The following is a 49,160-nucleotide window of genomic DNA, read 5'->3' on the forward strand; positions in this document are numbered from 1 at the left end:
GCCTCGACCACGTCGCCGACGAACTCAACACAAGACCCCGAATGACCCTCGGCTGGGCCAACCCAGCTGACAAAATGGCCCAACTACTCGGTGTTGCAACCACCGGTTGAGCTCGCCATAGCGACGGTCCAGCGCCAAGATCTGACCGCGCGCGCGACTTGGTGGGGGTGAGCTGGGATCTTGCGCCCCACCAAGCCGGATATATCCGGACGCAAGATCCCAGCCTGCCCCACCAAGCCAGGCCGCCCGCTCCGCCCAGGCCCGGGCGCGCGGCGCGGGCGCGGGCGCGCGGCGCAGGCGCGGGGCGCCACGGCGTGGGCCCAGCGCCGATCAAGGGCGCTTGCGTGGATCAAGGGCAAATGCACGCGAAAAAGAGATCCAACCACGTGCATTCGCCCTTGATCGGCGGAAAAGGCCGGCGCACGCGGGCCGCGGGTGCTAGCGGGGCCGCGGGTGCTTGCCGGGCCGTGGACGTAAGGCCCACGGGGTGTGGGGCGCGGGGGGTGAGGCTGCGGGAGCTACGGTCTGGTGCGCGGCGGGCGTCGCGGTAGCTCGGAAAGCCTTGATTACAACGGAGCCTGGCCTCCGATGTGGACGCCAGGCTCCGATGTCCTTTCAGCCCTTGATGCCGGTCATCATGACGCCGCGCACGATGTAGCGCTGCGCCAGAAGGAAGACCAGCGCCAGCGGGATCACCGAGACGACCGCGCTGGCGAACAGCGCGGGCAGGTTGATCGACTGCGAGGTGAGGTTGGTGGACATGGCTACCTGGACGGTCCAGAACGCGGGGTCCTGGCCGATGACGAGTGGCCAGAGGAACGAGTTCCAGTGCTCGATGAACGACAGTACGCCCAGCGCGGCCAGCAGCCCGCCCGAGTTGGGCAGCGCGAGGCGGGCGAAGACGCCGAGGTGGCCGAGGCCGTCGACGCGGCCGGCGTCTTCCATCTCCGCCGGGAAGCGCAGGTAGAAGCCGCGGAACAGCAGTACCGCGAACGCGTTGAACAGGCCCGGAACGATGAGGCCCCACAGCGTGTTGACGCCGCCCATCGAGCCGACCACGACGAACGTCGGCACGAACGTGGCCGCTCCCGGCACCATCATTGTCACGATGATGAGGGCGAACACCGGTTTGGCGGCGGCCACCTTGATGCGGGCCAGCGCGTAGCCGGCCATCGCGGCGAGCAATGTGGACACTGGTGCCGAGACGACCGCGACGATGGTGGAGTTCAGCAGTGCCCGGCCGAGGGGCACGCTGGAGTTGCTGAACGCGTCTTTGAAGCCCTGGAAGCTGATTTCGCTGGGCCACCAGGCCCAGTCGAGGCCGCCGAGTTCCTGCTGGCTCATCAACGAGTTTCGCAGCAGCAGGTAGAACGGGAAGAGGAACGGGATCGCGAACACGATCGCCGCCAAGTAGGTGCCGACGCGGGCGTTCTTCACGTCAGTCCTCCTTCCCGAAACCGGTGATGCGGCTCTGCAGCAGCGTGAACCCGACGATCAGCAGGGTCACGACGAACGCGCCGGCTGAGCCGAGGCCGTAGTCTTGCTGGCCCATGGCCACGTCGTACAGGTAGACCAGCGGCGGCCGGCCGTCCGGACCAGGCGCGCCGGCCAGGCCGGTCGACAGCAGGTTGTAGAACTCGTCGAACGCCTGGAACGACGCGATGATCAGCAGCATCGTGACCGCGACCGACGTGTTGCGCAGCAACGGGAACGTGATGTGGCGGAACAGTTTCCACTCGCTGCGCGCGCCGTCGACGCGGGCCGCCTCGTACAGTTCGGCGGGGATGTTCTGGATCGCGGCGAGGAACAGGATCATGTACAGGCCGACCTGGAGCCACAGCCGCACCGTGATGATCACGATCCAGTACAGGGGCGGGTCGACGGTGGCGATCCACGCGGTCGGCTCCTGCCCGAACAGGCCGGCCAGCGAGTTGGCCGCGCTCGCCGGCACTCCGCTGAACAGGCTCATCTTCCACACCAGCGAAGCGACCACATAGGACACCGCGGCGGGGATGAAGAACGTGGTGCGGAAGAACGCCCGCCCGCGGCGCAGCCGGTTGACGAGCACCGCCAGCCCCAGCGAGATGCCGAACGTGATCGGCACGATCACCAGGGTGAACAGCACGATCATCCACAGCGCGTCCTGGAACCGCGGATCGTTGAACAGCTGCCGGTAGTTGTCGATGCCGACCCAGTTGCCGAGCGAGATCGTGCCGCGGGCCTCGCTGAAGCTCAGCAGGAAGCCCCAGGCCATGGCGACGTACTTGAAGATCACCAGGCCGACGACGATGGGCGCGGTCAGCAGGATGAAGGCCCGCCAGGCCGGCCAGTCCACGCGGCGGCGCCGCGCCCCCACATTGCCCTGTGGGGAACGCGGCGCCGTTTCCGCGCCCGATGAGGCGGTACGGAGGGACACCGTATGCGCCTCAGACCTGCGGCAGCGCGTCGAGTGCCGACTGCGACTGGGCCTGCGCCTTGGTCAGCGTGGCGGTCGCGTCCGCGTTCTTCTTGATGATGTCGGAGACCGCGTCGTCGTACGGCTTCTGCACCGACGGCGCCCACAGCGCGGTGTTCCGGATGCCGTACTGGTTGAGGATGTCGACGGCTTCCTTGGCCTCGCCCGACTGCAGCGGCGTGGCGGAGGCGGCGGTCGAGGCGCGCGGCGGCACGTGGAAGCCGTAGCTGAGCGCCCAGTCCTTCTGCACGTCGGCGTTCTGCAGCCAGAGGTACTGCACGTACTTCTTGGCCGCCTCGATGTTCTTGCTCTTGCCGTTGACCACCTGCGACCAGCCGCCCAGGATCACGACCGGCTTGCCGTTCGGACCGTGCTTGGGCCAGGGCAGCAGGCCGAAGTCGCCGGCGAGCTGCTTCTGCAGCGCCGGGAGCGCCCACATGCCGCCCCACGAGATGGCGGTGGCGCCGGAGATGAGCGCGTCCGGCTGGTACCACTCGGTGGTGTAGTTGAGCAGCATCGAGTTGTTCGTGAACATCTGCCGGGCCACGGTCAGCGCGTCGGCGATCTCGGGAGTCGCGTAGACCGCCTTGCGGCCGTCCAGGTACTGCTGGCCGGTCGAGAACGCGATCACGCCGCGCATGCCGGCGATGCCGTCGTTGCCGACGAAGATGCCCTTGGTCTTGCCCTTGGTCAGCGCCTTGGACGCGGCGACCAGGTCGGTCAGCGTGGTCGGCGGCTGGATGCCCGCGGCGGTGAGCAGGCTCTTGCGGTAGTACAGGTACATGACGTCGATGATCATGGGGACGCCGTACGTCTTGCCGCTGTGCGTGAGCGCGCTGAGCGCGTGCTCGTTGAGCTCGCTCTTGGCCGAACCGATGATGTCGTCCAGCGGCGTGACCTGCTGCTGCTGGACCATGTCGGGCGTGACTTCGTTGATCTCGTAGATGTCGGGGCCATCGGGCGTCAGCACGGAAGACTGCCACTTGGTCTTGTAGTCACCGGGCACCCAGGTGACCTTGACGGCCACGTCCGGGTTGGCCTTGGTGTAGTCGGCGGCGTAGCGCATCGCGGCCTCGCGGGTGCCCTGCTCGCCGTACTCGTGGTACCAGTGGTTCAGCGTGATCTTGGCATCGCCGGAGCCGGAACCCGTGGGGTCCGAGGTGCAGGCGTTCAGCGCGACGCCACCGACGAACAGCAGCGAGGTACCCAGGAAGCTACGGCGGGAGAAGCCGGGGGTTGATCCGCTCATGATGCGACGTCTTTCTTCTCGTAGTTAGATACGCATCGACAGGTCAAAACGTTTCGGTCCAGTTAAGTGAGGCGTACTCTAGGTATCCGCAACCACTTCGTCAAGGCCAAAGAATAAGTGTTGCCAACCCGTTGACGCGGCCTTCTTGGGTGTGGACGATCTCCGCCATGGCCTTCGACATTCCCCTACTTTCCGGCTTCGCCTTCGGCGGCGACTACAGCGCCGAGCAGTGGCCCGAAGAGGTGTGGACCGAAGACCTCCGGCTGATGAAACAGGCCGGCGTCAACCTCGCCACCGTCGGCGTCTTCTCGTGGGCGATGCTGGAGACGGCGCCCGGCCGGTACGAGTTCGGCTGGCTCGACCGGGTCATGGACCTGCTCGCCGCGCACGGCGTCGCCGCCGACCTGGCCACCGCGACGGCCACACCGCCGCCGTGGTTCAGCCACAAGCATCCCGAGTCGCTGCCCGTCGGCCCCGACGGGCAGCGTCTCTGGTACGGCAGCCGGCAGTCGTACTGTCCAAGCTCGCCCGCGTACCGGGACGCGACGGTGGCGCTCGTAGAGCAGCTCGCCAACCGGTACACCGGGCATCCGGCTCTCGCCATGTGGCACATCAACAACGAGTACGGCTGCCACATCGCGCGCTGCTGGTGCGACACGTCGGCGGCGGCGTTCCGCCGGTGGCTCCAGGACCGGTACGAGACCGTCGACGCGCTCAACGCCGCCTGGGGCACCGCGTTCTGGTCCCAGCGGTACACCTCCTTCGACGAGATCATCCCGCCCCGGCAGACGCCCAGTTTCACCAATCCGACGCAGCAGCTGGACTTCTACCGGTTCTCGTCGGACGAGCTGCTGGCGTGCTACCGCGCGGAACGCGACGTGCTGCGCCGCCTCTCCCCCGGCCTGCCGATCACCACGAACTTCCTCAACGACGGCTGGAAGGTCGACTTCTGGGCGTGGGCGTCCGAAGTGGACGTCGTGGCCATGGACCACTACCTGTTCGCCGACCGTGCCGACCCCTACGCGAACCTGGCGTTCATAGCCGACCTGGCCCGCTCGCTCGCCGGCCGCCGGCCCTGGATGCTGATGGAGCACGCCACCAGCGCCGTCAACTGGCAGCCGCGCAACCTCGCCAAGCCGCCCGGCCGGCTGCGCCGCGACTCCCTCGGGCACGTCGCGCGCGGTGCCGACGCCGTCCTGTACTTCCAGTGGCGCGCGTCCCGTGCCGGTGCCGAGAAGTGGCACTCCGGCATGGTGCCGCACGCCGGCACCGACACCAAGGTGTGGCGCGAGGTCGTCGGCCTCGGCGCGGAGCTCGGCGCCCTCGGCGGCGTGACCGGCAGCGAGGTGGTCGCCGACGTGGCGATCCTGCTCGACTGGTCGAGCCTGTGGGCGCAGAGCCACCCCAGCCAGCCGAGCGTCGATATGGACCCGGTGGCGTTCACCGAGCAGTGGCACGCGGCGCTGCGGGCCGCCACGATCACGTGCGACTTCGCGCCGGCCGGTGCGGACCTGTCACGGTACAAGCTGGTGCTGGCGCCGGCGCTGCACCTGGTGAGCGACGCGGACGCGCTAAAAGTGGCGTCCTATGTAGACAATGGTGGAACCTTGTTGGTGGGGCCTTACAGCGGCGTCGTCGACGAGAACGACCACATCCGGCTCGGCGGGTACGGCGCGTGGCGCGACCTGACCGGCGTGCACGTGGAGGAGTTCTTCCCCCTCGAATCCGGCGGGCAGGTGGCACTGTCGAACGGCGCGTCCGGTCGGGTGTGGACCGAGCTCGCGACGGCGGTCGACGCCGAGGTCCTCGTGTCGTACTCCGACGGACCGCTGGCCGGGACGCCGGCGCTGACCCGGCGCTCGCACGGTGCCGGGACCGCCTACTACCTGACCACTCACCTGGACGACGCGGAGGTGCGGGCGCTGCTGGTGCGGGTGGCGGGAGCTGCAGGCGTGGCCCCGATCCTGGCCGACCCGCCGCCCGGCGTCGAGGCCGTGCAGCGCCGCCACCCCGACGGCCGCACCTACACCTTCCTGACCAACGACTCAGACGCCGAGGTGCGCGTGGCCGACACGCCCATCCCGCCCCACACGATGACCATCCTCGGCCCGTAACCCCGCGATCCCGCCCGCTTGCGCCCGCGCGGCCTCTCGCGCCCGCGCGGCCTCTCGCGCCCGCGCGCCGGCCCCTCTCTCCCGCCGATCAAGGGCGAACGCACGTGGTTGGATCTCTTTTCCGCGTGCGTTTGCCCTTGATCGATGAAGATCGCCTTGATCGACGGACGCGGCCGCGCCGGCCCCAGCGGCCGTAGCGGCCCCGCCGGCCGCGACGGCCCCGCCGGCCCCGCCGGCTGCGGCAAGCGTTCGGTTAGGGGCGGTGCCAGCTCTGGTTCGCCGCGCCGTGGCAGGTCCAGAGGATCAGTAGCGCGCCGTTCGCGGTCGAGGCGCTCGTCACGTCTACGCACTTGCCGGACTGCTCGCCGATCACCACGCCATTGGCGTTCAGGCGCCACTTCTGGCTCGCGGCGCCGGTGCAGTCGTTGATGACCGCCCGATCGGCGACACCGTCCAGGCACTTGCCGCCGTAGACGCGGAACTCCTTCGCCGCGGTCTGCGACCAGCTCTGGTTCGTGCCGCCGTTGCACGTGTAGACGGCGGTCTGGGTGCCGTTGGCGGTCGCGCCGCCCGGCACCTCCAGGCACTTGCCGGACGCCGCGCCGGTCAGCGGGCTGGTGATCGATGTGGTGGCACCGCCGTTGTGCGGCAGGACGTACGTGGTGATGCTGCGCCCCGGCAGCGTCGCCGTCACCGCGCTGCCGGAGATCGTCGGGGCGGCCGCCGAGGCCATGCTCTCCGTGGCGCTGGTGCGGTACGCCGACCCGGCCGACACGGCGCTCTTCGTGTTGAAATTGACGGTCAGCGACGTACTGGCCGTGTTGAGGTTGTTGACGACCAGCGTCCACACTCCATTGTGGTCAAAGGCGGACACCTGCACGCCGCTCGGCACGCCGGTCACGTTGTGCCGCACCGCGCCCGGCCGCACGAACCGGCTGTAGTGTGCCAGCCCGTAATAGCGCTTCGTCACGTACAGGGACTGGTTGCCGTTGCTGGCGTAGTTCGGGTCGTAGTAGATGAGGCCGTCGTTCCAGCCGGACGAGTTGGCCCGGTTCTGGCAGCCGGCGCTGGTGGTCGGCGCACACCCGATCATCGGCGACAGCGCGGTCCACCAGTGGAAGGCGGTGTCGTACGTGACGTTCAGGTCCCGGTAGATCTTCTCGGAGATGCCGAGGCCGGCGGTGATCGTGGGGTCGTACCCCTGCGCCCAGCCGCCTCCGACCGCGGTGTAGCAACAGATCTCGCTCGCCCACGTCTTCTTCCCGTTGGCCCGGCCGACGTTCATCGCGGCCGTGCGCGCGGCGTCGTTGGGGTTGTCGTACGTGTGGTGGGCCAGGTTCGACACGTACTGGGCGGTGCCACCCTGCCCGATCCACTGTGGAACCTCCGAGTTGAACCCGCCGACCGAGCTTGACTCGTCGGCGCTGACGGCCGTCGACAGGCCGCGCGAGGCCAGTGTGGAGCCGAGCGCGCGTACCAGATCGTCGCGCTGGGCCACGGGCACCAGCATGCCCTCCTGGCCGCAGGCGCTGAAGCTGTTGGCCGGCTCGTTCATCGGGCTGATGTAGTCAAGGTGGACGCCGGCACTGTCGAAGCGGGCGGCGATGTCGGCCAGGTACGTGGCGAACGCCTGGGTGCTGCCCGCGACGAGCGTGCCGCCGCAGCTCTGCCCGTTGCTGGTCCACGCGCCCGGTGCGCTGTTGACGAAGCCGAGCAGGTCGCGCACGCCCATGTCCGACGCGTACTGGAGGAACATCCGCCCACCCGCGTCCCGGTTCCAGTCATAGCCGCCGGACGGCGTGCGGAAGGTCTGTGGCGCGCGGACCGGGTTCGTGACCGCCGTGCCACCGCCCCCGATGTTGTATCGGTACGCGCTCAGCGCGAGCCCGCCGGACCCGAAGAGCAGGTCGACGACCTGCTGGCGCGCCGCGGGCGCGAAGTTCACCAGGTCGTTCGGCCACCAGGCGCCCGAAGCACCGAAGTTGTCGATGGTCTGCGCCGGCGCCGGGGAGACCTCGGCCGCGACGGCGGCGCGTGCCGGCGCGGCGACCAGGAGGGCGGCGGTCAGCCCGAGGACAGGCACCAGGGCGGCGGCAAGCTTTCGGGAAGCGCGCATACGGTACCTCCGGGTCAGGTTTGGCGGACGAGACCTCCGGCGTTGGTACCGATGGCGGAGAGGAAGCGTTCCAGGGCGAAGGTCGCCGCGCCGAGGCTCACCGGGTTGCCGGCGATGCGGCACAGCGTGATCTCGGTGGCCGCGAGCGGGCGGCGCAGCGCGTGCCGGCCGACGACGGCGCGGACCTCGGCGAGCAGGGCGTCGCCGAGCAGGCCGGCGACCCAGCTGCTGAGCACCACGACCTCGGGGTTGACGAGGTTGATGAGGTCGGCGACGGCGACGCCGAGGTACCGCGCGGTCTCGGTGACCACCTTGGCGGCCACCGGGTCGCCGTCGGCCACCCCGCGAGCGAGCGCCTCGATCGTGGCGGTCTGGTCGTCGGTGTGCAGGAATGGGCTGTTCGGTGCGAGGTCGCGCAGGTTCTGCATGATGCCGGGCGCGCCGACGTACGTCTCGACGCAGCCCCGGCTGCCGCAGTGGCAGAGGCGCCCGTCGACGACGAGCGTCGTGTGACCCCATTCGCCCGCGCTGTTGGTGGCGCCCCGGTACAGCGCGCCGCCGAACGCGAGGCCGGCGCCGACGCCGGTGCCGAGGTTGACCACGACGACGTCGTCGCGCCCGCGCCCGGCGCCGAACCACAGCTCGGCCACCACGCAGGCGCGCAGCGGGTTGTCCAGGTACAGCGGCATGTCCAGGGAGCGCGCGAGCAGGCTGCGCAGCGGCACGTCGTGCCAGTCCCAGTTGGGCGCGAAGACGGACACCCCGCCCTCGCGGTCGACCTGGCCCGGCACGCTTATCCCCGCGCCGAGCACGCGGTCGTGCCCGACGCCCGCCGTGGCCAGCGCCGACTCGACGCTGGACACGACGTGCGCCACGACCTGATCGGGGCGGTTCTCCTCGGGGTGCAGCTCTTCCTCGACACTGGCGAGTACTGTCAGCGCGGGATCGAAGAGCTCGACATGCACGTACGTCTCCGCCACGTCGATGCCGACCAGGACACCGCCGTTGGGGTTTATGGCAACCAGGCCGCGCGGCCTGCCGCCACCCGAGTCCTGGTAGCCGACCTCGACGAGCAGCCCCAACTCGAGCAATTCGCCCACGAGGTTCGAGACCGTGGCGAGGCTCAGGCCGGTGTCGCTGGCGATCTGCTGGCGGGACACGGTGGCGGACGCGATGATGTGCCGTAGCACCTCGAAGCGGTTCGCTACCCGAATATCTCTGGACGTACGCTTCACGTGCAAACTGTAACCCTTCGACGAACCCTTAGATTACGGCGCTCCGGTCCGTTGCCACTGCTGATTCGTACCACCCGAGCAGGCGTACTGGATGGCCCTGGCACCCGCGGTCGTCGATCCGCTCACAATGTCCAGACATTTGCCGCTGTGCCGGGCGGTGAGCCGCCAATAGCCGCTGCCCACGTCGGTGATCTGCCACTGCTGGTTGGTGCCGCTGCCGCAGGTCTGCTGGGTCACCCGCACCCCGTCGGCGGTCGACGACGACGGCACGGTGAGGCACTTGTTGCTGTGCCGCGCGATGAGCTGGTGGTACCCGGTGCCGAGGTCGAGCGGCTGCCAGTGCTGGTTCGCGCCGCCGTTGCACCCGTACTGCGCCACCTCGCTGCCGTCGGCGGTCGACTGGTTGGGCACGTCGAGGCACTGTCCACTGTGGCGAGGGCGGAGCGTCTCGTACGCGTTGCCGGAGCCGTTGCCGCTCACCACGCCGGTGGCGGTGTCGATGTTCACGCGGGGGTACCAGCTCATCGACAGGGACGTGTTGGACGGGAAGGACAGCGGCAGCCACACGTACTTGGAGTCGTTCGCCTTGCCGCTCCAGGCGCCCGCCCACCGGTCGCCCAGGTAGAGGTACGAGGTGGTCGAGGTGCCCTGCACCGGCAGGACGTACGCGGACTGCGAGCCGTACGTGATGCTGTTGCCGACGTTCGTCGGCGAGGTCCAGGTGCCCGCGATGCTGCTGGCGGTCGCGTACCTGGCCTGGTTGGGCGCCCAGCCGGTGGCGCCCGAGGTGAACAGGAAGTACACCCCGTTGCGCTTGAACATCGCCGGAGCCTCGCGGTAGTTGCCGGGCCACAGCGTGTGGACAAGGCTGGCAACCCCGAGGTAGTCGGAGGTCAGGCGATAGATGTTGAGGTCGGCGTTCACGCGGGTCGAGGAGATGAGGTACGCGCTGCCGTCGTCATCGCGGAACACGGTCATGTCCCGCGAGTCGTACCCGAGAGGGCGGAAGCTGCCGCGGTACGTGTAGTTGCCGTCCACGGTGGACGATGTGGCGACCGCGACCCGGGCCTGCCCGTAGTCGGAGCCGTTCTCCCAGTGCATCCAGAGCACGTACTGCCCGGTGGACGAGTTGTAGATGACCTTCGGGCGCTCGATGTTGCTGACGTTCAGCTCGGCGGCTGAGCTCTGGGTCAGCACGTTGTTGCGGAACTCCCAGTTACGCAGGTCGGTGGAGCGGTAGACGGAGACGTACCGGAAGGTGTTGTTGTCGTTGCGGTTCTCGCCGAACCAGTAGTAGTAGCTACCGACCTTGATCATCCCGCCGCCGTGGGCGTGCAGCGGGTTGCCGGACGTGTCGGTGAACTGGACGCCGTTGGTGACCGTGACGGTCGCGGCGCGGGCGGCGGTCGGGAAGGCGAGCAGAAGGACAAGCCCTGCCAGCGCTGCCGCCAGCTGTCTTGCGCGCGGTGCCCTGCGCATGTGACCTCCTTATTTGGGGGCTTATGATAAGCACGCGACATAGTGCGAGCGCTAGACCTTCATCGATGCCTTACGCGTGCGGGCAGAAAGTGTCGCCCCGACCGCCTACGGTGTTGGGGTGACCACGACTACGACCGATGTCGCCGCCCGCGCGGCCGACCTTTGGAAGGTGTACGGCTCGGGGGAAGCCCAGGTCATCGCGCTGCGCGGCGTGAGTGTCGACCTGGAGCGGGGCCGCTTCACCGCGATCATGGGGCCATCCGGGTCCGGTAAGTCCACACTCATGCACTGCCTCGCCGGGCTCGACACCGTCACCCGGGGGCAGGTTTTCATCGGCGAAACCCAGGTCACCGGCCTCGGCGACGCCGGCCTCACCCGCCTGCGCCGCGACAAGGTCGGTTTCATCTTCCAGCAGTTCAACCTGCTGCCCACGCTGACCGCGCAGGAAAACATCCTGCTGCCGCTGTCGATCGCCGGTCGCAAGGCCGATCCAGACTGGTACAAGACGGTTATCGAGACGGTCAACCTCAGCGACCGCCTCGGCCACCGGCCCAGCCAGCTCTCCGGTGGGCAGCAGCAGCGCGTCGCGTGCGCCCGCGCGCTGGTCGCCCGGCCCGAGGTCATCTTCGCCGACGAGCCGACAGGTAACCTCGACTCCCGCTCCGGCGCCGAGGTGCTCGCCTTCCTGCGCAACTCCGTCCGCGAGCACGGGCAGACGATCGTCATGGTCACCCACGACCCGAACGCCGCCTCGTACGCCGACCGGGTCATCTTCCTCGGCGACGGCCAGGTCGTCGACGAGATGACCGAGCCCACCGCCGAGGCCGTGCTCGACAAGCTCAAGGGCCTCGACGTCGGATCGGCTGGCGCGTAGATGCTACGCGCCAGCCTCAAGAGCCTGCTGTCCCGCAAGCTACGACTGACCCTCGCCATCGTGGCGATCGTGCTGGGCGTGTCATTCCTGTCCGGGGCGTTCGTGCTCAGCGACTCGCTGACCGCGCGCTTCGAAAAGCTGCTGCGATCCATCAACCAGAACGTCGCCGTCCAGGTCATGCCCACCGAAGATGCCGCCGACGACGACCCGCGGCCGCTGCTCACGCAGCAGCAGGTCGACGCGCTCGCCCAGGTGCCCGGCGTCGCCGCCGCGCAGGGCGACATCACCGCGCTCGGCGTCGTGCCGTTCGACGTCCGCGACGGCAAGCCCGTCACCACGCAGGGCGCGCCGCAGATCGGCGGCGGCGCCACCGGAGACGACCCCTTCGCGCTCGTCTCGCTCGCCGATGGCCGGTGGCCGACGGCCGAGACCGACGTGACGATCTCGCGGTACACGGCCGAGCAGGCACACGCCGCCGTTGGCGACCGGCTCAAGGTGTACCTGCCGGAGGTCAACGAGGCCCGCGAGTTCACCGTGGCCGGCATCGTCGTCTACGAGGGTGACCGCGACTCGCTCGCCGGTGAAACGCTGATCCTGTTCCAGGAGGCGTTCGCACAGCGCACCTTCTACGGTGCCGAGGGCCGGTTCTCCGGGGCGTACCTGAGCGCCGAGCCGGGCGTCACGCAGGAGGAGCTGCGCGACCGGGTGGCGTCGCTGGCACCCGCCGGATTCGAGGCCAAGACCGGCGAGCAGGCCAACGAAGACGCCGCCAACGAGGTGCAGGAAGGGCTGTCTGCGGTCACCACGTACTTCTTCGGGCCGTTCGCGATCGTCGCGCTGCTCGTGGGCATCTTCCTGATCTTCAACACGTTCAACATCCTGGTCGCCCAGCGGGCCCAGGAGCTGGCACTGTTCCGGGCGATGGGCGCGAGCTGGAGGCAGGTCACCAGCTCGGTACTCGTCGAGGCGGTACTGGTCGGCGTCGTCGGCAGCACGCTCGGGCTGCTCGCCGGCATCGGCCTCGGTATGGCGGGCAGCAGCGCGCTGACCGCGTTCATCGGTGCTCAGCTGCCGGGCGCCGGCATCCAGGTGGGCGCCACACCGATCATCCTGGCGTACGTCGTCGGCGTCCTCGTGACCGTGATCGCCGCCTTCGTGCCGGCGATCCGCGCGTCGGCCGTGCCGCCGCTGGCCGCCATGCGCGACATCGCGCGGCCCGACAAGCCCTTGCTCGTACTGTCCATTGTGGGCGCCGCCCTGGCCGTGCCCGGCGCGGCCCTGACCGGCGCCGCGCTCACCGGCATCGGCGGCCTCACGCTGCCCGCCCTGCTGATCGGCGTGCTGCTGTTCTTCCTCGGCGTCACGCTGCTCTCGCCGCTGCTGACCCGACCGCTCGCCGGGCTGATCGGGCGCGCGGTGGGCTGGGGCACCAGCGGCAAGCTCGGCGTCCGCAACGCGCTGCGCAACCCGCGCCGCACCGCGGTCACCGCCGCCGCCCTGATGATCGGCGTCACGCTGGTGAGCACGGCCAGCGTACTGGCCGCCTCGTTCAACAAGACCATCGACGAGACGATCAACTCGACGATCGGCGCGGAGATCGTCATCCAGACCAACTCGACGCAGGGCCCGCCCGACGGCACGATCGGCTTCTCCTCCGAGGCCGTCGATGAGGTGCGAGCCCTGCCCGGCGTCGACCAGGCGGTGCCGTTCTATCTCACCGTCGACGGGCGCGTCGACGACGGCGCACCGCCGTTCGGCGGCATGTTCGCCGTCGACGACATGGCGGTGGCCCGCGACATGTTCGCCATGAAGGCCGTCGACGGCGACCTCGGCACGCTGGGACCGACCGAGGTGGTCACCGACGAAAACACCGCGAAATCGCGCGGTTGGAAGGTCGGCGACACGTTCCCGATCGAGCTGAGCAAGGGTGGCGAGCAGCAGTACACGCTCGTGGGCATCTACGAGGCCACGCCCATCTGGACCGACTCGATGATCCTGCCCCGCGCCGCGGTGTCCAACTTCAAGGGCCCGCTGGCGATCCAGGCGTACGTGTCGCTCGACGACGGAGCCGACGCCGCCGCCGTGAAAACCGAGGTCGAGCGCGTCATGTCCGACTTCCCCCTGGTGACGGTGGGTGACCGGTCAAGCCTGATCGACCAGTTCACCAGCTTCACCGACATCGCGCTCGGGATCATCTCGGTGCTGCTCGGCGTGGCGATCGTCATCGCGCTGCTCGGCATCCTCAACACGCTGCTGCTCAGCATCTACGAGCGCACCCGCGAGCTGGGCATGCTGCGCGCCGTGGGACTGAGCCGCGGCGGCGTCACCCGCATGGTGGGCACCGAGTCGGTGGTGATGGCGGTGTTCGGCTGCGTACTGGGCATCGTCATGGGCGTCGCACTGGGCGTGGCGATCGCGGCGGCCCTCATCGACCGCGACTTCCTCACGACGATCGCGATCCCGTGGTTGAGCCTGATCATCTTCGTCCTGATCGCGGTGGTGGCGGGCGTACTGGCCGCGTTGTGGCCGGCATGGCGTGCCGCCCGCCTGAACGTGCTGGCCGCGATCGCATACGAGTAACCCGGTCGCTCGCCGCTCGGGGGGCGCCCGGCGCTCGGGGGGCGCCCGGCGCTCTCCCCGCCGCTCGGCGCTCTCCTCGCCGCTCGGCGCTCGGGGCGCCGCTCGGCGCTCGGGGCGCCGCTCGGCGCTCTCCGCGCCGATCAAGGGCAAATGCACGTGGTTGGATCTCTTTTCCGCGTGCATTCGCCCTTGATCGATGGAGATCTCCTTGATCGGGGGCGCGGTCAGGCGGCGCGGGCTGCGCGGTCCAGGGCGCGGACGGCGGCGTACACACGGGCCTTCACGGTTTCGACGGGCAGGCCCAGAGCGCTGGCGGCCGCGGTTACCGTGCGGCCGCGAAAGTAGGTCTCGGCCAGGATCTCGCGATGCTCGCGGTCAAGGCTCGCCAGCGCCGCTGTCACTGCCGCGGCATCCAGCCCGGCAGCGGCCGGAGCCGTGGTTGAGGCGGCGACCGCCTCCTCGGATGCCGGCTGATCGTGGTGGTGCCGGTTGACGGTGCGGGAGCGGGTAGGGCTGGACCAGCGGGTGTTCCGGTGCTCGCCGCCACTCCCCTGCTCCGCGCCGTGCCGCCCGTCGCCGCCGGCGACCGGGACGTGGCGGTGCCGCCCGCCCGCCGGCCGCGCCAGCCACATGACCTGCCCGTTGTGCTCGCTCATCCCGCAGCCCCTCAGTCCCCCAGTCGATTCGCGCACGCCTAGGAGATGCCACCCAGCGGAGCGGATAACACAAATTTCTCTCGCGGATTTTCGTGCCGAGCCCAGGACGCACAGGTTCGGATCGGCCGCCGTCGCGGTGGCGCGCGTAGCGCGCATATCGGGCAGGTCGCCAGTTGCATCCCAGTCGCCTCGGACCGGAAGCGCAGACGCGCCGGTGGAAGCACAGGGGCGTTTCCAGTCCGACGACGCCGGGCCGCCAGACGCATCGCCGCCGATCAGGGAGGCAACGTCGTTGAGTTGAGCGCGGCCCGACGTCAGGGTCGCCGTCCACGACGAGCTGCCCACTGCGCGGATGGGGACGATCCGGGCGGCTGCCGGCGCCTAGCGGCGCCGGGCCGGACCCGGTGGTCGGGCTTGATACGGCGCCAGAACCCTTCCCTCAACCCCGCCGATCAAGGAGATCCGCATCGATCAAGGGCGAATGCGCGCGGAAAGAGATCCAACCACGTGCATTCGCCCTTGATCGGCGCACCCGGCATGGCGACACGCCGTGCCGGGCCGGCCTGGGCGCGGACGCGCACGGAGAAAGAGATCCAACCACGTGCATACGCCCTTGATCGACGGGAGGCGAGCGGGGTGTGGCGACCCGTCCCCACGGCGGGCGACGCGCGCGGCGCGGCAAAGGCGACGCGGCGCGGACGCAAGGCGGACGCGGACGGCGGGGGTGGTGGCAGTGAGGGTGGGTTACGGGGTCGGGGTGGGGAGGGGGACGGCTAGGCCGGCGGCTAGCAGGGTTGGGCCGTGGGTCGCGGTCCAGTCGGCGATTGGCGTCGACGCGGGGAGATCCTTTTCCAGTACCGCCAACGGGGGGAGCGCCGACGCACCCAGCTCCGCCAGCAAGGTCGACAGTGCCAAGGCGGTCGCGTCCAGGTGGGCCGGGGACGCGGCCACGGCCACCGGGATCGCCGCCGCACCCGCCAGCGCGCCCGGGCCGAACTGGTCGAAGAAGATCTTGAGCAGGCCGGTGTATGAGCCCTTGTAGGCCGGTGTGACTACCACGAGGAGCCGCGCCGATCGCACCGCCTCGAACGGGTCGACCACGGTCGACGCCCCGTACGCGGGCTGCGGCCCAAACGACACGCCCACGATCTCGGCAAGCTCCAGCACTCGCACCGGTCCCGCGGGTGCCAGTGCCTCGAGCAGGTCGTCGGCCAGTACCCGGGTGCGGGAGCCGGCACGAGGGTTGCCGATGAGAGCGACGGTCGTCATGGCAACCATGCTCCGGAAGCCGCCCAGGCCGGTCAACGCCGTACCATATGTTGGGAGTAGGCAGATCCAAATCATAAAACAACTGGCCAGACCGGTCTTGCCCCTATCTGATTAATAGGGTTTGGCGATTTGTCGCGATCGGCAGTCGTCGAACTGACGATCGGCGCGGCGTGTGGTATTTGGGACGATACGGGCCATGACGATCAGCGGAATCCGGCCCGTCGACACGCCCGCCCGGACCGACTTGGTCCGGGCGGCCACCCCACGCGAAGACGCCGTCATGGTGCTGCTCGCCGCCTGCCTCGTCGGTGGCGCGCTCTCCGACGGCTGGGCACACGCCAACGTCATCGAGACCCTCGAAGGGTTCTTCACGCCGTGGCACGGCCTGCTCTACGCCGGCTTCGCCGGCAGCGCGGCGTGGACGTTCTGGCTCGCGTACCAGCGACGCGACCAGGCACCGCGCTGGTGGCGCGATGGCTGGCCGGCCGGGTACCGGCTCGGGGCGCTCGGCGTGCTGCTCTTCCTCGTCGGCGGGCTCGCCGACATGGTGTGGCACGAGACGATCGGCATCGAGGTCGGCCTGGAGGCCACGTTCAGCCCGAGCCACATGTTGCTCGTCGTTGGCGGTGTCCTGATCGTCACGAGCCCGCTGCGCTCATGGTGGGTGACCGGCGGGAGAGCAATCACGGGCATTGTCTCGGTGACCCTCGGTGCAATGGCAACGACAATCCTGCTCACGCACTCGTCCGCGTTTCTGACGCTGGCGCCCACCCAGCCGTATGACGGCTACGACGGGGACGAGACAGGGTTGCAGGGCATGAGCCGCCTCGTCGCCCTGACCGGCGTGAGCAGCTACGTGATCACGACGCTGCTGTTGACGGTACCGCTGCTGCTGGTGCTGCGGCGGCGGCCGACGCTTGGTGCGGCGACCGCGATCACCGCGGGCGTGGCGCTCTTCGTCATGGTGATGTTCGAGTTCCCGGCGGCCCAGGCCGCCGGCGCGGTCGCCGCCGTGTGCGGCGCCGCGGTCGCGGACACCCTTATCGCGCGTCTTGATGCTGTACGCGGAACCGGCGCACCGCTACGCCTGGTGATCGCCGGTGCGCTCTTTCCCGCGCTCGTGTGGTCGGGGCAATTGCTCGGATTGCACGTCGCCGAAGGCCTCCAATGGCCCGCGGAGATGTGGACCGGCGTCATCGTGTTGACAGCAATCCTCGGTGCACTGCTCGGAACACTGGCGGGCGGTTACTCAGGGCAACCTGCGGGCATTAGGGAGCCACGAACGAGCCCGCTCGCCTGATCTCAGCATGCATCTGTCGGGAAGCCGTCACATGCGGTTAGCTAAGGGAAGGGAGCCAGCAACGGAGGTGGCGGCCATGATCGTTGAGAACGCACCGGTGGTAGTGGGTGTGAAGGACATGGCCACAGACTCCGACAGCGTGCGGCTCGCCGCGCAGGAGGCCGCCTCGACGGGTGCCCCGCTACACATCGTGCACGCCTTCGTGTGGGAGCTGTTTCTCTCGAACGAATACGGCGACGACCGCGAGCTCGCCGAGCAGATGGTCGGCGAGGCCGTGGCGCTCGCGCGCGGCGCGTATCCCTCGTTGACCGTGACGTCGGAGGTCGTCGATGGCGACCCCACCCGGGTGCTGCTACGCGCGGCCACCGACGCCGCTCTGCTCGTGCTCGGCGGGCAGGGCCTCGCGCGCCACGGCACTGACCCGGCCCTGTCGGTCTCCATCCAGGTGGCCGCCCGCGCCTGCCAGCCGGTGCTGTTCGCCTGCGGCCCCGAGCGGCCCGGGCCGGTCGTGGTCGGCGTCGACGGCTCCGCCGACGCGGCCGTCGGCCTGGACGCCGCGTACGACGAGGCGCGCCGCCGCCGCACCAGCGTGGTCGTCGTGCACGCCGAGGGCGCCCCGTGCGCGGAGCCACCTCCGCCTGCGGTGCCGGCCGAGCACCGCGTCGTGGACCGGCCCGCAGACGAGGCGCTGATCGCCGAGTCAAACGGCGCGCAGCTGGTCGTGGTCGGCGCCCAGGGCGACCGCCCCACCCTGCTCGGGCCGGTGACTCAGGCGGTCCTGCGCCATGCCCACTGTCCGGTACTCGTCGCGCGCGCCCGGCCGATACTCAGAGGCAACGGCATCCGCCGCGACACCCAAGCCCTCGCCTCGTAATCAGGTTTCGAGGAGTACGCGGACGTCCCACGCGGCGAGCGTCAACGAGGTGCCGGTCGCGTGAGACGTGCCGGAAAGCACGTCCTGGACCGGGATCGGGACGGTCAGCGTCGCCTCGTCCCAGGACCAGTTGTGGAGGAAGCGTAGGCGGCGGCCGTCTTGCGCGGTGGCGCCCGTCGACGTCACAGACGGCGGGATGTCGGCCCAGGGGCTTGGATCGGGCAGGAGCCAGCGGAAGAGGGCCGCGCCCAGCACCGGGTTCGGGATGGTGCCGACGTAGGTGACGCGGCCCCGGCCGTGCGGGCGGGTCGTGACGGCCGCGAACCGGCCGAAGTGCGGGTGGTCGTAGCCGGCGACAACCTCGGCGCCGTCCGCTATGAGGCCGTCGGCCCAACGCGTTCCGGCTGCCCCGTCGGGCAGGGCCAACCCGGACCGCGCGCGCACGGGCAGGTCCGCCGGCAGGTTGTTGAACTCGTCGTACCAGGCGCCCGCCGCCTCCGCCAACCTGCCTGGCTGTACGTCGCCGCGGGCGCGCGCCTCGTGGTCCGCGTATCCCGTCCGGGGGCCGAGCACCAGGTGCCCGCCGGCTTCGGCGTACGCCGCCAGCCAGTCCAGTGTGGAGTCGTCGGCGACGTACAGGCCGGCGGCGACCAGGACGGGGTGGCGCGCGACGAAATCGGAGGGTGTCCACATAAGAGCTTGGGGCGTGTGCAGGACGCGCACCTGGCAGCCCGCTTCGAAGGCGCCACGATAGAAGGGCTCGAACACGCCCTGGTACGAACGGCGATCCGGGCCGCCGTCGGGCAAGGCGAGCGCGGGCTGGGCCCCGAGGGCCCATTTGCTCGGCGTCGAGTACAGCATCGCCACGTCGGCGTCCGGCGTGATGCCGTCGACCAGGTCGCCGGCTTGGGCCAGTTCGGCGCCGATGCGGGCGATCTCGCGATACGTGCGGCCGGGGCGTCCACTGTGGGGAAGCACGCCCATCCAGTATGTCTCGGTGCCGAACTGGAGGGTGCGCCACTGCCAGTACTCGATCATCTTCGCGCCGCGGGCGACGAGCGCCCAGGCGGCCTGGCGCCACTGGCCCTCGTACGCCGGCTGGTTCGTCCATGGGCCACCGATGGCCTGCGCGTTGGTCTCGGTGACCAGGTACGGCTCCTGGCGGGAGGACCACATGCGGTCCGCGGTGAGGTAGAACGCCCAGCAGTCCTGTGTCATCCAGTGCTGCGGGCGGTCTTCAGGGGTGGGCAGGGCGAGCCCGTCCTGCATGAGGTAGTACGGGTTTCCGGCGGTGACGTCGAGGTCTTGGGTCAGCTCGTCGTCGGCGATACCGGGGCGCTCGTACGAGATGCAGGTGGTGACGAACTGGCCCGGCCGGGTGTACTCGCGCACGATCCCGGCCTGCCAGGTGATGAACTCGGTGACCTGCTGGGCCTGGAAGCGCCGCCACGCCTGCTCGTACTGCGGCTGCAGGTTGCCGTCGGGCACCCACAGGTCGGCCCATGTGGACAGTCGATGTGACCAGTACACCAGGCCCCACTCGCGGTTGAGCGTCTCCACGTCGCCGTACCGCTCGCGCAGGTCGTCGACGAACCGCTGGAAGACGCCGTGGTTGTGCAGCAACTCGGCGCCGGGCTCGTTGTCCACCTGGTACCCGATGATGGCCGGGTGGTCGGCGTACCGCTCGACGACGCGGCGGATGACCCGCTCGGCGTGGAACAGGTAGGCCGGGTGGGTGAAGTCGGTCTCCTGCCGGGCGCCCCACGGGATGCGACGCCCGGTGGCCCGCTCCCCCGCGATCTCCGGGTACTGCCGGGCGAGCCAGGGCGGCACCGCGTACGTCGGCGTGCCCAGGACGACCCCGATGCCGCGCTCGTGCGCACCGTCCAGTGTGGGCCGGAGCCAGTCGAGGTCGAACCGCCCGTTTTCGGGCTCCCATGTGGACCAGACCGACTCGCCGACCCGGATGACCGTGAAGCCCGCCTCGGCCATCAGGTCGAGGTCGGTCTTCAACAGGTGCGAGGGGTGGTACTCCGGGTAGTATGCCGCTCCGAACAGGACAGTCACTGCTTCACTCCTCCGGCGCCGAGGCCGCTCTGCCAGTACCGCTGAAGCATCAGGAACGCGATGACCAGCGGGACGATGGACAACAACGAACCGGTGACCACCAGCGGCAGCACGTTGCCACCGCTGCCTCCGCCGCCCATCGACGCCTGCGCGGCCCAGTTCGCGAGGCCCACGGTCACCGGATACAGGGATGGGTTGTTGAGCATGATGAGCGGCAGGAAGTAGTTGTTCCAGGTGGCGACGAGCGTGAAGAGCAGTACCGTCACGAAGCCGGGTGCGAGCAGCCGCATCGCCACCTGCCAGAAGATGCGGAACTCACCCGCGCCGTCGATGCGGGCCGCCTCGATGAGCCCGTCGGGCACCGCGTCCTCGGCGTACACCCGCATGAGGTAGAGGCCAAACGGGTTCACCAGCGAGGGCAGGATGATGGCCCACGGTGTGTTGACGAGGCCAATCTTGCTGAACACCAGATACGTCGGGATGGCCAGCGCGGTGCTGGGCACCATGATGGACCCGAGCACGACGCCGAACAGCGCGTTGTTGCCGCGGAACCGGAACTTCGCGAACCCGTACCCGCCCAGGGCCGCGAGCAGCGCCGCGCCGCCCGCGCTGACGACGGCGTACACGACGGTGTTGAGCAGCCAGCGGCCGTAGACGCCGTTTTCCGCGGCGAACACGTCACGGATGTTGCCTGGCAACGAGAAGTCGTCGGCGAACCACAGACCGAAGCTGGAGAACAGCTCACCGGTGGTCTTCGTCGAGGCGACCACCAGCCAGAAGAGCGGCAGCAGGAAGTACACCAGGAAGGCCAGCATCGCGAGCGTCAACAATGGACTGCGCTTGCCGGGAAGACGCTCCGTCGTCATGACCGCCTCCGGTTCGCCGCGAGCTGGACGGTGTAGGAGACCGCGACGATGACGATTCCGAGCAGGAACGACACCGCGGCGGCGTAGTTGACGTCCTGGCTGGTGAAGGCCAGCGAGTACGCGTACAGGTTGGGTGTGTAGGCGCTGTCGATGACGTTCGGCGCCAGCCGTTGCAGCAGCTGCGGCTCGTTGAAGAGCTGGAAGCTGCCGATGACCGAGAAGATGAGCGTGAGCATCAGGGCCGGGCGCAGGGCCGGAATCTTTATGCTCCAGGCGATGCGCCACGCGCCGGCACCGTCGACGGCGGCCGCCTCGTACAGCTCGGTAGGCACCGCGCGCAGCGCCGCGTACAGGATGATCATGTTGTATCCGGTGAACTCCCATGTCACCACGTTGGCCAGTGAGCCGAGCATCAGGTCCGCCCCGAGCAGGTTGGGCGCGTCCCAGCCCACCTTGTCGAACAGCTGCGCGATGGGGCCGAAATCCGGACCGTACAGGTAGCCCCACATGAGGGCGGCCACCACGCTGGGCACCGCGTACGGCACGAAGATGCCCAGCCGCAGCACCCGCGACAGCCACAACGCTCCACTGTCGAGCGCGAGCGCGAAGAACAGCGCCAGCCCCAGCATGATGGGCACCTGGATGGCGAAGAACGCGCCGACCCGGGCCACCCCGCCGAGCAGCCGGTCGTCGGTGAGCGCCCGCGTGTAGTTGTCGAGCCCCGCGAAGGTGGTGCCGCCGATCAGCTGCTCCCGGAAGAGGCTGAGGTACCCGGCGTACGCCAGCGGCACCACGAGCATCGCGACGAACACCACGAGGAAAGGGGCGACGAAGAGGTACCCGGCTGCGGCGCGGCGAGACGCTACCCGCCGGCGCCGCGGCACCGCGGCGGTCACAGTGGACATCAGTCTGCCAACCCTACTTAACCGTGAAGCCCTGGTTCTTCGCGTACGTCGTGATGCGTTCCTGCCACTGGTCGAGCGCGGCGACGGTGTCGGTCCTGTCGGCGAGCGACTTGCCGACCGTCTCGTCCCAGTCGTTGACGGTCTGGTCGAGGAACGGCGGCCACTGGAAGTCGGTCGCCACCGTGTCGCTGATGCCGGCGAACACCTGGTTGACCTGCTGACCGCCGTAGAAGGCCGGCTTCTGGTCGGTGAACGCCGGGTTCGACAGCAGCGACTTCGTGGCCGGGAAGAGGAACTGCTCGGTCGCGAACATCATCGTCGACTCTGGATCGGTGTTGAGGAACTCGGCGAACTTGGCCGCCGCGATCGGGTTCTTCGTCGCCTTCACGACCGCGCTGGTCGAGCCACCCCAGTTACCGGCCTCGTTCGCGCCGGCCGTCCATTGTGGAAGCGGTGCGGCCCGCCACTTTCCGCTGGTGTCCTTGGCGCTGCTGGACAGGAACACCGGGCCCCACGCGGCGGTCAGCCAGGTGGCGTACTTGCCGCGGTTGAGCCCTTGGAACCACTGGTCGGTGAAGTCGGCGTCGGTCGCGATGACGCCTTCCTTCGCGAGACCACCCCAGTACCCGGCAAGCTTCTTGGACGCCTCGTCGTTGACGCTGACGGTGATCTGGTCGCCGTCTGTCTTGAATGGACGCGCGCCCGCCTGCCACAGCAGCCCCATCCAGGCGCCGTTCTGGTTTCCGGCGAGGTTCGTCAAGTACACGTTGGGATCGGCGGTGTGGAGCGTGCGCGCCGCCGCGGCGAACTCGTCCCACGTGGCCGGCGGTTTGATCCCGTACTTGTCGAAGATGTCCTGCCGGTACAGCATGCCCATCGGCCCGGTGTCCTGCGGGATCGCCCACACCTGGCCGTCCGCGCCGGTCACCTGGCCCCACGTCCAGTCGACGAACTGGTCCTTGAGCGCCTCCGCGCCATACGGGCGCAGGTCGAGCAGATCGCCCGTGATGGTGAAGGTCGGGATGTACTGGAACTCGATCTGCACCACGTCGGGCGCGCCGCTGCCGGCTTTGAGGGCGGTGCGGAGCTTCGTGTACTGCGGCTCGCCCTGGCCCGCGTTGACGAGCTTCACCTTGATCGCGGGGTACTTCTTCTGGAAGAGCGCGATCTCCTTGTCGATGTTCGGCACCCAGCTCCAGAACGTCAGCTCGGTCGGTGTCTGCATCGCCTTGTCGATGTCGGCCTGGCTGACGGAGCTGGGCGTGTCACCGGAACCGTCGTCCGATCCGCCGCCGCAGCCGGCGAGGACCAGCCCGGCGGCCACGCCTGCGGCTAGAACCCGTGTCAGCCGGAGTCGCGGTGTTCTCATGATGTCTCCCTCGGTGGTGCGGTCGATTCGCGCACGACGAGGTGCGCGGGAAGTTCGTCATGGGGTGCGGCCGCCGCGCCACTCTCGATCTCGTCGACGAGCAGCTTCAACCCGTACGCGGCAACGGCCTCGAAGTCCTGGCGAACGGTGGTGAGCGGCGGGCTGAGGTAGGCCGCCGCGGGGATGTCGTCCATGCCGACGACGCTGACGCGGCCCGGCACGTCGAGCCCGGCCTCCGCGAGCGCCCGCAGCACCCCGATCGCCATCTCGTCGTTGGCGACGAACACGGCGGTGACCTCGGGGTTGGTGGCGAGCAGCCGCCCGGCGGCGTATCCGGACGCGGGCGACCAGTCGCCCTCGATCAGGGGTGGTTCGGCGACCCCGGCGGCGGCGAGGGCACGCCGCCACCCGCTGATGCGGTCGCGGGCCGCCCACCACTGACTCGGGCCGGCCACGTGCCACACGGTCGCGTGGCCGAGCGCGAGCAGGTGCTCGGTGGCCACCCGTCCAGCGTCCACACCGGACGCACCGGTGACCACGACGCGCGGCCCGTCGATGCCCGGTGTCGGGCCGAAGCTGAGCACCGGCACCTCGGGCTCGATGCGAAGCTGCTGCCCCTCGTCGATGGGTTCGGAGAGGATGATGCCGTCGACGCCCTGCTCCAGCAGCGAGTCGACGGCCGCCATGACGCTGCCGTCCTGGCCTTCGAGGGTGTGGACGATGCTGAGCGCGTATCCGGTCTCCCGGGCCCGCCGCTCCAGCCAGACCAATGTGGACGACGGCCCGTAGAGCACGCTGCCCAGCGACACGACCCCGATGCGGTGAAAGCGGCCCAGGTTGAGCGCCCGAGCCGCGGTGTTACGCCGGTATCCCAACTCGCGCGCCGCGGCGAGCACGCGCTCGCGGACGGCCTCGCTGACGTACGGCTCGCCGTTCATCACGCGGGAGACGGTCTTCTGCGACACTCCGGCCAGCCGTGCGACGTCCGTGCTGCCCGGGGGTCGGCGGCTGGCCTGGGACATCGCACCTCCTTGAGATAACGCATCTCCTGAAGAGCAGTCTGACTACGTAGTCAGGACTACGTAGTCAGACTGTGCGCTCCCGCGTTACAAATGTCAAGAACGTGTTACCGAACAATGTCGCGTTTGACCTCAAGTCGTGTTGAGGTTGCATCGTCGGTGCCATGCGAATCATTGAGGTGACCCAATTCGGCGGGCCGGACGTGCTTGCACTGAGGGAGGTGCCCGATCCAATGCCCGGGCCGGGCGAAGTGGTTATCGACGTGGCCATCGCGGACACGCTGTGGGTGGAGACGAAGATCCGTAGCGGGCAGGGCAAGCCGTACTTCGACCACGAGCCGCCGTACCGGGCCGGCGTCGGCGTGGCCGGCACGGTGGCGGCGACCGGCGAAGGGGTCGACCCGGCGTGGCGGGGCCGCCGGGTGGTCACGGGGACCGGCGCGCACGGCGGGTACGTCGAGCGGGCACTCGTGCCGGCGGACGGGCTGGTGCCAGTACCCGATGAGCTGTCACTGACGGACGCGGCCGCGCTGCTGCACGACGGCACCACCGCGCTCGCCGTCGCGGACCTCGTCGCGATCAAGCCCGGCGACAAGGTCCTCGTCACGGCCGCCGGCGGCGGCCTTGGCGCGCTGCTCGTGCAGCTCGCGCACGCGGCCGGCGGGTACGTCGTGGCCGCCGCCCGCGGCGCCGCGAAGCTGGAACGGCTCCGCCGCCTCGGCGCGGACGCCACCGTCGACTACTCCGAGCCCGGCTGGATCGAGCGGGTACGCGCGGCGACCGGCCCGCTCGACGTGGTGCTCGACGGGGCCGGAGGCGAATACGGTCGGGCGGCCTTCGATCTGGTCGCGCCGGGCGGGCGGGTCTCGGCCTATGGCACGCCGGCGGGCGAGTTCGCGGTGCCCGACCCGGACGCGGCGGCCGCGCGCGGCATCACCGTGACCGGCATCCAGGACGTGCAACTGACCTCGGAGCAATTCCGGGATTGCCTCGGGCGGGCGCTCGGGGCAGCCGCGGCCGGGCAGATCACCCCGCTCGTGGGCCAGGTGTACCCCCTGGAGCGCGCCGCCGAGGCCCACGCGGCGATCGAGGGGCGCGCGGTGACGGGCAAGACATTACTGTCGATCTAGCGTGTTACTGGGCGGACAGGAGGTCCACGACGAAGCGGAGGGCGCCCGCCGGCCTGCCCTGGCCCGGGTTGTCGCCGTACGCCAGGTCGGAGGGGATGTCGAGCTGCACGCGGCTGCCGACCTTGACCCCGACGAGCCCCTGGTCCCAGCCCGGGATCACGCCGCCCTGGCCGAGCTGGAACTCGAACGGCTGCTGGCGGGTCCAGGACGCGTCGAACTCCTCGCCGGTCTTGTAGATGACGCCGACGTAGTTGACGGCGATCTGCTGGCCCGCCGCCGCGGCCGGGCCGGTGCCCTCGATCAGCGTCGTGACCTTGAGCTTGGTCACGTCGCCGGTGCCGGCCTTCACCACGGGCTTCTCCCCGAGCGCCGGGTCGGCGCCGGCGGGCAACGGCGGGAACGCGGCGGCGCTCGGCGACGCCGACGCGGCCGGCGTGGTGGTCAGCGACGGGGACGCCGTGCCCTCGGTGTCACCGCCGCGGACCAGCGCGAACACGACGACGATGACCGCGATCGCGGCAACGCCGGCCGCGGCGCCGGCGATCGCCTGGTTGCGGCGCTTGCGCTCGGCGGCCTTCGCCGCGGCGGCCTTGGCGGCCGCCCGCCGCTCGGACTTGGTCATGCGCGGCTGGTTGCTGGTCACGCCGGGTCCTCCTGGGTCGGTCACAAAACTCCGCACACGGTACCCGGCGAGGCTGGACGCCGCGGCCCCGCCCGGTGATCAGCCCACTACGGACTCGTAGACGGCGGCGAGCCGGGCCACGACCGCGTCCTGGGAGTACCCAGCGATCTTCGAACGGCCGTTGCTCCGAGTACCGGCGGCGATTGCCTCGGCAACCGCTCGCACCAGGTCGGCCACCAGGTCGGAGCGCTCCGCGGGAAATGGGACGACCGCGCTCGGTGCAACGTCGGCCAGTACCTCGGCCACGTCTCCGACGTCGACGCTCACCACGGGTAGGCCCATCGCGGCGGCCTCCTTGACCACCAAGGGTCCGCTCTCGGTGCCCTGGCGCGAGGTGACGAGCAGGACGTCGGCGGCGGCGAACTTGGGCACGACGTCCGCGCGGGTCTGGCCAGGACCGGGCAGGACCAGCTCGCGCGCCGCGATCCCTCGCGCGACGAGGCCGTTCAGCACGTCCTGGTACAGGTCAAACTGCTTGACGGGATTGTCGGGCGCGGCGCCGAACAGCACCACCCTGTCGTCCGGCCCGAAGCCGAACCTCGCGCGCACCGCCACCCGCTCCTCTTCGGACGGTGGCTGGAAGAGGTCGAAGTCGACGCCGTTGGGCACCACGATCCCCGACGGGTCACCGGCCGCGTCGACGAGCCGCCTCGACGGGTACACCCGGGCGGCCGGGCGGCCGTCGAAGAGCTTGGTGACGCGCGCCTGCCAGGGCTCGTTGACGTCGCTGCCGTACAGGGACAGCACAGTAGGCACCGCACCGACTAGCCGTGCCGAGAGCGCGGTCAGCCCATAGTGGACATGCACCAGGTCGTACCGGCCGGACCTCGCCCGCCTGGCGACGCGCGGCGCGGCGAGCAGGTAGTCCTTGGTGCCGCGTGACTGCGCCACCACCTCCACGTCGACCTCGTGGCCGAGCCGGCGCAGCCCCGCCACCTGCTCGGCCACGAATACGCCGCGAAAGCTGCCCGGCTCCGGCCACAGGTTCGTGACCGCGAGGATCCTCATGCTCGTGACCGCCAGATCCTCATGTTCACGCGAAGTAGTCGGTCACCGCCGCGACGACCGTCGCGTGCTGGGCGGCCGTCAGCTCCGGGTACAGCGGCAGCGACAGGCACTCGTCGGCCCACGCCTCGGTCGCCGGCAGGTCACCACGCTGGTACCCGAGGAACTCGTACGCCGGCTGCAGGTGCAGCGGCACCGGGTAGTGCACGCCGGCACCGATAGCGCGCTGCTTCAGGAAGGCGAGAAGGGCGTCACGGTGGGCGGTGCGGACGAGCGCGTGGTGGTACACGCTGCGGCGGCCCGGTGTCTCCGGCGGGAACCACAGGTCACCGATACCGTCCAATGCGGACACGTAGTCGGCCACGAGCTCGGCGCGCCGCTGGTTGTCGGCGTCCAGCGTGCCGAGCTTGGCGTGCAACACCGCCGCCTGGAGCGTGTCCATGCGGTGGGCGTACCCGATGATCTCGTGCTCGTACTTGGAGGTCCGGCCGTGGTCCCGGAGCCTGCGCACGGCGGCGGCGAAGTCGTCGTCGTTGGTGGTGACCGCTCCGGCGTCGCCGAAGGCACCCAGGTTTTTGCCCGGGTAGAAGGAGAAGCAGCCGGCGAGCGCGTGTCCGCCGGCCCGCACGACGCTGCCGTCCGCGCGCGTGATTTCGGCGCCGTGCGCCTGCGCGGCGTCTTCGATGACCGGCACGCCGGCGTCCGCGGCGATAGCGCCGATCTGCTCCATGTCAGCGGGGCGGCCGTGGATGTGCACCGGCAGTACCGCCCGCACGCCGTCGATGGCGTTCTTGAGCGCGGCGGGGTCCATCGCGCCGGTCTGCGGGTCGATCTCGACGAACCGTGGCTTCGCGCCCAGCCAGCTGACCGGCTCGATGGTGGCGATGAACGAGTGCGCCGGCACCGCGACCACGTCGCCCGCGCCCACGCCGGCCGCCGCGAGTGCCAGGTGCAGCGCCGCGGTGCCGGAGCCCACGCCGATCGCGTGCCGGGTGCCGCAGAACGCCGCGAACGCCTCCTCGAACGCCCGCAGGTGCGGCCCTTGGATGAACGCGGTGGACTCCACCACGTCGCGCATGGCGGCGTCGATGGCGTCCTTGTGCCGCAGGTATGCGGCCTTCACGTCGACGAGCGGGACGTTCACGGTGTCTCCAATGGGTAGGGACGGTGGTCGAGCCCAGCCGGGCACAGCAGATCGTCGATGGTCTTCACCGGGCGGGCGGCGGTGCCGACGACGACCGCGCCGGGCGCGACATCCTTGGTGACGACCGCGCCGGCGCCGATCAGCGCCCGCTCTCCGATGTGGACACCGGGCAGGATCGTGACATTGGCGCCGATCCGGGCCGCACGTCCGATGTGGACTCCACGCAGGCAGCGTGAGACCTCGGGGCAGCGCGGAAACGGCGCGTTCGTCAGCGTGACCCGAGGGCCGAGCCAGGCGTCGTCTTCCAGCACCGAGTACTCGGGCACGAAGCAGTGCGAGTGCACCCGCACCCGGTGGCCGAGCGTCACGCTGTGTTCCAGTACCGACATCGACCCCACCGACACGTTGTCGCCGGCGGTCGTGTGCTCGCGGATCAGCGTGTGGTGCCCGGTCTGGAAGCGTTCGCCGGTGCGGACGCCCGCGTACACGACGGTGTGGCTGCGCAGTGTGGTGCCGTCGCCCAGCTCGGTCTTGACGTCGGCGGGACCGGACCTGCCGACGACGCAGAACTCCTCGACGACGGTGCTGATGCCCAACCGGACCCCGTCGGCGACGACAGCCAGCGGGCTCACACTCACGGAGCAGCCACCAGTGGGGCGCGCACGGCGACCTGCGCTCCGCCGGCCCGCAGGGACGCGTTGACGGCCTCCAGAACCGCGACCACGTCGACGCCGTTCCAGCCGTCGGTGCGGGGGCGCTCGCCGGTGTCGACGCAGTAGAGGAAGTGCCGCAGCTCCGCCGCGAGGGGCTCGACCTCTTCCAGCGACGGCGTCTGGATGACCCCGTCGCGCAGCGTGTACTGCCAGCCGCCGTACTCGTCCTCGTAGACCCGGTCGGCACCCTTGTCGAACACGCGCAGCTTGGCCACCGGGTCCATGTCGTCGTACACCAGCATCTGCTTGCTGCCGACCACCGTCGTCCGCCGGGTCTTCGACGGATCGAGCCAGCTCACGTGCATGTGCGCGAGTACGCCGTCCGGGTACCCGACGGTGACGAACGTGACGTCTTCGACGGAGGCGTTCAGGAACCGGGCGCCCTCGGCCGACGCCCACTGTGGACGCTGACCGACGAGGTAGTTGGCGATCGACACGTCGTGCGGCCCGATCGACCAGAAAGCGTTGATGTCGCTCTGGATACGACCCAGGTTGAGCCGCTGCGAGTGCAGGTACAGCAGGTCGCCGATCGAGCCGTCTGCGACCAGCTCGCGCATCCGCCGCACCGCCGGCACGTACTCGAACGTGTGCCCCACCATCAGCGTCAGGCCGCTGTCGTCGGCGCGGGCGGCCAGCTCGATGGCGTCCGGTGTGGACAGCGCGAGCGGCTTCTCCACCAGCACGTGCTTGCCGGCCTCCAGCAGCCGCCGGGTCAGCGGCGCGTGCGTCGCCGCCGGGGTCGCCACGATGACCGCGCCGACGGACGGGTCCGCGAGCACCTCGGCGAGGTCGTCGGTGACGGTCACTCCCGGGTACAGGCCGGTGGCTTTGGCGCGGCGCTCGGGGTTCAGCTCGACCAGGTACCGCCAGCGCGGGCCGGCGTGCACCTGGAGGTTGCGGGCGAGGTTCGGCCCCCAGTAGCCGAAGCCGATGAGTGCGACTCCGTCAGTCACGGTCTTTCTCCAATGTGGTGGTTGATTCGCGGCGCAGCCACACCCACGCCAGGCCGAGGATCGTGAACAGCTGTGCCGGGAAGAGCGGGTCTTCCAACGACGGCGCCAGGCACGCGACGAGCACCGCGAACGTCATCGCGGCGGCCGCCCAGTACAGGAACGGGTGCGCGCTCTCCTTGCGCCGCCAGGCCGCCCGAACGATCGGAGCGATGAGCAGGGTCAGCCACACCAGGTACGCCAGCGCGCCCAGTGCGCCGGTCTCGACGAGCAGGTGCAGCCAGAACGAGTCCACCTGCTTCTCGTTCGACCCGTAAAGCCGGAAGCCGTCCGGCCCGAAGCGCGTGTCCTTGTACCAGAGCGGGTCGTGCTGGTACGCGACGATCCCGCCGAACTGGCCGACGCCGTACCCGAGGACCGGCCGTGCCAACCACAGCTCGATGCCCTGCTGCGTATAGAGGACGCGGACCTCGCGCTGCGGGATCTGGTTTCCGTCCTGCTCCTCGCAGCCCTCGTTGCCCTCGACGCAGAAACCGTCTTTCTCGGCGCCGCTCGGCAGGTCCAGCGCGCTGAACACGCCCGCGAGCCGGCGGCTCAGCTCGGACCGGTTCTCCGGGCTGACGGCCAGCTGCGCGGCGGCGAAGCCCACGACGAGAGTGACCGCCGCCGTGCCGGCGAGCCAGCGACCGCGGCGCAGCAGGCAGATGACGCCCGCGCCCGCGACGAACCCGAGCGTCGATTCGCGCGACTGTGTGGCGGACAGGGCCAGCGCGAGCACGCCGAACGCGACCCACCATCGCCACCGGATCGGTCCTGACCGAGTGATCAGCCAGGCGAACAGCCCCAGCATCGCCAGCGCGAGGAGGTGGCCAAGGTGGTTCGGGTGGTCGAGGAGGGCGTGCGCACGGTTGATCCGGGCCCAGGTCATGTTGACCCAGCCGAGCTGCTGGTACGAGTTGAGGCCAGCCATCGTCTGCCAGATGGCGATCAGCGCGTTGAGGCCGACGACCACCGCGACGACGCCGAGCACCGCCTTGGTGCGCCGCCGGTCCGGGTCGGCCGCCCGCCACGCGTAGAAGACGATGACGCCACGCAGGTAGACGTAGACCGCCTCACCGATCAGCTTCACCGGCGAGTCGCCCGCGAAGCCGGCGGCCACGAGCACGACGGCCAGCACACCGAGCGCGATGTCGGCGGGCGTGCGGAAATCGCGCCACCGCCGGTCCACCAGGATCTTGATCAGCGTGACCGCGAACAGCGTCAGGTACAGCGCGTTCTTGACCTGCTTGGGCCAGGCGGGCCCTTCGGCGACCAGATTGCCCTCGGCGTCGATGTACGGAGTCGCGAGCAGCGTTTGCACCCAGGTCTCGAACAGCACCTCTACGAGCAGTGCTCCGAGCAATGCGACGAGAGTTGCTCCGAGCACCCGGGACAGCCGCCCGCGGGAGTGCTCGTCGGGGCGTGGTCCATCTGCCGCGGCAATCTCGATCCGCGGTTCTGCAGCCAGCATGAACCCCCCGACATCCTTTCCTTGCGAGCCGTCTTCGACGGCTGAGTCGCTGTGTGCCCTGGACAACCGAGCCATCACACGCCGCCCGCCCGACCAGTTGGTGAACTGCCGGCGACGGCCGGCTGACCTGTCGCCGAATCGTCCGGCCGCTCGCCGCGCCCTCGGCGCAGCGTGATCAGGTCGCCACGCAGCACCAACGCGCCGGCCGCGAGCACCACGCCGGCGAGTGCCGCGTCGATCGCCGGCTCGCGCGGCAGCCACCAGGACGCGAGCAGCGCTCCACCCACGACACCCGCGCCCCGAAGGACCGGCCCAGACCAGGACATCCCGTGGTGCCGCCACGCGATCACGAACGGCCCGCCGGCGGTCACCGCCGTGCCGCACAGGTACCCCAGGCCGACACCGGTCGCACCGCCCAGCAGCGCCACCACCGCGAACCCGGTCAGCGTCCCCAGCACCGCCGACGCCACGGGCACCCGCACGTGCGCGCCGCTCGACAGCGCGTTGACCGCGGGGACACTCACGACCGCCAGGTAGGTGGCCACCAGCATCAGGCGCAGCACGGGGGCGCCGCCGGCGTACCCGGAACCGCCGAAGACGGTCAGGACCTCCGGCGCGAGCGGCAGCGCGGCGGCGACCAGCGGTGCGAGCACCGCGAGCAGCGCCCTGGTCGACAGGTCGGCCCGCCGGCGCACGCCGCTCACGTCGCCGGCGCCATGAGCGCGTGCCATCGCGGGGAAGAGCACGATGCCCAGCGCGCGCGGCACGAAATACACCGGGGCGATCAGGGTCACCGCCGCGGCGAAATACGCCACCTCGCGCGGTGCGGCGAACCGGTTGGCCAGCAGCTGCGTGCCCTGCAGGAAGCCCTGCGAGCACAATGTGCCGACACAGGCCAGTGCAATGAACGCGGCAATCTCGCGGCGTTGCGCACTGCCCGGCGCGGACATTGCTCCGTGCATCACCGGCCGCAACCGCCACCATGCACCGAAGGTGAACAGCGCGTAGCCCGCGGCCAGCGGCAGCAAATACACGGACCAGCCGAGTGCCACCACCAGCGCCGTCGCCGACAACGACAATGCCGAGCAGGCCAGCTCCAGCTTCGTGTACCCGGACACGAGATCGAACCCGTAGAGCACCGACTTGAGCACCGAGTACATCGAGAAGGCGGTGCACAACGCGGTGACCTGAATTGCGTCGAGCATCCTCAGGTCGAATGCCACCTGAGCGCCCCACCCCGCGGCGACGCCCAGCCCGATCGCACCGACCCATCCCACTCGGAGCACCAGGCGATATACACCGCGCGCCGCCGGGTCATTGCCCCGACCATGCTGGTACGGGATGAACTTGGCCGCGGCGCTCGCCAACCCCGCCGGAAGGAGCAGGCTGGCGATCGTGGTGACCGCGATCAGCGAGCCCACGAGGCCGTAGGTTTCATGATCGGTGGCGCGGCTGACCAGTACGCCGTGCAGGAGCCGGGTGAGGCCGAGCGCGACAAGCCCGGCCATGGTGAGTAGCGTTCTACGCACGCTTCGCCAGGCGGTCGATGACCGCGAAGTAGTGCTTCTTCTGCTCACTCCAGCGCAGGCCGGCCATCACCTCGGTGGCACGCCGGGCCTGTGCCAGCGCCTTCTCGGGGTTCCGGGCCAAGTCGCGCATCGCCTCGGCGAGCGTCTGCGGGGTGGCCGGGTCGACGTACCGCACCGAGTCTTCCGGGAAGTAGCGGGCGATCACCGGGTTCCGGAAGGTGATGACCGGGATGCCGAGACTCGCGTACTCCAGGAGCTTGGTCGGCAGTACGCCATCGGTCCACGGATCGAGCTGGCTCGGTATCAGTCCAATGTGGACGCGGTCGAGCTCGGAGACGATCTCGGGCAGCGGGTAGAGACGGGTCGGCAAATCCACGTCGACACCGAGAGCCTCGACGCGGTCCCGCAGTTCGTCCAGGCCGTCGCCGCTGCCGCGTACCTGCAGACGGGCCCCCGGAACATCGGACCGGATCGCGGCCAGCGCCTCCGTCGACGCCACCAGACCGTGCCGGGGCGCGATCAGTCCGTGGTAGCTGAACACGACCTCGCCGTCCGGGTCCCAACCGCGCGGCCGCTCGCGGGGCACGAACAGCCGCTCGTCCGGGCAGTTCATCACCACCGAGACCGGTCGGCGGGTCAGGTCACGCAGCATGTCCGCGTACGGTTCGTGGACGGTCAGCACCTCACGGGCGAACCGCAGCGAAGCCTTCTCCGACGCCGACACGGCAGCCAGCACCTTGCGCCGGTCGGCGAACTTGGAGGCGAACAGCTTCGACGTCAGGTCGTGCACGTCCAGCAGTACCGGCACGCCAAACAGCCTCGGCACCGCCGCCGCGAACACCAGCGCCTCCGGCATCGAGTGCGCCTGCACCACGTCGAACGCCCGGGGACGCCGGCTCAACCACCCGGCCGCCCGCGCGCCAAACCCGCCGTACAGCGATAGGTACGCCTTCGCGGAACTGCCCCGATACTTGCGGGTGGGCAGGTGCACGACGCGTACACCGTCCACAATGTCCACCTCGGGGCGGCCGGGGGCGTCGAGGGCCAGTACGGTCACCTCGTCGCCGCGCGCGACCAACGCCTCGGCCTGGCGGCGCACCCGCGGGTCGGACTCGTACTCGCTCACCACCACCATCCCGACGCGCAGCGGACGGATCCGCTGGGGCGGTACGGGGGCGGGTGTCTCGGTCGCCGGCAACGTCACGGCAGCGACAATATGCACGAGAATGGGGATGTTGACCCGGTCGCGCGGTACATCCGCCAACCTTTCGCCCGGCGTACCCTCCGCCGACACCTCCCCGTAACCGCCCCCGCCCGCCCGTTCCCCTCTCCCTCGCTCCCCCACTCCCGGCACCCGACGGTCCCCTACGCGAGGCGCGGCGCTCGCACCGCGCGCGTTGCCCCCTCTCCCCGTCGATCAAGGGCGAATGCACGTGGTTGGATCTCTTCTCCGCGTATGTCCGCCCCCAGGCCAGCCCGGCACGGCGTGTCGCCACGCCGCTTCCGCCGATCAAGGGCGAATGCACGCGGTTGGATCGCTTTTCCGCGTGCATTCGCCCTTGATCCATGCGAATGCCCTTGATCGGCGCGGCACGCGCCTCGCGGCGACGGATCACGCGCCGCGCCAGCCTCGCGCCACGCCAGCCTGGCGCGGTGCGTGCCTCCCGCGGCGCGGGCCTTGTGCCACGACGGCCCCTGCGACGACGGGCCTTGCGCGACGGATCCCGCGGCCTCGGGCAGACCGCCGCGCGAGGCCGCGGTCGGGCTGGGTGTCGGATGGGTGTGACAGGCTGTTGGGCATGACGCTGCTGTTGGTGGACGCGCCGAGCCTGTACTTCCGGGCCTACTTTGGCATCCCCGAGTCCGCCGCGCGGGCCCCCGACGGCTCGCCGGTCAACGCGGTGCGCGGCTTCCTCGACATGCTCGCCAACCTCATTCGCAGCCGCCGTCCCGACCGGCTGGTGTGCGCGCTCGACGCCGACTGGCGCCCGGCCTGGCGTGTGGCGCTGCTGCCGTCATACAAGGCGCACCGGCTCGCCGAAGGCGGCGCGCCGGGCGAGGAAGTCGTGCCGGACAACCTCGTCCCTCAGGTGCCACTGATCCTCGACGTGCTCGCCGCGATCGGCATTCCCGCGATCGACGCGCCCGGATACGAAGCCGACGACGTGCTGGGCACCCTCGCCACCACCCAGCCCGGCCCGGTTGAGGTGGCGTCTGGTGACCGCGACCTGTTCCAGCTCGTCGACGACGCCAAGCCCGTCCGCTTGCTGTACTGCGGTCGAGGCGTCGCCAAGCTCGAAGACTGTGACGACGCGGCGGTCCGCGCGAAGTATGGCGTGCCGGCGGCGGCGTACGCGGACTTCGCGGCACTCCGCGGCGACCCAAGTGACGGCCTGCCCGGCGTGCCCGGCGTCGGCGAGAAAACGGCTGCTCGCCTGGTCAGCCGATACGGCACGCTCGACGGCATCGTGGCGGCGCTTGACGATCCGGCGTCAGGCTTCGCTCCCGGCCTGCGGGCCAAGCTCCTGGCCGCTCGCGACTACCTGGCCGTCGCGCCCAAGGTCGTACGCGTCGCTCGTGATATCGCGCTCCCCGACCTCGACACGGCACTCCCGTCGGCGCCCGCGGACGGCGACCGTTTGCTAGCTCTAGCCGAAAAGTGGAATCTGGCCGGCTCCTGCCGGCGCTTGGTCGACGCTTTGGCGCGCTAGCCGCACCCCGGACGTGTTCGCGGCGCCCGCTGGTGCCTGTGTGCGGCGCGCCACCACCCCCAAAGCGTCCTAGGAGGCTAGCCTCACCGCGAGCACCGCGAGCACCGCGAGCACCGCGAGCACCGCGAGATCTTGCTGGCCGAGCGGCCCACCGGCAGGACGCTGCACCGCCCGCGCCGCTCTTGCGCCAGCGCGGCCGAGCCCCAACGCCCGCACCACGCCGATCAAGGGTAAGTCCATCGATCAAGGGCGAATGCACGCGAAAAGAGATCCAACCACGTGCGTTCGCCCTTGATCGGCGCAACCGGCGTGGCGACACGCCGTGCCGCGCCGCCCGAGCGGCGCCCGCCCATGGATCAGAGATCCAACCACGTGCGTTCGCCCTTGATCGGCGCAACCGGCGTGGCGACACGCCGTGCCGCGCCGCCCGAGCAGCGCCCGCCCATGGATCAGAGATCCAACCACGTGCATTCGCCCTTGATCGGCGCGGAGGCCGGGCGCGGTGAGCGGCGCGGAGAACGGCTCGGCGCGGAGAACGGCTCGGCGCGGAGAACGGCTCGGCGCGGAGAACGGCTCGGCGCGGAGAACGGCTCGGCGCGGAGAACGGCACGGCGCGGAGAACGGCTCGGCGCGAAGAGCGGCTCGGCGCGAAGAGGGGCACGGGGCAGAACGCGCGGCGATGACGACGGCGCGGGAGAGTGATGGTGCCGGGTGGGTTAGCGGCGGCGGGGGGTGTACGACGTGGTGTTGCGGCGGGGGCGGGGGGTGAAGCCGTTTGGCGCCGGCGGCAGCTCTGGCTGGGTCTTCTCGCGGTCGGCGATGCGGGCGTCGAGGTAGGCGGCGCCGGCCCGGTCGTCCTCGGTCGGGGCGGCCAGTACGGCGTAGATCAGCGCGATCACCACGAGGATCACGGCGAGGATGATCGGTACCAGCAGGTTGGAGGCGGTGGCGCCGCTCGGGTCGCCGGGCTCCTCGTGCAGGTGTGCGGACATCGAGGACATGCCGGTGAAGTGCATGCCGTTGACGGCGACGCCCATGACCAGGGCGGATGCGATGATCGCCAATACGCCCTTGACGTTTACGACGAGCCACAACGCTACGCAAGCGGCGACCACGGCGATCACGACCGACAATGCGACGCGGGTGGTGTCGTATGCGATGTCGGCGTCGACGCGCATGGCGGCCATGCCGGTGTAGTGCATCGCGGCGACGCCGAGACCGGCGAAGAGGCCGCCGAAGAGGATCTTCACGATCGATGGGCGGCCCATGCCGACGATGAACAGGCCGATGCCGACCACGACGACGGCGATGATCGCGCTGGCGGCGGTGAGCGCCACGTCGTACCGGATGCGCTGGCCGACGACGGAGAACCCGAGCATCGCCATGAAGTGCATGCTCCAGATCGCGGTGCCGCCGATCGCCCACGCGGCGAGCATCAGGAACCAGGCACGCTGCGCTGACGAGTGCGCCTCCCGCACCCGTACCGCGCAGGTGAGGCCGAGCAGCGACCCCAGCACCGAGAGCGCGTAGCTGAGTATCGGCGTGATCAGGCCGTATTCAAAGTGATGAATCTCCGCCACAAGTCCCCCCACAGTTCCCGCCCGCAGATACGAAGACGGTTCGCGTCCGCGATCATTTACGGACGAACGGAGTTCTGCAAGGGGTAAACGGCTAAAAGTCAGACCGAATTGTAGATGAGAACGCCTCGTTTTACGGCAGTCATCGCCGCGCGTGCCGTATCGCGTACGCCGGGCGACGCGGCGGCCGCGTCGGTCAGTTGACCGAGCAGGTCGACCACCTGACGCGCCCATCGCACAAAGTCACCGGCCGGCATCTCGCCGTCGAGATTGTGTCCGCTTGCGAGCACCTTGGCCAGATCCTCACCGCGTGCCCAGCGGAAGATCGGCCACACGAAACCGAGGTCGGGTTCGCGGGTGAGATCCAGGCCACGGGCGGCCTCGTCGGCCTCCAGTTCGGCCCAGATCTTGAGGGTCGCGTCGACCGCGTCGGACACCGGCCCGCGCGGTACCGACGCCCGTTCGTCGCCCTCGCGCCGCGCCTCGTACAGCACGACGGAGACGGCCGCGGCCAGCTCGGACGGGGACAGGCCGTCCCAGATCCCGCGGCGCAGGCACTCGGCGACGAGCAGGTCGGCCTCGGTCCAGATCCGCGCGAGCATGCGGCCCGCGTCGGTCACCTCGCCGTCGGGCGTCAGGTATCCGCGCGTGGCCAGCAGGTCGCAGACGTTGTCGAACGTACGGGCGAGCGAGCCGGTGCGCCCGGCCACCTTGTCGCGCAGCTGCTGGGTGTCGCGCTCGAGCCGGTGCCGGCGCTCGGCCCAGCGGGCGTGCTCCTCCCGCTCCTCGCACGCGTGGCACGGGTGCTGCCGCAACTGGATGCGCAGCAGCGCCAGCTCGTGGTCCTCGCCATTGCCGCGAGACTTGTTGCGCCGCCCGGCGTGCCGGTCAAGACCGGTCGCGGTCACCGCCGACGCCAGGTCGCGGCGCGCGGCGGGCGCGCGGTGGTTGAAATTCTTGGGTACCCGGACCCGCGCCAGCACCTCGGCCGGGGCGCTGAAGTCGGCCGGGGACACCCGACCGGCCCAGCGATCCTGGGTCAGCACCAGTGGCCGCGGCTCACCGAAGCCACCGGCACCCGGGTCGAGAACCACCGCGAGGCCGGCGCGCCTGCCGGACGGTACCCGAATGACGTCACCCACGCGAAGGCGCTCCAGGGACCGCACAGCTTCCGCGCGACGCTGGCTGGTGCCTTGCTTCGCGAGCGCCCGCTCGCGGTCGGCGATGGCCACGCGGATGGCGAAGTACTCGTCGAAGTCGCCGTGGTGGCAGCGCACGTCCTTGCCGTACGTCTCGATGGTCGCAAGGTTGTGCTGCACCTGCCGCGCGAGGCCGACCACCGACCGGTCCGCCTGGAACTGGGCGAACGACGACTCCAGCAGCTCGCGGGCGCGGTCGGCGCCCACGGTGCCGACCAGGTTGGCGGCCATGTTGTAGGACGGCCGGAAGCTGGAACGCAGCGGGTAGGTGCGGGTCGATGCCAGTCCCGCGACGTGCCGCGGGTCGACCTCGGGCGCCCACACGACCACGGCATGGCCCTCGATGTCGATGCCCCGCCGCCCGGCGCGGCCGGTGAGCTGCGTGTACTCCCCCGGCGTCAGATCGACGTGCGCCTCGCCGTTGAACTTGACCAGGCGTTCGAGCACCACGCAGCGGGCCGGCATGTTGATGCCGAGCGCGAGGGTCTCGGTGGCGAAGACCGCCTTGACCAGGCCGCGGACGAACAGCTCCTCGACGACCTCCTTGAAGGCCGGCAGCAGGCCCGCGTGGTGCGCGGCGAGGCCGCGTTCGAGCCCGTCGAGCCATTCCCAGTACCCGAGGACCGACAGGTCTTCGCCGGAGAACGCGACCATGCGGCTCTCGACGACCCGCCGGATCTCGACGCGCTCCTCGGGTGAGGTGAGGCGCAGCCCGGCCTGGAGGCACTGCTGGACGGCCGCGTCGCAGCCCGCGCGGCTGAAGATGAACAGGATCGCGGGGAGCAGGCCCTCGCGGTCGAGGCGCTCGATGACGTCGGCGCGCAGCGGCGGGCGCCAGCGCCGCCCCCGACGGCCGTATCCCGGGCTGTATCCGTCGGTCATCTCCAGGCGGCGCAGCGTCTCGCGGCTGTAGCGCAGCAGTTCGGGGTGCACGTCGTGCTTGCGAGCCGCGTCGGCGTCGTGGAACAGGTCGAACATCCGCTTGCCGACCAGCATGTGCTGCCACAGCGGCACCGGCCGGTGCTCGCTGACCACCACGGACGTCTCGCCCCGCACGGTGACAAGCCAGTCGGCGAACTCCTCGGCGTTGGAGACGGTGGCTGACAGGGACACGAGTGTCACCGAGGCGGGCAGATGGATGATCACCTCTTCCCAGACCGCGCCGCGGAACCGGTCGGCGAGGTAGTGCACCTCGTCCATGACCACGTACGCGAGGCCTTCGAGGGTGGTCGAGCCCGCGTACAGCATGTTGCGCAGGACCTCGGTGGTCATCACGACCACGGGCGCGTCGCCGTTGATGGCGTTGTCGCCGGTGAGCAGGCCGACCTTCTCCGCGCCGTACCGCTGCACCAGATCGTGGTACTTCTGGTTGGACAGCGCCTTGATCGGCGTGGTGTAGAAGCATTTGCGCTGGGTGGGCGAGGTCAGCGCGAGGTGCACGGCGAACTCGCCGACGACGGTCTTACCGGCACCGGTGGGCGCGCATACGAGTACGCCGCTGCCCCGCTCCAGGGCCTCGCAGGCTTCGCGCTGGAAGTCGTCGAGGTCGAAGCCCAGCGCCGGAGCGAACTCGTCCAGGGCGGGGAACGCGGCGGCCTGCGCGGCCCGGCGGCGCGCCGCGGCGTACCGCTCGGCGGGGCTGCTCATGCTCCAAGGTTATCCGCTAGGTGAGCCCATATTCCTCGCGGCGGGGCACGAGTCGCATGGCGAGGCGGGCGCGGCCCGGACCGTCGAGCTGGCGCGGCCCGTACTTGGCGTCGAACATGCGCAGGACGCTGTCGCGGTCGGGCACGGAGTCGCCGTCGACGCGGGCCAGCCGGAAGTTGCGCCCGATCCGCCCGTCGATGCTGAGCGGGCGCGAGGTGACGATGTCGAGCCGCCCGGTGCCGTGGTCGGTGAGCTGGTCGACCATGGGCGCGCCGTCGATGAACCACGCACCCTCGACGAGGACGAAATGGACACCGCAACTGCGCAGCGGGGTGTCGCGGTGGAACACGGTCAGCGGCACCGCGACGTAGTCGCTGAGCGGGCGTGTGCTGGCGTGCCGCCACAGGTCGTCGAAGCGGCCCTGCACGAACTCGCCGAGCGGGCTCTCCAGATACACCTCCAGGTGCGGGGACGCGGATGCCCGTACGCCGATCGGGAAGAACGAGATGAGCGCCTTGTCGTCCCAGCGGAACATCTGGATCGACGGCGACGCGTCGTAGATGCGCACCTGAAAGCGGGCCTGCTGTGCGGGCGGCAGCGCGAGGGCGAACTCGTACAGGTGCCGCAGGTTGTCCTGGATGACGCGGCGCACGTCGACCGGCCGGATCTCCTCGGCCCGCTGCGAGGCGGCCGCCGAGTCCGGGTCGAGCAGCAGCACCCGTACCGTCGCGCCGTTGCCCAGCGCCGCGCCCACCGCCTCCAGAAACCTGCCCCGGCTCGTGCCCTCCAGCATGTGCATGCCGGTGTCCATGACCGTGACCAGGTCGGACGCGCCCGCCACGTGACCGCTGAACTCGTCGTGGTCGAAGCTCGGGTGCTCCTCGACCCGCGACCGGCGCAACTCCTCGAAAATCGGGTCGAAGACGGCGTACGACAAGGCGACCATCACCACGGCGGCGCCGATGTTGAGCAGTAGGTCGCTGTTGAAGCCGGTGGTGAGCCGGGCCGCGAGCAGGAGTATCGCGGCGACGACCAGCAGGATCAGCACGCCCACCAGGCGCCGGGCCCGCCGGCGAAGCCGGAGGCGGGCCTTCCTCCACCACCCGCGCAACGACCCTCCCCGGTGTATGCGTGCGCTCTCGCGGAGAGAGCGTAGCGTTCCGCGGCCCGTCGGTGACCGCGAGCGGCGTGAGTGTCAACGAGACCAGCGTGTCCCCCGGCGAGCCCCGACGAGCCGCTCGATAGGGTCACGAACGTGCCGGACCATGCCGAATCGCTCAGCCCATCACCGCAGCGGCGCCCGGTCGAGGCGGTGCTCTTCGACTTCCACGGCACACTCGCCCAGGTCGAAGACCCCGTGTCGTGGGTGACCGCCGCGGCGAACGCCTGCGGGGTGACGCTCGACCGCGGCCGGGCCACCGTGCTCGCCGACCGCCTGGTCACCGCGGGCCGTCCCGGCGGGCCGCTGCCGCACCGGGTGCCGCCGCACCTGGCCGAGGTGTTCGCCGACCGCGACCTGTACGAGCACGCGCACCGGGCCACCTACCTCGGGCTGGCGGCGACCGTCAACGCGGGCGTGGATGGCTTCGAGGAGGCCCTCTACGAGCGGCTGCTGCGCCCGGACGGCTGGGTGCTCTACACGGACACGGTCGCCACGCTGGTCGCCCTCCACGAGGCCGGCGTGCCGGTCGCGGTGGTCAGCAACATCGGGTTCGACATCCGGCCGCTGTTCGAGGCGTGGGAGCTGTCCGAGTACGTGGACGCGTACGTGCTGTCGTACGAGGTGGGCCGCTGCAAGCCGGATCCGGCGATCTTCATGCGGGCGTGCGCGGCGCTGCGCGTCGACCCGGAGCGCGCGCTGATGGTCGGCGACACCCCCGCGGACGCGGGAGCGGTGAAGGCGGGGTGCGCAGCGCTGGTGCTGCCCGCGGCGGACCCAGGCCGCGCCAACGGCCTGTCCGCCGTGCTCGACCTGACGGCCGCAAAGCCAGCACCGTGACCCCCGCCTTCGTGATCAGGGCGTCCCTCAAGTCGCTCTAACGACTTCAGGGACGCCCTGATCACGAAAAAGGGTTACGCGAGGAGGTGGATGGCTGCGGGGACGGCCTCGATCCTCACCGGGAGGGGGAGGCAGCGTTCGCCGTCTACGTAGGTTGTGATGCCCTCGGCCTCGATCTCGACCACGCGGGCGCGTGCCGTGTGGACCAGCGGGTGGTCGATGTGGGTGCCCTCGTACGTTTTCGGCTTCAGGCGCACCAGGGTCGGCCGGTCGACGTCGGCGTAGACCACGTCGAGCAGGCCGTCGGTCGGGTCGGCGGTCGGGACGATGCGGATGCCGCCGCCGTAGCTCGGGCAGTTGCCGACCGCCAGCAGCACCGCGTCGAGCCGCCGCTCCTCGCCGTCGAGCCGCAGCACGTACCGGCGGGCCTTGAGCCGCACGAGCTCGACGAAGATCGCCACGTCGTACCGGCGCGGGCCGCGTGGCCAGCGCATCCGGTTGGCGCGCTCGTTGACCACCGCGTCGAAGCCGGCCGCCAGCACCGAGCCGTACCAGTGTGTCTCGCCGCCGGGCGACGTGACCCTCGCCAGGTCGATGGGGCGGGTGCGGGCCGCCTTGACCGCGTCAGCGATCGCCGCGGCGGCGGCCAGGGGCTCGGCGGGGACGCCGGTCGCCGCCGCGAAGTCGTTGCCGGTGCCGGCCGGCACCGCGCCGAAGGGCACGTCGGTGCCGGCCACCGCCTGCAACGCCAGGTGGACGGTGCCATCCCCGCCCACTGCCACGAGCCCGGCCGCGCCGTCGGCGACCGCGGCGTGGCACGCCGCCTGAGCATCCTCCCGGGTACTGGGATCGAGCACCCGGATCGGCCGGCCGGACTCGGCGAGCCGGTCCAGCACGGCCGGTGTGACGTCGTTGAAGCGCCCTCGCCCGGCGCCCGGGTTGATCAGCACCGCTAGCAGGGCCGGCTCTACCAACTCAGGTGCTCTCGTCGTAGCGGCGGTACTCGATCGCCTCGGGCGCCGGGATCGGCGCGACGGGCTCCAGCGGCTCCGGCTCGTCGACCGGGTCGAACGCGGCGAGCGGGGACGCCTCGTCGTCGCTGAGGCCCTCGTACTCGTTGTCACGCTTCGCGCGGCGGCGGTCGTTGAGGAACGCCACGCCCACGGCGATGAAGTACATCCCCGTCAGGCACACCGCGAGGGCGGTCATGCCGAACGGGTCGGGGGTCGGCGTCACGATCGCGGAGAACGCGAAGAACACGAAGATGGCGATCCGCCACCAGCTGAGCAGCCGCTTGGCGCTGGCGATACCCACGAAGTTGAGCATCAAGATCAGCAGCGGGAACTCGAACGCCACCCCGAATATCAGGATCAGGTTGGTGACGAACGAGATGTATCGGGTGACTTCCAGCTGCGTGGTGAGCCCGGTGACGCCGGACTCCAGCAGGAAGTGCAGGCCCTTCGACACCACGAAGTACGCCAGGGCGGAGCCCGCGGCGAACAGCGGCGCCGCGATGCCGACGAAGATGTACGCGTACTTGCGCTCGTGCCGGTGCAGGCCCGGCGCGATGAACGCCCACAACTGGTACAGCCACACCGGCGCGGCGACGATCAGGCCGATCCAGAGGGCCAGCTTGAGCCGCAGCAGGAACCCGTCGGCCGGACCCAGCTGGGTCATGAGGCACTCGCCGTCGGAGTTGACGGTGGTGCCCAGGTCGCAGTAGGGAGCCTTGAGCAGCTCGAAGACCGGTGTCGCGAGGATCATGCCGACCGCGAAGCCGACCACGATGCCCAGCGAGGCGCGGAACAGGCGCGTGCGCAGCTCGCGAATGTGCTCGACGAGAGTCATCGAGCCGTCGGCGGCGCGTTCGAAGTTCGTGGGGCCGCGCTTCTTGAGGCCGAAGGCCACCGGGAACCCCCGGGTCAGTTGTCGCGAGCGCGCTGCACCGGGTCAACGACCGGCGGCGCGGGAGGCTGCTGCTGTGCCTGCTGCGCCGACGGGGGCAGCGGCTGGCGGCCGTGCTGCGCGTCGGCCTTTTCGGCGAGGTCGCGCTCGTCGTCGGTCAGCGTCTTCGTCTCGGCCTTGATGATCCGCAGCGACTGGCCGAGCGAACGCGCCGCACCGGGGAGCCGCTTCGCCCCGAAGAGCAGAATCAGCACGACCACGAGTACGGCGATGTGCCATGGCTTGAGGGCGCCCATGGGAACTCCAGTTGCTGATCGTCGGTGAGGAGTGACGAGGCTATCGTACGTGTGTTGCCGGACGTACCGTCAACGCCCGCGTTTTGCCTGGATGGCGGCCAGCTGGCGCTGTGCCGTCTCGACCTGCTCCAGCAGCGGCTCGACGCGCTCCTGAAGGGTCAGCGCGGCGCTCTGAAGCGACTCGACGCGGGCCTGCTGGCGCTGCATCTTCAGCGCCGCCCGCCGCAGCCGCCCCAAGCGGCCGATCACCGGCAACACCGCCAACACCAGCACCACGAGGCCCAGCAGCACCAGGCCCCATGCGATCCAGGTCACCACCCGGCTAACTGTACTGGTCCAGCGCGGCCGCGGCGTCGTCGCGCACCTGCTCGACGAGCTCCGGCGGGGCGACCACGGTGGCGTCCGGCCCGAGCCCCAGCACGAACCGGCGGGCCCACGGCAGGTCGCTGACCCGCAGCGATACCAGCCACTCCTCGCCGTCGGCGCGCACCGACTCGCACGGGTAGTACTCGGTGATCCAGCGGGCACCCCGCCCGACCCGCAGCGTGACCAGGGGCAGCTCCGGGCCGGGTTGGAAGATGCCGTCGCTGAGGTCGTGCGGCTGGGCCTCGGCCGGCGGTTGGGACGGCTCGTCGAGCTCGTCGAGGGCGTCGATGCGGTCGACCCGGAACAGCCGTACCGCCTCGGCCCGCCGGCACCACGCCTCCAGGTAACCGCGGCCGCCCACCATCAGTACCCGCATCGGGTCGACGACCCGCTCGGTGGTCTCGTCGCGCGTGGCGGTGTAGTAGGTGATGCGCAGCGCGCGCCCGCGCTCGACGGCGTCGCGGATGCCGGCGAGCCGGTCGGCGTTGCCCGGCAGGCGCACCTCCAGCGGCGCGCCGATCCGGTCGCTGGACGCGCTTTCGATCTTGGCGAGGGTGCGCTCGACCGCGTCGCGGTTGGGCATGCCTGGCGTCTCGGCCAGCAGCCGCAGGGCCACGACCAGCGCGAGCGCCTCGTCGGGCGTGAGGCGCAGCGGGCGGTCGATGCCGGCGTCGTAGGTGATCGTCACCCGCTCGCCGTCGAACGCCATGTCGATCAGGTCACCCGGCCCGTATCCGGGCAGCCCGCACACCCACAGCAGCTCCAGGTCTTCCCGGAGCTGCTTTTCGGTCACGCCCAGGTCGGCCGCCGCCTCGGTGACCTCGATGCCGGGCCGGGCCAGCAGGTAGGGCACCAGGTGCAGCAGCCGGGCCAGGCGGTCGGCCGAGGTGCGCGGAGGCCGCGTCGGGGAGGTCACAGCCGCGCCGCCACCTCGTGCCGGGTGGCGATCTCCTTGAGCCGCTGGATGACCATCTCGCGCACCTCGGGCGGGTCGATCACCCGCACGTCGGCGCCGTAACCGACCAGGTGGCCGGCGAAGCCCTCGGCGTCGGCGTACGCCAGCACGAGGCGGTCGCCCTCGGGGCCCGGCGTCGACTCCTTCGCCCAGCGGCGCAGGCCGGCGGCCCGCCCCGGGCGCGCCACCACGGTGGCCCGGCCGTTGTGCTCCAGCGGGCCCGACCAGCGGGCGACGTGGCTGATCAGGTCGACGTCGGCGGGCGGCTCGTAGGCGCCGGGCTTGCCCGTGGCCTTGACCGTGCCGACGATGCGGGAGAGGCGGAAGCACCGGGCTGCGTCGCGGTCGAGGTCGTGACCCACCACGTACCACCGGCCGCGCCAGCAGACCGCGCCCCACGGCTGCAGCCGCCGGCGCGTTGGCGCGTCCTTCTCCGGTACCCGATAGTCGAAAGTGACCACGCGCCGCTCGCGCGCGGCGGCCGCGAGCGGCACGAACGCGGGGTCGACGGTGACCACCGGCTCGACGCTGAGCGTCGCGTGCGGGTCGATGTCGATGCCGGAGGCGCGCAGCTTGGCCAGGCCCGACGACGCCGCCGCGGCCAGGCCGGCGTGGCGCCACAGGCGCGCGGCGATGCCCACGGCGGCGGCCTCGTCCGGTTCGAGTGGGATGTCGGGCAGCGCGTACTCCCGGGCGTCGATCCGGTAGCCCGGCTCGACGTCGAAGGCGCTCGCGGTGCCCGTCGACAGGGGGACGCCCAGCTCACGGAGCTCGGCCTTGTCGCGCTCGAACTTGCGTTGGAACGCTTCGTGGTCACGAGGGTCGTCGGGATCGTGTTCATAACCGGGTACGGTCGCGGCGATCTGCGCGGCGGTCAGAAACCGCCGCGTCGACAGTAGGCAGATCACAAGGTTGACCAGCCGCTCCGTGCGAGTGCGCGACACGCCTTCGATGCTAGTCCGGTTCGCGCATATGTACGGGACCGGTCGTACGCTCGGCGCGTGGCGGAGCCGAATAACACGGAGAGTGTCGGAACGGTCATCGTAGCGGGGTTGGCCAATCTCGCGATCGCGATCGCCAAGGCCGTGGCCGGCCTGATCTCGGGTTCGGCGGCGATGCTGTCCGAGGCCGCACACTCGGTCGCGGACACCACGACCGAGGTCCTGCTCTATGTCGCCCTGCGGCGCGGCGCGCGGCCCGCCGATCCGGTTCACCCGTTCGGGTACGGCCGGGAAAGCTGGGTGTGGGCGTTCATCGCGGCGCTGTTCACGTTCGTGGCGGGTGCCGGATTCTCGATCACGCACGGCGTGCACACCATCCGCACCGGCGAGCACAGCGGCGATTATCTTGTGTCGTACGTGGTGCTGGCGGTGTCGTTCGCGATCGAGTCGGTGTCGCTGGCGCGGGCGGTGCGGCAGGTCCGCACGGCGGCGCGGCGGTGGGACACGACGCCGGCACGGTACCTGCGGCTGACGCCGGACACGGCGGTGAAGGCCGTGTTCCTGGAGGACAGCGCGGCGCTGATCGGGCTGCTGCTGGCCGGTTTGGGCGTGGGACTGGCACAGTACACGGGCGACGAGCTGTGGGACGGGCTCGCGTCGATCGCGATCGGGCTACTGTTGCTCGTGGTGGCCGCGATCCTGGCGCGCAGCAACGTGTCACTGCTGGTGGGACGCTCCGTGCCGCGCCGGCTTCGCGATCTGCTGGAGGCGGATCTCGCGTCGCTTCCCATCGTCGACCGGGTCGACACCCTGCTCACCATGCAACTCGGCCCCGCCGACGTGCTGGTCGCGGCCAAGGTGGACTTCGCCGACGACGCGACGGGCGCGGATATCGAGGCCGCCGCAGACGAGGCAGAGCGGCGGCTCGCCGAGCGGTACCCGGGCATCCGGTACGTCTTCCTCGACCCGACTCGGCGACGCTGATCCCGCTCGTTCGTCTTTCCTGGCTTCCTGGCTTACTCGGACGGGCCTGGCGTCCTTGGGCGGGCCTGGCTTTCTCGGGCGGGCCTGGCTTCTTGGGGTGCTCCTCGCGGCGATCCCTTTCGCGGTCGGGGCTGGTGGCGTGGTTAGGTGTTGGCCGTGATCAGGTGGCGGTCTGGGGTTGTGTCGTCTGTCGACCGGTCGTGGCACGGTGCCGTTTCTCTGTCGGTGTCCGTCGAGGGCGGCGCCTCGATGCCGGCGCTCGCCTATCCGTTGCTGGTAGGCACGCCGGTCGTCGGCGACCGGGTGCTCCTGAACGTCGGAGCGCAACTCATGGGTCTCGGGACCGGCGGCTACGCACTCGTCGTCGCGCTCCCTGACCGCCTGCCCGCCGATCCACCCGACGACGCGACCACCCGCGACGCGGGACACATGGTGAAGGCGCGGTACACGCCGTTGCAGGCGATCGTGCAGGGGGTGGACGAGCCGTCGTCGCCTCACGCGAATGCACTTTCGGAGGCGTCCGACATCGGCGGTATGCCGGTCGTGACCGCCGATCTGCACTCCGCGTTGCCCGCGATCCTGGCCGGGATACTGTGCGACGCACCAGCCGCACGGGTCGCGTACGTGATGACCGACGGCGGGGCGCTGCCGGCGTGGTTCTCCCGGACGCTCGACGGGCTACGGGAGACTCTCGCGGGCACGGTGACGGTGGGCCAGGCTTTCGGGGGCGATCTGGAGGCGACGACAGTACACAGTGGACTGCTCGCCGCGCGGCACGTGCTCGGGGCGGACGTGACCGTGGTGGCGCAGGGCCCGGGCAACCTCGGCACGGGTACGACGTGGGGCTTCTCCGGAGTCGCCGTGGGCGAGGCGGTCAACGCGATCGCGGTGCTGGGCGGCCGGCCGGTAGGGTCACTGCGCATCTCGGCGGCCGACCCCCGCCCGCGGCACCACGGCGTATCCCACCACAGCCTGACGGCGTACGGCCGAGTGGCCCTGGCACCGGCCGACCTGGTCGTTCCCGCCGGGGTCGAATCCCTGATCGGCGACGCGCTCTCGCCCCTGGCCTCGCGCCACCGCATCGTGACGGTGGCGGTGGACGGACTGGAGGAGGCGCTGCTCGCGTCACCCGTGCGACTGTCGACGATGGGGCGTGGGTTGCCGGAAGACCGCGAGTACTTCCTGGCAGCAGCCGCAGCCGGCCGCCACGCAGCATCTCTACTCGCTTAACCCCTCTCCCACTCCACTCCCACCGCCCCGCGCAGCCCCGCGCCCGCCCCGCTCACACCGCCCCGCTCACCGCGCGAGACGCCCTTTCCGTCGATCAAGGGCGAATGCACGTAGTTGGATCTGGCGGTCTCCACCGGTCAGTGCAACAGAGGGCTGATCTTGGGAGGCTGCTGGTATGGCACGTGCGGGAGTGATCACCGCTGATCTGCGGCGGGTGATCGAGAACATGTGGGGCCGAGGCAAGTCCTGCGCGGAGATCG

41 protein-coding genes are annotated in these 49,160 nt (G+C 70.3%); 10 read left to right on the forward strand and 31 right to left on the reverse strand.

What is annotated here, in order from left to right:
• Nucleotides 1-615 precede the first annotated feature (615 nt).
• From QMG73_RS36395 to QMG73_RS36405, 3 genes are all read right to left on the reverse strand, one after another.
• A complete protein-coding gene (locus QMG73_RS36395) occupies nucleotides 616-1,437 on the reverse strand; it encodes a carbohydrate ABC transporter permease (RefSeq protein ID WP_281903491.1) in 822 nt (273 codons plus the stop codon).
• 1 nt (nucleotide 1,438) lies between these two features.
• Entirely contained in the window at nucleotides 1,439-2,335 is an 897-nt protein-coding gene (locus QMG73_RS36400) for a carbohydrate ABC transporter permease (RefSeq protein ID WP_281903492.1), read from the reverse strand.
• Nucleotides 2,336-2,426: 91 nt separating this feature from the next.
• The gene (locus QMG73_RS36405) at nucleotides 2,427-3,704 is read right to left on the reverse strand and encodes an ABC transporter substrate-binding protein (protein ID WP_281903493.1); all 1,278 of its coding nucleotides are present in this window, start codon (nucleotides 3,702-3,704) and stop codon (nucleotides 2,427-2,429) included.
• 167 nt (nucleotides 3,705-3,871) lie between these two features.
• Here QMG73_RS36405 and QMG73_RS36410 point away from each other — a divergent pair, with 167 nt between their 5' ends.
• Nucleotides 3,872-5,818: a beta-galactosidase gene (locus tag QMG73_RS36410; RefSeq protein WP_281903494.1), complete on the forward strand. Its 1,947-nt coding sequence runs from the start codon at nucleotides 3,872-3,874 to the stop codon at nucleotides 5,816-5,818.
• Between the two features lie 253 nt (nucleotides 5,819-6,071).
• Here QMG73_RS36410 and QMG73_RS36415 read toward each other — a convergent pair whose 3' ends face one another.
• Genes QMG73_RS36415 through QMG73_RS36425 form a run of 3 tightly spaced genes read right to left on the reverse strand, consistent with a single transcriptional unit; the run spans nucleotide 6,072 to nucleotide 10,648 of the window.
• On the reverse strand, nucleotides 6,072-7,934 hold the full coding sequence (locus tag QMG73_RS36415) for a glycoside hydrolase (RefSeq protein ID WP_281903495.1): 1,863 nt from the start codon (nucleotides 7,932-7,934) through the stop codon (nucleotides 6,072-6,074).
• 14 nt (nucleotides 7,935-7,948) lie between these two features.
• Entirely contained in the window at nucleotides 7,949-9,169 is a 1,221-nt protein-coding gene (locus QMG73_RS36420) for an ROK family protein (RefSeq protein ID WP_281903496.1), read from the reverse strand.
• Nucleotides 9,170-9,202: 33 nt separating this feature from the next.
• Nucleotides 9,203-10,648 (reverse strand): RICIN domain-containing protein, encoded by a 1,446-nt coding sequence (locus QMG73_RS36425; RefSeq protein ID WP_281903497.1) that lies wholly within the window; start codon nucleotides 10,646-10,648, stop codon nucleotides 9,203-9,205.
• 118 nt (nucleotides 10,649-10,766) lie between these two features.
• Between QMG73_RS36425 and QMG73_RS36430 the strand changes: the two genes are divergently transcribed.
• Both QMG73_RS36430 and QMG73_RS36435 read left to right on the forward strand, forming a co-directional pair.
• Entirely contained in the window at nucleotides 10,767-11,522 is a 756-nt protein-coding gene (locus QMG73_RS36430) for an ABC transporter ATP-binding protein (protein ID WP_281903498.1), read from the forward strand.
• Nucleotides 11,523-14,102 carry an ABC transporter permease gene (locus QMG73_RS36435; protein ID WP_281903499.1) on the forward strand — a complete coding sequence of 860 codons (2,580 nt, stop codon included), beginning with the start codon at nucleotides 11,523-11,525 and terminating at the stop codon, nucleotides 14,100-14,102.
• 224 nt (nucleotides 14,103-14,326) lie between these two features.
• On the opposite strand, the gene QMG73_RS36440 is transcribed toward QMG73_RS36435, so the two are convergent.
• On the reverse strand, nucleotides 14,327-14,758 hold the full coding sequence (locus tag QMG73_RS36440; RefSeq protein WP_281903500.1) for a sigma factor-like helix-turn-helix DNA-binding protein: 432 nt from the start codon (nucleotides 14,756-14,758) through the stop codon (nucleotides 14,327-14,329).
• 744 nt (nucleotides 14,759-15,502) lie between these two features.
• Complete coding sequence (locus QMG73_RS36445) at nucleotides 15,503-16,027, reverse strand: NAD(P)H-dependent oxidoreductase (protein WP_281903501.1); 525 nt, start codon at nucleotides 16,025-16,027, stop codon at nucleotides 15,503-15,505.
• A gap of 196 nt (nucleotides 16,028-16,223) precedes the next feature.
• Between QMG73_RS36445 and QMG73_RS36450 the strand changes: the two genes are divergently transcribed.
• Both QMG73_RS36450 and QMG73_RS36455 read left to right on the forward strand, forming a co-directional pair.
• Nucleotides 16,224-17,327: a hypothetical protein gene (locus QMG73_RS36450; protein WP_281903502.1), complete on the forward strand. Its 1,104-nt coding sequence runs from the start codon at nucleotides 16,224-16,226 to the stop codon at nucleotides 17,325-17,327.
• A 76-nt stretch (nucleotides 17,328-17,403) separates the two neighbouring features.
• A complete protein-coding gene (locus QMG73_RS36455) occupies nucleotides 17,404-18,201 on the forward strand; it encodes a universal stress protein (RefSeq protein WP_281903503.1) in 798 nt (265 codons plus the stop codon).
• On the opposite strand, the gene QMG73_RS36460 is transcribed toward QMG73_RS36455, so the two are convergent.
• The 5 genes from QMG73_RS36460 to QMG73_RS36480 are packed head-to-tail and all read right to left on the reverse strand — an operon-like array spanning nucleotide 18,202 to nucleotide 24,430.
• On the reverse strand, nucleotides 18,202-20,268 hold the full coding sequence (locus QMG73_RS36460) for a beta-galactosidase (protein WP_281903504.1): 2,067 nt from the start codon (nucleotides 20,266-20,268) through the stop codon (nucleotides 18,202-18,204).
• Nucleotides 20,265-21,134, reverse strand: a complete 870-nt coding sequence (locus tag QMG73_RS36465; RefSeq protein WP_281903505.1) for a carbohydrate ABC transporter permease — start codon at nucleotides 21,132-21,134, stop codon at nucleotides 20,265-20,267. Before QMG73_RS36465 ends, QMG73_RS36460 begins: the two co-directional genes overlap by 4 nt.
• A complete protein-coding gene (locus QMG73_RS36470) occupies nucleotides 21,131-22,039 on the reverse strand; it encodes a carbohydrate ABC transporter permease (protein ID WP_281903506.1) in 909 nt (302 codons plus the stop codon). Before QMG73_RS36470 ends, QMG73_RS36465 begins: the two co-directional genes overlap by 4 nt.
• Nucleotides 22,040-22,052: 13 nt before the next feature.
• Nucleotides 22,053-23,408 carry an ABC transporter substrate-binding protein gene (locus tag QMG73_RS36475; RefSeq protein WP_281903507.1) on the reverse strand — a complete coding sequence of 452 codons (1,356 nt, stop codon included), beginning with the start codon at nucleotides 23,406-23,408 and terminating at the stop codon, nucleotides 22,053-22,055.
• Complete coding sequence (locus QMG73_RS36480) at nucleotides 23,405-24,430, reverse strand: LacI family DNA-binding transcriptional regulator (protein ID WP_281903508.1); 1,026 nt, start codon at nucleotides 24,428-24,430, stop codon at nucleotides 23,405-23,407. Before QMG73_RS36480 ends, QMG73_RS36475 begins: the two co-directional genes overlap by 4 nt.
• 161 nt (nucleotides 24,431-24,591) lie before the next feature.
• Here QMG73_RS36480 and QMG73_RS36485 point away from each other — a divergent pair, with 161 nt between their 5' ends.
• On the forward strand, nucleotides 24,592-25,557 hold the full coding sequence (locus tag QMG73_RS36485; protein WP_281903509.1) for a zinc-binding dehydrogenase: 966 nt from the start codon (nucleotides 24,592-24,594) through the stop codon (nucleotides 25,555-25,557).
• Nucleotides 25,558-25,561: 4 nt separating this feature from the next.
• On the opposite strand, the gene QMG73_RS36490 is transcribed toward QMG73_RS36485, so the two are convergent.
• The 8 genes from QMG73_RS36490 to QMG73_RS36525 form a co-directional block, all read right to left on the reverse strand.
• Entirely contained in the window at nucleotides 25,562-26,179 is a 618-nt protein-coding gene (locus QMG73_RS36490) for an FKBP-type peptidyl-prolyl cis-trans isomerase (protein ID WP_281903532.1), read from the reverse strand.
• Nucleotides 26,180-26,278: 99 nt separating this feature from the next.
• Nucleotides 26,279-27,247, reverse strand: coding sequence for a glycosyltransferase family 4 protein (locus tag QMG73_RS36495; RefSeq protein WP_281903510.1), 969 nt, complete (start codon nucleotides 27,245-27,247; stop codon nucleotides 26,279-26,281).
• A gap of 25 nt (nucleotides 27,248-27,272) precedes the next feature.
• On the reverse strand, nucleotides 27,273-28,388 hold the full coding sequence (locus QMG73_RS36500; protein ID WP_281903511.1) for a DegT/DnrJ/EryC1/StrS family aminotransferase: 1,116 nt from the start codon (nucleotides 28,386-28,388) through the stop codon (nucleotides 27,273-27,275).
• Entirely contained in the window at nucleotides 28,385-29,026 is a 642-nt protein-coding gene (locus tag QMG73_RS36505; RefSeq protein WP_281903512.1) for an acyltransferase, read from the reverse strand. Before QMG73_RS36505 ends, QMG73_RS36500 begins: the two co-directional genes overlap by 4 nt.
• Entirely contained in the window at nucleotides 29,023-30,054 is a 1,032-nt protein-coding gene (locus QMG73_RS36510; RefSeq protein WP_281903513.1) for a Gfo/Idh/MocA family protein, read from the reverse strand. Before QMG73_RS36510 ends, QMG73_RS36505 begins: the two co-directional genes overlap by 4 nt.
• Nucleotides 30,047-31,561 (reverse strand): O-antigen ligase family protein, encoded by a 1,515-nt coding sequence (locus tag QMG73_RS36515; RefSeq protein ID WP_281903514.1) that lies wholly within the window; start codon nucleotides 31,559-31,561, stop codon nucleotides 30,047-30,049. Before QMG73_RS36515 ends, QMG73_RS36510 begins: the two co-directional genes overlap by 8 nt.
• A 74-nt stretch (nucleotides 31,562-31,635) precedes the next feature.
• Nucleotides 31,636-33,069, reverse strand: a complete 1,434-nt coding sequence (locus tag QMG73_RS36520) for a lipopolysaccharide biosynthesis protein (RefSeq protein ID WP_281903515.1) — start codon at nucleotides 33,067-33,069, stop codon at nucleotides 31,636-31,638.
• 13 nt (nucleotides 33,070-33,082) lie between these two features.
• A complete protein-coding gene (locus QMG73_RS36525; protein WP_281903516.1) occupies nucleotides 33,083-34,294 on the reverse strand; it encodes a glycosyltransferase in 1,212 nt (403 codons plus the stop codon).
• Nucleotides 34,295-34,889: 595 nt separating this feature from the next.
• Between QMG73_RS36525 and QMG73_RS36530 the strand changes: the two genes are divergently transcribed.
• Nucleotides 34,890-35,801 carry a 5'-3' exonuclease gene (locus QMG73_RS36530; RefSeq protein ID WP_407676904.1) on the forward strand — a complete coding sequence of 304 codons (912 nt, stop codon included), beginning with the start codon at nucleotides 34,890-34,892 and terminating at the stop codon, nucleotides 35,799-35,801.
• A gap of 69 nt (nucleotides 35,802-35,870) precedes the next feature.
• On the opposite strand, the gene QMG73_RS36535 is transcribed toward QMG73_RS36530, so the two are convergent.
• The 4 genes from QMG73_RS36535 to QMG73_RS36550 all read right to left on the reverse strand — a co-directional run bounded on the left by QMG73_RS36535 (nucleotide 35,871) and on the right by QMG73_RS36550 (nucleotide 41,335).
• Nucleotides 35,871-36,041, reverse strand: coding sequence for a hypothetical protein (locus QMG73_RS36535; protein ID WP_281903519.1), 171 nt, complete (start codon nucleotides 36,039-36,041; stop codon nucleotides 35,871-35,873).
• Between the two features lie 476 nt (nucleotides 36,042-36,517).
• A complete protein-coding gene (locus tag QMG73_RS36540) occupies nucleotides 36,518-37,381 on the reverse strand; it encodes an MHYT domain-containing protein (protein WP_281903520.1) in 864 nt (287 codons plus the stop codon).
• Between the two features lie 98 nt (nucleotides 37,382-37,479).
• Nucleotides 37,480-40,224 carry a DEAD/DEAH box helicase gene (locus tag QMG73_RS36545; protein WP_281903521.1) on the reverse strand — a complete coding sequence of 915 codons (2,745 nt, stop codon included), beginning with the start codon at nucleotides 40,222-40,224 and terminating at the stop codon, nucleotides 37,480-37,482.
• Between the two features lie 16 nt (nucleotides 40,225-40,240).
• On the reverse strand, nucleotides 40,241-41,335 hold the full coding sequence (locus QMG73_RS36550; RefSeq protein WP_281903522.1) for a hypothetical protein: 1,095 nt from the start codon (nucleotides 41,333-41,335) through the stop codon (nucleotides 40,241-40,243).
• 144 nt (nucleotides 41,336-41,479) lie between these two features.
• Here QMG73_RS36550 and QMG73_RS36555 point away from each other — a divergent pair, with 144 nt between their 5' ends.
• Nucleotides 41,480-42,223, forward strand: a complete 744-nt coding sequence (locus tag QMG73_RS36555; protein WP_281903523.1) for an HAD family hydrolase — start codon at nucleotides 41,480-41,482, stop codon at nucleotides 42,221-42,223.
• Nucleotides 42,224-42,297: 74 nt separating this feature from the next.
• Here QMG73_RS36555 and QMG73_RS36560 read toward each other — a convergent pair whose 3' ends face one another.
• The 6 genes from QMG73_RS36560 to QMG73_RS36585 form a co-directional block, all read right to left on the reverse strand.
• On the reverse strand, nucleotides 42,298-43,197 hold the full coding sequence (locus QMG73_RS36560) for a diacylglycerol kinase family protein (protein ID WP_281903524.1): 900 nt from the start codon (nucleotides 43,195-43,197) through the stop codon (nucleotides 42,298-42,300).
• Nucleotide 43,198: 1 nt separating this feature from the next.
• Entirely contained in the window at nucleotides 43,199-44,131 is a 933-nt protein-coding gene (gene tatC / locus QMG73_RS36565; RefSeq protein ID WP_281903525.1) for a twin-arginine translocase subunit TatC, read from the reverse strand.
• A gap of 14 nt (nucleotides 44,132-44,145) precedes the next feature.
• Entirely contained in the window at nucleotides 44,146-44,424 is a 279-nt protein-coding gene (gene tatA / locus QMG73_RS36570; protein WP_281903526.1) for a Sec-independent protein translocase subunit TatA, read from the reverse strand.
• A 69-nt stretch (nucleotides 44,425-44,493) separates the two neighbouring features.
• Complete coding sequence (locus QMG73_RS36575; protein WP_281903527.1) at nucleotides 44,494-44,742, reverse strand: hypothetical protein; 249 nt, start codon at nucleotides 44,740-44,742, stop codon at nucleotides 44,494-44,496.
• 4 nt (nucleotides 44,743-44,746) lie between these two features.
• Nucleotides 44,747-45,706, reverse strand: coding sequence for a helix-turn-helix transcriptional regulator (locus tag QMG73_RS36580; RefSeq protein ID WP_281903528.1), 960 nt, complete (start codon nucleotides 45,704-45,706; stop codon nucleotides 44,747-44,749).
• The gene (locus QMG73_RS36585; protein WP_281903529.1) at nucleotides 45,703-46,689 is read right to left on the reverse strand and encodes a helix-turn-helix transcriptional regulator; all 987 of its coding nucleotides are present in this window, start codon (nucleotides 46,687-46,689) and stop codon (nucleotides 45,703-45,705) included. Before QMG73_RS36585 ends, QMG73_RS36580 begins: the two co-directional genes overlap by 4 nt.
• 57 nt (nucleotides 46,690-46,746) lie before the next feature.
• Here QMG73_RS36585 and QMG73_RS36590 point away from each other — a divergent pair, with 57 nt between their 5' ends.
• A complete protein-coding gene (locus QMG73_RS36590) occupies nucleotides 46,747-47,670 on the forward strand; it encodes a cation diffusion facilitator family transporter (RefSeq protein ID WP_281903530.1) in 924 nt (307 codons plus the stop codon).
• 156 nt (nucleotides 47,671-47,826) lie between these two features.
• Nucleotides 47,827-48,900: a DUF3866 family protein gene (locus tag QMG73_RS36595; RefSeq protein WP_281903531.1), complete on the forward strand. Its 1,074-nt coding sequence runs from the start codon at nucleotides 47,827-47,829 to the stop codon at nucleotides 48,898-48,900.
• The last annotated feature ends 260 nt before the right edge of the window (nucleotides 48,901-49,160 follow it).

It is taken from the genome of Phytohabitans aurantiacus, from assembly GCF_027923225.1.
Taxonomy (GTDB): domain Bacteria; phylum Actinomycetota; class Actinomycetes; order Mycobacteriales; family Micromonosporaceae; genus Phytohabitans; species Phytohabitans aurantiacus.

Bases quoted from the DNA above. Each gene is read 5' to 3' on its own strand.
- QMG73_RS36405 (WP_281903493.1), bottom strand. From the start codon at position 3,704: ATGAGCGGATCAACCCCCGGCTTCTCCCGCCGTAGCTTCCTGGGTACC.
- QMG73_RS36410 (WP_281903494.1), top strand. From the start codon at position 3,872: ATGGCCTTCGACATTCCCCTACTTTCCGGCTTCGCCTTCGGCGGCGAC.
- QMG73_RS36415 (WP_281903495.1), bottom strand. From the start codon at position 7,934: ATGCGCGCTTCCCGAAAGCTTGCCGCCGCCCTGGTGCCTGTCCTCGGG.
- QMG73_RS36425 (WP_281903497.1), bottom strand. From the start codon at position 10,648: ATGCGCAGGGCACCGCGCGCAAGACAGCTGGCGGCAGCGCTGGCAGGG.
- QMG73_RS36435 (WP_281903499.1), top strand. From the start codon at position 11,523: ATGCTACGCGCCAGCCTCAAGAGCCTGCTGTCCCGCAAGCTACGACTG.
- QMG73_RS36440 (WP_281903500.1), bottom strand. From the start codon at position 14,758: ATGAGCGAGCACAACGGGCAGGTCATGTGGCTGGCGCGGCCGGCGGGC.
- QMG73_RS36445 (WP_281903501.1), bottom strand. From the start codon at position 16,027: ATGACGACCGTCGCTCTCATCGGCAACCCTCGTGCCGGCTCCCGCACC.
- QMG73_RS36450 (WP_281903502.1), top strand. From the start codon at position 16,224: ATGACGATCAGCGGAATCCGGCCCGTCGACACGCCCGCCCGGACCGAC.
- QMG73_RS36455 (WP_281903503.1), top strand. From the start codon at position 17,404: ATGATCGTTGAGAACGCACCGGTGGTAGTGGGTGTGAAGGACATGGCC.
- QMG73_RS36465 (WP_281903505.1), bottom strand. From the start codon at position 21,134: ATGACGACGGAGCGTCTTCCCGGCAAGCGCAGTCCATTGTTGACGCTC.
- QMG73_RS36470 (WP_281903506.1), bottom strand. From the start codon at position 22,039: ATGTCCACTGTGACCGCCGCGGTGCCGCGGCGCCGGCGGGTAGCGTCT.
- QMG73_RS36475 (WP_281903507.1), bottom strand. From the start codon at position 23,408: ATGAGAACACCGCGACTCCGGCTGACACGGGTTCTAGCCGCAGGCGTG.
- QMG73_RS36480 (WP_281903508.1), bottom strand. From the start codon at position 24,430: ATGTCCCAGGCCAGCCGCCGACCCCCGGGCAGCACGGACGTCGCACGG.
- QMG73_RS36485 (WP_281903509.1), top strand. From the start codon at position 24,592: ATGCGAATCATTGAGGTGACCCAATTCGGCGGGCCGGACGTGCTTGCA.
- QMG73_RS36490 (WP_281903532.1), bottom strand. From the start codon at position 26,179: ATGACCAAGTCCGAGCGGCGGGCGGCCGCCAAGGCCGCCGCGGCGAAG.
- QMG73_RS36495 (WP_281903510.1), bottom strand. From the start codon at position 27,247: ATGAGGATCCTCGCGGTCACGAACCTGTGGCCGGAGCCGGGCAGCTTT.
- QMG73_RS36515 (WP_281903514.1), bottom strand. From the start codon at position 31,561: ATGCTGGCTGCAGAACCGCGGATCGAGATTGCCGCGGCAGATGGACCA.
- QMG73_RS36520 (WP_281903515.1), bottom strand. From the start codon at position 33,069: ATGGCCGGGCTTGTCGCGCTCGGCCTCACCCGGCTCCTGCACGGCGTA.
- QMG73_RS36530 (WP_407676904.1), top strand. From the start codon at position 34,890: ATGACGCTGCTGTTGGTGGACGCGCCGAGCCTGTACTTCCGGGCCTAC.
- QMG73_RS36535 (WP_281903519.1), bottom strand. From the start codon at position 36,041: ATGGACTTACCCTTGATCGGCGTGGTGCGGGCGTTGGGGCTCGGCCGC.
- QMG73_RS36545 (WP_281903521.1), bottom strand. From the start codon at position 40,224: ATGAGCAGCCCCGCCGAGCGGTACGCCGCGGCGCGCCGCCGGGCCGCG.
- tatA (WP_281903526.1), bottom strand. From the start codon at position 44,424: ATGGGCGCCCTCAAGCCATGGCACATCGCCGTACTCGTGGTCGTGCTG.